55 protein-coding genes and 1 riboswitch (2 of these 56 running past the window's edge) are annotated in these 55,919 nt (G+C 71.4%); of the genes, 29 read left to right on the top strand and 26 right to left on the bottom strand.

Going from position 1 to position 55,919, the window contains the following annotated elements:
* Positions 1–1,234, top strand: partial view of a glycoside hydrolase family 9 protein gene (locus tag ACWD5F_RS16415; RefSeq protein WP_451254864.1) — the 3' portion only. Its footprint begins 710 nt before the window's first position; 1,234 of the gene's 1,944 nt are visible here — the last part of the coding sequence; its start codon lies off the left edge, out of view; the stop codon is at positions 1,232–1,234.
* Here the strand turns inward: ACWD5F_RS16415 and ACWD5F_RS16410 are convergent.
* Complete coding sequence (locus tag ACWD5F_RS16410) at positions 1,227–2,240, bottom strand: DUF4037 domain-containing protein (protein WP_451254862.1); 1,014 nt, start codon at positions 2,238–2,240, stop codon at positions 1,227–1,229. The genes ACWD5F_RS16415 and ACWD5F_RS16410 overlap by 8 nt on opposite strands.
* 43 nt (positions 2,241–2,283) lie before the next feature.
* Positions 2,284–2,772: an N-acetyltransferase family protein gene (locus ACWD5F_RS16405; protein WP_451254860.1), complete on the bottom strand. Its 489-nt coding sequence runs from the start codon at positions 2,770–2,772 to the stop codon at positions 2,284–2,286.
* 216 nt (positions 2,773–2,988) lie between these two features.
* On the opposite strand from ACWD5F_RS16405, the gene ACWD5F_RS16400 reads away from it, so the two are divergent.
* Complete coding sequence (locus ACWD5F_RS16400) at positions 2,989–3,540, top strand: DUF1062 domain-containing protein (RefSeq protein ID WP_451254858.1); 552 nt, start codon at positions 2,989–2,991, stop codon at positions 3,538–3,540.
* Between the two features lie 33 nt (positions 3,541–3,573).
* Here ACWD5F_RS16400 and ACWD5F_RS16395 read toward each other — a convergent pair whose 3' ends face one another.
* Positions 3,574–4,500 (bottom strand): aminoglycoside phosphotransferase family protein, encoded by a 927-nt coding sequence (locus tag ACWD5F_RS16395; RefSeq protein WP_451254856.1) that lies wholly within the window; start codon positions 4,498–4,500, stop codon positions 3,574–3,576.
* Here ACWD5F_RS16395 and ACWD5F_RS16390 point away from each other — a divergent pair.
* The 3 genes from ACWD5F_RS16390 to ACWD5F_RS16380 all read left to right on the top strand — a co-directional run bounded on the left by ACWD5F_RS16390 (position 4,499) and on the right by ACWD5F_RS16380 (position 9,939).
* Complete coding sequence (locus tag ACWD5F_RS16390) at positions 4,499–5,167, top strand: rhomboid-like protein (RefSeq protein WP_451254854.1); 669 nt, start codon at positions 4,499–4,501, stop codon at positions 5,165–5,167. The two genes, ACWD5F_RS16395 and ACWD5F_RS16390, sit on opposite strands and share 2 nt — an antisense overlap.
* A gap of 9 nt (positions 5,168–5,176) precedes the next feature.
* Complete coding sequence (locus tag ACWD5F_RS16385) at positions 5,177–6,583, top strand: NAD(P)/FAD-dependent oxidoreductase (protein WP_451254852.1); 1,407 nt, start codon at positions 5,177–5,179, stop codon at positions 6,581–6,583.
* Between the two features lie 113 nt (positions 6,584–6,696).
* Positions 6,697–9,939 (top strand): Tat pathway signal protein, encoded by a 3,243-nt coding sequence (locus ACWD5F_RS16380; protein ID WP_451254850.1) that lies wholly within the window; start codon positions 6,697–6,699, stop codon positions 9,937–9,939.
* A gap of 77 nt (positions 9,940–10,016) precedes the next feature.
* Here ACWD5F_RS16380 and ACWD5F_RS16375 read toward each other — a convergent pair whose 3' ends face one another.
* Genes ACWD5F_RS16375 through ACWD5F_RS16365 form a run of 3 tightly spaced genes read right to left on the bottom strand, consistent with a single transcriptional unit; the run spans position 10,017 to position 13,783 of the window.
* Entirely contained in the window at positions 10,017–11,519 is a 1,503-nt protein-coding gene (locus ACWD5F_RS16375; protein WP_451254848.1) for an MFS transporter, read from the bottom strand.
* A gap of 56 nt (positions 11,520–11,575) precedes the next feature.
* Positions 11,576–12,556: a zinc-binding dehydrogenase gene (locus tag ACWD5F_RS16370; protein ID WP_451254846.1), complete on the bottom strand. Its 981-nt coding sequence runs from the start codon at positions 12,554–12,556 to the stop codon at positions 11,576–11,578.
* A gap of 57 nt (positions 12,557–12,613) precedes the next feature.
* The gene (locus ACWD5F_RS16365) at positions 12,614–13,783 is read right to left on the bottom strand and encodes an NAD(P)-binding protein (protein WP_451254844.1); all 1,170 of its coding nucleotides are present in this window, start codon (positions 13,781–13,783) and stop codon (positions 12,614–12,616) included.
* 149 nt (positions 13,784–13,932) lie between these two features.
* Here ACWD5F_RS16365 and ACWD5F_RS16360 point away from each other — a divergent pair, with 149 nt between their 5' ends.
* Positions 13,933–14,610, top strand: a complete 678-nt coding sequence (locus ACWD5F_RS16360; protein ID WP_451254842.1) for a pentapeptide repeat-containing protein — start codon at positions 13,933–13,935, stop codon at positions 14,608–14,610.
* Positions 14,611–14,646: 36 nt separating this feature from the next.
* On the opposite strand, the gene ACWD5F_RS16355 is transcribed toward ACWD5F_RS16360, so the two are convergent.
* The 3 genes from ACWD5F_RS16355 to ACWD5F_RS16345 form a co-directional block, all read right to left on the bottom strand.
* Positions 14,647–14,958: an aldehyde dehydrogenase family protein gene (locus ACWD5F_RS16355; protein WP_451255121.1), complete on the bottom strand. Its 312-nt coding sequence runs from the start codon at positions 14,956–14,958 to the stop codon at positions 14,647–14,649.
* 109 nt (positions 14,959–15,067) lie between these two features.
* The gene (locus ACWD5F_RS16350; RefSeq protein WP_401715843.1) at positions 15,068–15,526 is read right to left on the bottom strand and encodes an SRPBCC family protein; all 459 of its coding nucleotides are present in this window, start codon (positions 15,524–15,526) and stop codon (positions 15,068–15,070) included.
* A 118-nt stretch (positions 15,527–15,644) separates the two neighbouring features.
* A complete protein-coding gene (locus ACWD5F_RS16345) occupies positions 15,645–16,145 on the bottom strand; it encodes a hypothetical protein (protein WP_451254840.1) in 501 nt (166 codons plus the stop codon).
* 37 nt (positions 16,146–16,182) lie between these two features.
* Here ACWD5F_RS16345 and ACWD5F_RS16340 point away from each other — a divergent pair, with 37 nt between their 5' ends.
* Positions 16,183–17,604: a M1 family metallopeptidase gene (locus tag ACWD5F_RS16340; protein ID WP_451254838.1), complete on the top strand. Its 1,422-nt coding sequence runs from the start codon at positions 16,183–16,185 to the stop codon at positions 17,602–17,604.
* Between the two features lie 3 nt (positions 17,605–17,607).
* Here the strand turns inward: ACWD5F_RS16340 and ACWD5F_RS16335 are convergent, their stop codons facing one another.
* The gene (locus ACWD5F_RS16335; protein WP_451254836.1) at positions 17,608–18,138 is read right to left on the bottom strand and encodes an N-acetyltransferase family protein; all 531 of its coding nucleotides are present in this window, start codon (positions 18,136–18,138) and stop codon (positions 17,608–17,610) included.
* 355 nt (positions 18,139–18,493) lie between these two features.
* On the opposite strand from ACWD5F_RS16335, the gene ACWD5F_RS16330 reads away from it, so the two are divergent.
* Entirely contained in the window at positions 18,494–18,742 is a 249-nt protein-coding gene (locus tag ACWD5F_RS16330) for a hypothetical protein (protein ID WP_451254834.1), read from the top strand.
* Positions 18,739–18,870, top strand: a complete 132-nt coding sequence (locus ACWD5F_RS16325) for a hypothetical protein (RefSeq protein ID WP_451254832.1) — start codon at positions 18,739–18,741, stop codon at positions 18,868–18,870. Before ACWD5F_RS16330 ends, ACWD5F_RS16325 begins: the two co-directional genes overlap by 4 nt.
* A gap of 124 nt (positions 18,871–18,994) precedes the next feature.
* Here ACWD5F_RS16325 and ACWD5F_RS16320 read toward each other — a convergent pair whose 3' ends face one another.
* Positions 18,995–19,570, bottom strand: coding sequence for a TerD family protein (locus tag ACWD5F_RS16320; protein ID WP_451254830.1), 576 nt, complete (start codon positions 19,568–19,570; stop codon positions 18,995–18,997).
* A 187-nt stretch (positions 19,571–19,757) separates the two neighbouring features.
* On the opposite strand from ACWD5F_RS16320, the gene arfB reads away from it, so the two are divergent.
* Both arfB and ACWD5F_RS16310 read left to right on the top strand, forming a co-directional pair.
* Entirely contained in the window at positions 19,758–20,186 is a 429-nt protein-coding gene (gene arfB, locus ACWD5F_RS16315; RefSeq protein WP_401715853.1) for an alternative ribosome rescue aminoacyl-tRNA hydrolase ArfB, read from the top strand.
* 160 nt (positions 20,187–20,346) lie between these two features.
* Complete coding sequence (locus ACWD5F_RS16310; RefSeq protein WP_451254828.1) at positions 20,347–21,204, top strand: sigma-70 family RNA polymerase sigma factor; 858 nt, start codon at positions 20,347–20,349, stop codon at positions 21,202–21,204.
* Here the strand turns inward: ACWD5F_RS16310 and ACWD5F_RS16305 are convergent.
* A complete protein-coding gene (locus ACWD5F_RS16305; protein WP_451254826.1) occupies positions 21,201–21,689 on the bottom strand; it encodes a GNAT family N-acetyltransferase in 489 nt (162 codons plus the stop codon). The genes ACWD5F_RS16310 and ACWD5F_RS16305 overlap by 4 nt on opposite strands.
* A gap of 58 nt (positions 21,690–21,747) precedes the next feature.
* On the bottom strand, positions 21,748–22,332 hold the full coding sequence (locus tag ACWD5F_RS16300) for a flavin reductase family protein (RefSeq protein WP_451254824.1): 585 nt from the start codon (positions 22,330–22,332) through the stop codon (positions 21,748–21,750).
* A gap of 337 nt (positions 22,333–22,669) precedes the next feature.
* On the opposite strand from ACWD5F_RS16300, the gene cdgB reads away from it, so the two are divergent.
* Both cdgB and ACWD5F_RS16290 read left to right on the top strand, forming a co-directional pair.
* Complete coding sequence (gene cdgB, locus ACWD5F_RS16295; RefSeq protein WP_451254822.1) at positions 22,670–24,364, top strand: diguanylate cyclase CdgB; 1,695 nt, start codon at positions 22,670–22,672, stop codon at positions 24,362–24,364.
* 132 nt (positions 24,365–24,496) lie between these two features.
* Entirely contained in the window at positions 24,497–25,444 is a 948-nt protein-coding gene (locus ACWD5F_RS16290; RefSeq protein WP_451254820.1) for a carbohydrate-binding protein, read from the top strand.
* Positions 25,445–25,475: 31 nt separating this feature from the next.
* Here ACWD5F_RS16290 and ACWD5F_RS16285 read toward each other — a convergent pair whose 3' ends face one another.
* The 3 genes from ACWD5F_RS16285 to ACWD5F_RS16275 form a co-directional block, all read right to left on the bottom strand.
* Positions 25,476–26,405: a 1-phosphofructokinase family hexose kinase gene (locus tag ACWD5F_RS16285; protein WP_451254818.1), complete on the bottom strand. Its 930-nt coding sequence runs from the start codon at positions 26,403–26,405 to the stop codon at positions 25,476–25,478.
* 88 nt (positions 26,406–26,493) lie between these two features.
* On the bottom strand, positions 26,494–27,624 hold the full coding sequence (nagA, locus tag ACWD5F_RS16280) for an N-acetylglucosamine-6-phosphate deacetylase (protein WP_451255119.1): 1,131 nt from the start codon (positions 27,622–27,624) through the stop codon (positions 26,494–26,496).
* 104 nt (positions 27,625–27,728) lie between these two features.
* A complete protein-coding gene (locus tag ACWD5F_RS16275) occupies positions 27,729–28,673 on the bottom strand; it encodes an ROK family protein (RefSeq protein WP_451254816.1) in 945 nt (314 codons plus the stop codon).
* A gap of 175 nt (positions 28,674–28,848) precedes the next feature.
* Between ACWD5F_RS16275 and ACWD5F_RS16270 the strand changes: the two genes are divergently transcribed.
* From ACWD5F_RS16270 to otsB, 3 genes are all read left to right on the top strand, one after another.
* On the top strand, positions 28,849–30,060 hold the full coding sequence (locus ACWD5F_RS16270) for an ABC transporter substrate-binding protein (protein ID WP_451255117.1): 1,212 nt from the start codon (positions 28,849–28,851) through the stop codon (positions 30,058–30,060).
* Positions 30,061–30,134: 74 nt separating this feature from the next.
* Positions 30,135–30,368: a DUF3263 domain-containing protein gene (locus ACWD5F_RS16265; RefSeq protein WP_402359181.1), complete on the top strand. Its 234-nt coding sequence runs from the start codon at positions 30,135–30,137 to the stop codon at positions 30,366–30,368.
* Positions 30,369–30,840: 472 nt separating this feature from the next.
* Positions 30,841–31,710, top strand: coding sequence for a trehalose-phosphatase (gene otsB, locus ACWD5F_RS16260; protein ID WP_451254814.1), 870 nt, complete (start codon positions 30,841–30,843; stop codon positions 31,708–31,710).
* On the opposite strand, the gene ACWD5F_RS16255 is transcribed toward otsB, so the two are convergent.
* The 3 genes from ACWD5F_RS16255 to ACWD5F_RS16245 all read right to left on the bottom strand — a co-directional run bounded on the left by ACWD5F_RS16255 (position 31,707) and on the right by ACWD5F_RS16245 (position 35,047).
* Complete coding sequence (locus tag ACWD5F_RS16255; RefSeq protein ID WP_451254812.1) at positions 31,707–32,456, bottom strand: carbon-nitrogen hydrolase family protein; 750 nt, start codon at positions 32,454–32,456, stop codon at positions 31,707–31,709. The genes otsB and ACWD5F_RS16255 overlap by 4 nt on opposite strands.
* Before the next feature lie 39 nt (positions 32,457–32,495).
* Positions 32,496–33,977 (bottom strand): alpha,alpha-trehalose-phosphate synthase (UDP-forming), encoded by a 1,482-nt coding sequence (locus tag ACWD5F_RS16250; protein ID WP_451254810.1) that lies wholly within the window; start codon positions 33,975–33,977, stop codon positions 32,496–32,498.
* 125 nt (positions 33,978–34,102) lie between these two features.
* A complete protein-coding gene (locus ACWD5F_RS16245; RefSeq protein WP_401715885.1) occupies positions 34,103–35,047 on the bottom strand; it encodes a glucosyl-3-phosphoglycerate synthase in 945 nt (314 codons plus the stop codon).
* 170 nt (positions 35,048–35,217) lie between these two features.
* Positions 35,218–35,372: riboswitch (SAM riboswitch) on the top strand.
* A 17-nt stretch (positions 35,373–35,389) separates the two neighbouring features.
* On the opposite strand from ACWD5F_RS16245, the gene thrC reads away from it, so the two are divergent.
* From thrC to ACWD5F_RS16210, 7 genes are all read left to right on the top strand, one after another.
* Positions 35,390–36,679 (top strand): threonine synthase, encoded by a 1,290-nt coding sequence (gene thrC, locus ACWD5F_RS16240; protein WP_124004082.1) that lies wholly within the window; start codon positions 35,390–35,392, stop codon positions 36,677–36,679.
* Positions 36,676–36,951, top strand: coding sequence for a MoaD/ThiS family protein (locus tag ACWD5F_RS16235; RefSeq protein WP_401715889.1), 276 nt, complete (start codon positions 36,676–36,678; stop codon positions 36,949–36,951). The genes thrC and ACWD5F_RS16235 overlap by 4 nt, the downstream gene beginning before the upstream one ends.
* A 450-nt stretch (positions 36,952–37,401) precedes the next feature.
* Complete coding sequence (locus ACWD5F_RS16230; RefSeq protein ID WP_004986573.1) at positions 37,402–37,605, top strand: cold-shock protein; 204 nt, start codon at positions 37,402–37,404, stop codon at positions 37,603–37,605.
* Between the two features lie 296 nt (positions 37,606–37,901).
* Positions 37,902–39,524, top strand: a complete 1,623-nt coding sequence (gene groL / locus ACWD5F_RS16225) for a chaperonin GroEL (protein ID WP_451254807.1) — start codon at positions 37,902–37,904, stop codon at positions 39,522–39,524.
* 200 nt (positions 39,525–39,724) lie between these two features.
* The gene (locus ACWD5F_RS16220; protein WP_401715895.1) at positions 39,725–40,861 is read left to right on the top strand and encodes an NADH:flavin oxidoreductase; all 1,137 of its coding nucleotides are present in this window, start codon (positions 39,725–39,727) and stop codon (positions 40,859–40,861) included.
* A gap of 62 nt (positions 40,862–40,923) precedes the next feature.
* Complete coding sequence (locus tag ACWD5F_RS16215) at positions 40,924–41,829, top strand: metallophosphoesterase (RefSeq protein ID WP_451254804.1); 906 nt, start codon at positions 40,924–40,926, stop codon at positions 41,827–41,829.
* Positions 41,830–41,843: 14 nt separating this feature from the next.
* Positions 41,844–43,382, top strand: coding sequence for a carboxylesterase/lipase family protein (locus ACWD5F_RS16210; RefSeq protein WP_451254802.1), 1,539 nt, complete (start codon positions 41,844–41,846; stop codon positions 43,380–43,382).
* 10 nt (positions 43,383–43,392) lie between these two features.
* On the opposite strand, the gene ACWD5F_RS16205 is transcribed toward ACWD5F_RS16210, so the two are convergent.
* Entirely contained in the window at positions 43,393–43,965 is a 573-nt protein-coding gene (locus tag ACWD5F_RS16205) for a hypothetical protein (RefSeq protein WP_401715900.1), read from the bottom strand.
* Positions 43,966–44,151: 186 nt separating this feature from the next.
* Here ACWD5F_RS16205 and ACWD5F_RS16200 point away from each other — a divergent pair, with 186 nt between their 5' ends.
* Positions 44,152–45,720, top strand: a complete 1,569-nt coding sequence (locus ACWD5F_RS16200) for a subtype B tannase (protein WP_451255115.1) — start codon at positions 44,152–44,154, stop codon at positions 45,718–45,720.
* Here the strand turns inward: ACWD5F_RS16200 and ACWD5F_RS16195 are convergent.
* The 3 genes from ACWD5F_RS16195 to ACWD5F_RS16185 are packed head-to-tail and all read right to left on the bottom strand — an operon-like array spanning position 45,665 to position 48,982.
* Complete coding sequence (locus tag ACWD5F_RS16195) at positions 45,665–47,074, bottom strand: PTS transporter subunit EIIC (RefSeq protein WP_451254800.1); 1,410 nt, start codon at positions 47,072–47,074, stop codon at positions 45,665–45,667. The two genes, ACWD5F_RS16200 and ACWD5F_RS16195, sit on opposite strands and share 56 nt — an antisense overlap.
* A gap of 16 nt (positions 47,075–47,090) precedes the next feature.
* Positions 47,091–48,029 (bottom strand): N-acetylmuramic acid 6-phosphate etherase, encoded by a 939-nt coding sequence (murQ, locus tag ACWD5F_RS16190; protein WP_451254798.1) that lies wholly within the window; start codon positions 48,027–48,029, stop codon positions 47,091–47,093.
* A 44-nt stretch (positions 48,030–48,073) separates the two neighbouring features.
* Complete coding sequence (locus tag ACWD5F_RS16185; protein WP_451254796.1) at positions 48,074–48,982, bottom strand: MurR/RpiR family transcriptional regulator; 909 nt, start codon at positions 48,980–48,982, stop codon at positions 48,074–48,076.
* Between the two features lie 55 nt (positions 48,983–49,037).
* Here ACWD5F_RS16185 and ACWD5F_RS16180 point away from each other — a divergent pair, with 55 nt between their 5' ends.
* A complete protein-coding gene (locus ACWD5F_RS16180; protein WP_451254794.1) occupies positions 49,038–49,436 on the top strand; it encodes a hypothetical protein in 399 nt (132 codons plus the stop codon).
* Positions 49,437–49,467: 31 nt separating this feature from the next.
* Positions 49,468–49,749, top strand: a complete 282-nt coding sequence (locus ACWD5F_RS16175; RefSeq protein WP_451254792.1) for a DUF4031 domain-containing protein — start codon at positions 49,468–49,470, stop codon at positions 49,747–49,749.
* Positions 49,750–49,755: 6 nt separating this feature from the next.
* Here ACWD5F_RS16175 and ACWD5F_RS16170 read toward each other — a convergent pair whose 3' ends face one another.
* Both ACWD5F_RS16170 and ACWD5F_RS16165 read right to left on the bottom strand, forming a co-directional pair.
* A complete protein-coding gene (locus ACWD5F_RS16170) occupies positions 49,756–50,817 on the bottom strand; it encodes a GNAT family N-acetyltransferase (protein WP_451254790.1) in 1,062 nt (353 codons plus the stop codon).
* 10 nt (positions 50,818–50,827) lie between these two features.
* Positions 50,828–51,484, bottom strand: coding sequence for an HD domain-containing protein (locus ACWD5F_RS16165; RefSeq protein WP_451254788.1), 657 nt, complete (start codon positions 51,482–51,484; stop codon positions 50,828–50,830).
* Positions 51,485–51,545: 61 nt separating this feature from the next.
* Here ACWD5F_RS16165 and ACWD5F_RS16160 point away from each other — a divergent pair, with 61 nt between their 5' ends.
* Positions 51,546–52,217: a maleylpyruvate isomerase family mycothiol-dependent enzyme gene (locus ACWD5F_RS16160; protein ID WP_451254787.1), complete on the top strand. Its 672-nt coding sequence runs from the start codon at positions 51,546–51,548 to the stop codon at positions 52,215–52,217.
* Between the two features lie 220 nt (positions 52,218–52,437).
* Positions 52,438–53,139: a copper homeostasis protein CutC gene (locus ACWD5F_RS16155; protein WP_451254785.1), complete on the top strand. Its 702-nt coding sequence runs from the start codon at positions 52,438–52,440 to the stop codon at positions 53,137–53,139.
* 215 nt (positions 53,140–53,354) lie between these two features.
* On the opposite strand, the gene ACWD5F_RS16150 is transcribed toward ACWD5F_RS16155, so the two are convergent.
* Complete coding sequence (locus tag ACWD5F_RS16150) at positions 53,355–55,409, bottom strand: HelD family protein (RefSeq protein ID WP_451254783.1); 2,055 nt, start codon at positions 55,407–55,409, stop codon at positions 53,355–53,357.
* Between the two features lie 338 nt (positions 55,410–55,747).
* Between ACWD5F_RS16150 and ACWD5F_RS16145 the strand changes: the two genes are divergently transcribed.
* Positions 55,748–55,919, top strand: partial view of a hypothetical protein gene (locus ACWD5F_RS16145; protein ID WP_401715937.1) — the 5' portion only. It continues 20 nt past the right edge of the window; the window shows 172 of its 192 coding nt (coding positions 1–172); the start codon lies at positions 55,748–55,750; its stop codon lies beyond the right edge, outside the window.

The raw sequence follows: 55,919 nt of genomic DNA, 5'->3' as shown, positions 1-55,919 counted from the left end.
CGAACTCCTGCTCGCCCAGCGGGAGTTGCCCGACATGAAGGAGCTGTCGGCCGAGGCCACGCACGGGTTGGACTGGCTGGACCGGATGTGGGACGGGGACAGCGGGACGCTCTACGCCCAGGTCGGCATCGGGGCGGGCAACGACGCCGTACGGACCGATCACGACGTATGGCGGCTGCCGGAGGCCGACGACCGGCTCGACGTGTCACCCGGCGACCCGGACTACACGATCAAGCACCGCCCGGTCTTCCGCGCGAACGACCCGGGTGAGCCGATCACCCCCAGCCTGGCCGGCCGCGTGGCCGCGGTCTTCGCCCTCGCCGCGCAGCGGGTGGCCGACAGCGACCCGGACGAGGCTGGGGAGTGGCTGGAGAAGGCCGCGGCCGTCTACGACCTGGCCGACACCGACCACGACCCCGACGAACCGCTCGTCACCGCGTTCCCGAGCGCCTTCTACCCCGAGGACTCCTGGCAGGACGACATGGAGTTCGCCGGTGCCGAACTGGCCCTGGCGGCAGAGAAGTTGGGGGACGACAGGGCGGGTGACTGGACGGCCGACTCGGCCCGCTGGGCCCGCGCCTACCTGGACTCCGACGTCAAGGGCACCCTCAACGTCGCCGACGTCAGCGCCCTGGCCCACGTCGACCTGGCCACCGCTCTGGACGGCGCACGGGCGAACGGCATCGCGGCCGCGGACCTCCACAAGGACCTGCGCCGTCAGTTGGACGACGGCGTCGATCGCGCCGGGAACGACCCGTTCGGCGCGGGCGCGGTCTACGACGACTTCGACGCCGTACCGCACACCTTCGGTCTGGTGGCCACCGCGCGCCTTTACGCCAAGGCCAGCGGGGACACCCGTTACGCGGCCTTCGCCGGGCAGCAGCGCGGCTGGGCGCTCGGCGCCAACGCGTGGGGCACCAGCTTCATGATCGGTGCGGGCGAGGTCTATCCGCACTGCCCGGAACACCAGCTGGCCAACCTCCGCGGCAGCCTCGACGGGAAGGGCGCCATCCTGCGGGGCGCGGTGGTCAACGGCCCCAACGCGGCTGACAAGCTGACCGACTTGAACGGTTTCTCCAGCATGAAGAAGTGCTCCGCCGGCCCGCCGAAGGGGGCCTGGACCGACTTCGACGGCAAGGGCGCGCGGTACGTGGACGACGTGGGCGCCTGGCAGACGGTCGAACCGGCGCTGGACTTCACGACGACGGCGCTGCTCGCCTTCGCGCTTACATAGCCGACGCGTACACCGCCCGCGCCAGTTCGGGTCGGGTCAGCACCTCGGCGTTGTCGACGAACTGGTCGACCGAGCCGATGAGTTGGAGCCGTTTGAGGGCCGGGTCGGTGATGCGGGCGGTGAGGGCGCGGGTGAACCGGTGCGGTGGGGCGGTCGGTTCGACGCGGTCGGTCAGGCCGAGCTGGTTGTGCAGGCCGGCGACGGTCTCGTACGCGTGGCCCAGATGCTTCTCGCGGCCGTGCCGGTCGTCGGCCGTGACGGCGGCGGTCAGTACCGGGGTGAGGCGGTGGCCCGCGGAGGTGTGGGCGAAGGCGGTGCCGAGCCATTTGCCGTACGGCGGATAGCGGCGGTCCATGAGGAGGCACAGGCGCATCAGGTCCCGTACCAGCCGGGCCGCCGCGACGGCGGAGCCGATCTCGTCACCGACCTCGCCGCACCGCCCGACGAGGGCCTCCTCGCGGGAGATCCGCTGCCACTGGCAGGCCAGGACGTGCAGCCAGATGTCGTGCGGGTACCAGCGCAACGCGGCCCGGGCGCGGGCGAGTTCGCCGAGTCCATCGTGGAAGACGGCACCCCCGGTGACCTCGGCGAGCAGTTGGGTGGGGGCCGCCAGCCAGTCCTGCGGGGTGAGGTGCGCCGGGTCGAAACCGAGCGTCGCGGTGAACCAGGGCGCGGCATGCGTGACTTCGACTCCGCCGCGGACCGGGCGGCCGTGGAAGGTGTCCGGGAGATGCTCGGCCAGGACGTGTCTGATGCGGCCCGCGGTGCGGGGGACGTCGTGACGGTGGAGGAAGAGCTGTAGGCGGAGGGGGCGATCGCGGTGCGGGGAACGGGTGGTGGGGCCGGTCGTGTCGAAGCCGAGCACCTCGGAGCCGCTGCCCAGGCGGGCGGCGGAGTGGGGTGTCCCCGGGGCGGCTTCCTCGAGTAAGGGGCGTACGGCTTCGACGTATAAGCGCCGGGAGAGCTCGAGACCCGAAAGGAAGGGCGGCATATGCGTGTTGCTCATGTCGGGGAGCCGTGCCCATTCCGTGGACGGGCATGCGGAACCTTCACATGGTCGTGCCCCGCGCGCCCAACTCCGCCAACGCCCCGTCCGTCAGCCGATACACCGTCCACTCGTCCTGAGGCCGCGCCCCGAGGGACTCGTAGAAGGCGATCGACGGGGTGTTCCAGTTCAGGACGGACCACTCCAGGCGCTGGTAGCCGCGGTCGACGCAGATGCGGGCCAGTTCGGTCAGCAGAGCCTTGCCGTGGCCGGCGCCGCGGGCGGTGGGGCGGACGTAGAGGTCCTCCAGGTAGATGCCGTGGACGCCGCGCCAGGTCGAGAAGTTGAGGAACCACAGGGCGAAGCCGACCGGGTCGCCGGTCGTGTCGTCCACGGCGACATGGGCGTACGCGGCGGGCCGCTCGCCGAACAGCGCCTCGTGCAGCTGCTCCTGGCTCGCCTTCGCCTCGTGCGGGACCTTCTCGTACTCGGCGAGCTCACGGACCAGGGTGTGGATGACGGGGATGTCGGCGGGGGTGGCGGTACGGATCATGTCTGAAGGCTAGAGCCTGCCACCGGCGAGGGGCGCTCGAAAATCGGTGGACCCTCGCCGCCGTACGCCCCTACCGTGCTGCCGGACCGAGTCGTCTGGGCAAGGACGTGCCGTTGTACACCGTGTGAGACCTCCCGAGCGCTGAATCGTCGCGCGTCGCGCAAGTGCGCCGCGCCCCTTTTTGCTGCGGACTTCTCACAGAGACGGTGTATCTCCGTGCTCGAAAACTGGGTGGTCATGCCCACCTGCCTCCCGCTCGTCCTCCGCCGTTGCCACGCGTGCGCGTCCGGGACCTTCCGGACCGGCGGGAAATTCCGTGTCAACGCCCATCACAAGCTCATCGACGGCTGGCTGCTCGCGCTCTGCACGGGGTGCGGGGAGACCACGAAGCTCACGGTCCTGGAGCGGGCCAACGTGCGCTCCGTACGACCCGAGCTGCTGGACCGGCTGCACGCCAACGACCCTGCCCTGGCAGCCGAGTTGCTCCAGGATCCGGTCGTGCTGCGCCGCAATCGCATCGCCCTGGACTGGACCGGCGCCTGGCGGCTCGACACCGGCGGCGGATCGGACCGCCTCGACCATGAGGCGGTCGACATCTCGGTCCGCTTCGCGGCACGGATCCCGGTCCGGCCCGTGCGGCTGATCGCCGAGGGGTGCGGTCTCTCGCGGGCCGAGGTCGAGCGGCTGATCGAGGAGGGGAAGCTCGTCTCGGCGGTCCGGCTGACCGCCAGGACCACCGGCGACTTCACCTTCACGCTCAAACGCTGAGGCCGCGGGTCGGTCGGGGCGACCACGGTCGTCCTAACCGATCCCGCCCCCCAGCAACCGCCGCCCGATCTCCAACTGCTCCTCCTCCAGCGGCCGTCCGTCCTCCACCTCCCACAGGCAGTTCTGGAGCACCCGGCCGAGCGTCCAGGCCCGGGCCCGCTCCCGGTCAAGACCCAGTACGTCCGTCATCGCGTCGAAGCGCCAGTGGACCTCGGCCGGGTCGAAGCGGTTGTCGATCGCCGGGAGGAGGTCGAAGCCGGGGTCGCCGGCGAGCGGCTTGGGGTCGATGGCGAGCCAGGGCGCGCGGTCGGCGCCGAGGACGTTCTCGAAGTGCAGGTCCCAGTGCAGGAGCCGGTCGCCGGGGGCGTCGGACACCTCGCGCACGGCGGCCGCGCAGTCCGCGACCAGGCGGCGGTCGGCGGGGTCCGGGATCCGGTCCAGGGCCCAGGGCGTCAGCTCCAGCATCTCCTGCGCGATGGCACCGAGGCCGCGCAGACCGGCCGGGGCCGGGCCCGCGGTCAGGTGGGCCAGCAGACGCGCGACGACCAGGACGGCCTCACGGGAGTCGGGCAGGTGGGACAGCATGCGGGCCGGGTCGAGGCGCTCCAGGAGCATCGTGCCGGTGGACTCGTCGTGGTCGAGGAGCCGTACCGCCCCGTCGCCGTCCCACACCCGCAGCGCGACCGGCTCGCCCACGCTCTCCTCGTCGAGCAGTTGCAGCTTGAGCACGGCCGGGACGCCGTCCGCCCGCACCACCGGCAGCACCAGCGCCGAGACGCCGTGCATCGCCGGGCCGTCGAGGCGCAGCCCCCACCGCTCCAGGAACGAGGCCGCCAGATCCGGCAGCCCGGCCACGAAGTCCCGCCCCTCCGCCCCGTTGTACTTCTCCTGCGCCGCCGCCAACCCGCCCGGAATGTCGATCACCCTCGCGACGATACTTGCGTGCGTGAATCGCTTCATGCGAATTGATCGGGGGCGAATCGACCGGGGGCTGAGGAGGGTGGGCGCGTACGTCCGCAGCGCGCCCGGGACGTACGCCTGGCTGGCCATCCTGTTCGTCACGACGGTCGCCATGCACCACATGTCGCCGGAGTTCGAGCAGGAGTTCCTGCGGCAGCGGTCCACCAACATCAATGAGCTGTCGGACAACCCCGTGCGGGTGCTGGTGCAGAGCGCGATGTGGATCGACGGCGGCCGCTGGGTGCCGTACGCCGTCCTCTACACCGTCTTCCACGCGCAGGCCGAGCGCTGGCTCGGCACCCTGCGGTGGCTGACGGTCTGCGTGGCCGCGCACGTGCTCGCGACGCTGATCAGCGAGGGCGCGCTGCTGCGGGCGGTCAACGAGGGGATGGCCCCGCACTCGGCGCTCAACACCCTGGACATCGGCGTGAGTTACGCGCTGGCCGGGGTCGTCGCGGTGCTGACGTACCGGATCCCGGCGCCCTGGCGGTACCCGTATCTGGCGGTCGTCCTCGGCGTCTACTGCTACCCGCTGACCTCGTCGCCCACCTTCACCGATCTCGGGCACTTCGTCTCCGTACTGATCGGGCTCGGGTGCTATCCGTTGACCAGAGGGCGCGGAAAAACACGGAATCCGAAGGAGACAGGGGCCCCGGTCAAGGGTTAGCGTCGCTCCATGGGTACCTCGGCGACCGATATCGTCAACGGCGGCATTTCCTTCTGGTATGCGGACGACGGCCTCCCCGCGGTGCGCCCGCCGCTCGCCGGAGACGCGAGCGCCGACGTCGTGATCGTCGGGGGCGGCTACACGGGACTGTGGACCGCGTACTACCTGAAGAAGGCGGCGCCCGGTCTCCGGGTCACCGTGCTGGAGCAGAAGTTCTGCGGCTACGGCGCCTCCGGGCGCAACGGCGGCTGGCTCTACAACGGCGTCGCGGGCCGCGACCGGTACGCGGCCCTGCACGGCCACGACGCGGCCGTACGGCTCCAGCGGGCCATGAACGACACCGTCGACGAGGTCATCGCGGTCGCCGACGCGGAGGGCATCGAGGCCGACGTGCACAAGGGCGGGGTGCTCGAAGTCGCCCGCACGCCCGCGCAGTTGGCCCGGCTGAAGGACTTCCACGCGCACGAGCTGGCGTACGGGGAGGACGACCGCGAGCTGTACGGCGCGACGGAGACAGCGAAGCGGATCACGGTCGCGGACGCCGTCGGCTCGTCCTGGACCCCGCACGGCGCCCGGCTGCACCCGGCGAAGCTGGCGAAGGGGCTGGCCGCGGTCGTCGAGGCCCTCGGCGTGACGATCCACGAGTCGACGCCGGTCACGGAGATCCGGCCGAAGCACGCGGTGACGCCGTACGGGACCGTCCGCGCGCCCTACGTCCTGCGCTGCACGGAGGGCTTCACCGCGAACCTCAAGGGGCAGAAGCGCACCTGGCTGCCCATGAACTCCTCGATGATCGCCACCGAACCGCTCACGGACGAGCAGTGGGCCGAACTCGGCTGGGCGGGCCGCGAGACGCTGGGCGACATGGCGCACGCGTACATGTACGCCCAGCGCACCGCCGACGGCCGCATCGCGCTCGGCGGGCGCGGGGTGCCGTACCGCTTCGGATCCCGCACCGACCACGACGGGCGGACGCAGGAGGCGACGATCGAGGCGCTGCGCGACCTCCTCGTCCGCTTCTTCCCCTCGCTCGCCGGAGTCCGTGTCGCGCACGCCTGGTCGGGCGTCCTCGGGGTGCCGCGCGACTGGTGCGCGACGGTGACACTGGACCGGACGACCGGGCTCGGCTGGGCGGGCGGTTACGTCGGCTCGGGCGTCGCCACCACCAACCTCGCGGCCCGCACACTCCGCGACCTCGTGCGCTCCGACTCCGGCGACAGCGGCCCGACCGAGCTGACCGGACTGCCCTGGGTGAACCACCGGGTGCGCAAGTGGGAGCCGGAGCCGCTGCGTTGGCTGGGCGTGCAGGGCATGTACGCCACCTACCGGACGGCCGACCGGCGCGAACTGACCACGCACAGCGCCGAGTCGTCGCGGCTGGCCCGGCTGGCGGACCGAGTGTCCGGACGTCACTGAAGCGCTTTCCGAGGCCGCCACCGGCGTGGGGCAAACCTCCTGAATCACACGTGTACGTCGTCGTACCCCTGTGCGATCATCGCCTCAACGGCCGTTGATCCTGGGGGGAATTCATGTCCGACGCCGCTTCCTGTCCGAGACCGGGGTACAGACGCCCGACCGCTCTCGTCGTCCTCGTCGCACTGCTCACCGCACTGCTCTCGCTGACCGGAACAGGCGCCGCCAGTGCCGCCGACCCCGCCTGCTCGCCGTTCGCGGTGTCGCCGTTCGGCGACGAGAAGGGCGCCGTCGACCGGATCACGGTCTATCCCGAGTCCTACGGGTGCTTCACCTTCGAGGCCGAGGCACCGGGCCCGTACCTGGTGACGACCACGGACGCGCCGCTGGCCTACGTGCACATGGTGGACGCGGCCGGCCGCGAGATGGCGTGCCAGAACGACGGCGTCTGGTTCGCCAAGCTCTGTGACGCGCCCGCTGCGGGCACGTACACGGTGAAGATCTTCAGCTACAGCGTCTCGGAGATCCACGTCTACGTGAACGTGGTGGCCACCGCCTCCACGCGCGGCTGCGCCGGGCCGGTCGGCACCCGCTGGGACCAGCCGGACGACGTGCGCACCACCACCGAACTGGAGGTGGACTGCGCGCCGTTGGACGCGAAGCCGGGCGAGCGCATCCGCTTCACCCACGGCCCCCGCCACTACGGCGAGTCCCGCGCCTGGATCACCGACACCACCGGCAAGCCGCTCTGCACGCAGGACGAAACGGCCCAGGACGGCTGTGTGCTGCCCGGCGACGGCCCCTACCGGGTGATCTCCCGGGTGCTGACCGTGGAGTACGGCTTCCCCGCCGAGTACGCGGTCAAGACGCGCCGGCTCGACGACCCGCAGGGCTGCGCCACCGCCCCCGTCCGGCCGTTCGGCGCGTCGGCGCCCTCGGACCTCGGCACCGACGCCTGCTACACCTTCACGGCCGACGCGGCGGGCCCGTACACCGTGAACTCCGTCGACGAGGACGGCGACATCGGCGCGGCCCGGATCTACGCCGCCGACGGCACGCCGGTGTGCGCCTCCACCGCCTCCGCCGCACCCTGCCGGGTGCCGCGCGCGGGCACGTACACCGCGGTCCTCGACGCCCTCTACCCCTACGCCGGCAAGCCCTTCTACGACGCCCGGACATCGCTGGTCGTCCTGGACCGATCCTCCGACGCCGGGTGCGTGCCGACCGAAGCGGGCCTGTACGAGGGCGAGTTGAGCACGCCGGGGCAGTACGACTGCCTGAAGCTGGACGTGCCGCAGGGCGCCGCGCTGGCCGCGCTCACCCCGCTCGACAGCTCCGGCGTCGACCCCCAGGTCACGGTCGTCGACCGGACCGGCGCCGTCCAGTGCGACGCCGACGAACTGGCCGCGGGCGACTGCGCGCTCACCGGCACCGCGCCCTTCCGCGCGCTGGTCCACGCCTCCGAGGACGCGGACGGGACCACCGGCGCGTACACGGTGGCCTTCCACCGCACCGACGCGGCGAGCGGCTGCCCGGTGCTGCCCGCGGGCAGCTTCGCGGCCGGCGGCGCCGAGGCCGCCTTCGCCACCGGTGACGGCGTCTTCTCGCAGTGCCTGACGATTCCCGCCGACGCCCACACGGGCGCGGAGCTCTTCCAGCTGATCGGCACCTCCGGCGGCGTACCCGCGCAGTTCTCCGTGCTGGACGCCACCGGCAAGAAGGTCTGCGACCGCGTCGCCACCACCAACGGCTGGAAGGTGTGCGCGCTGACCCGGGGCGTGGCCCACACCGTGCTGGTCACCGGCCGCGACCTGCCCGCCGGCTACACCCTGACCCGGCGTGACGTGACCGCGACCGCCTCCTCGGCGGGCTGCACGCCCACGGCCGCGGCCAAGGTCGGCGGCCCGTCCGTGGCCGGCGCCTCCGACGGGCCCGGCACCGTCACCTGCCACCAGATCACCACCGCCGCCGCCACCGACGTCCTGCACGTCAACGTGCGCGACGCGCTGGGCACGGCCAACATCGCCGTGTTCGGCGGCGACGGCGGCGCCGAGTGCTCCTACCGCAACAGTCCCTGCGCGGTCACCGGGTCCACCACCCACCAGGTGCTCGTCCAGACCCCGGACAACCTGAAGGCCGCGCCCGCGTACCACCTGGACGCCCTGCGCGTCGCGACCGCCGCGGGACCCGCGCCGGAGTGCACCAGGGTCCCGTCGGTCTCCTACGGCTACGGGCCGGTCACCGGCACACTCGACGAGCAGCACAGCGCGGTGTGCGCGGTGCTGCCGACGGCCGGGTTCGACCACTTCTACGCGCAGGTCAAGGACACCACCGGCGCCACCGACACGGCGGTGCCCGCGCTCTACAACGCGAAGTGGGCCAACGGCTGTTTCTGGACGAGCTCCGGCTACGAATGCGGGGTCGGCGGCCCCGCCTTCGAATCCGCGCCCACGCTGCTGGTGCTCGGCCTGCCGGAGAAGACGTCCACCACCGCCTACAGCGCCAGGCTGGCCTGTGCCGCGACGCTCTGCGGCCCCGACAAGGTCGGTGTCACGGCAGTGAGCCCCGACACCGGCGTGGCGGGCACGAAGGTCACCCTCACGGTGACCGGCACCGCGCTCCCCGCCAACGCCACGGTCCGGCTGACCCAGGACGGTCAGACCCTCACCGCCACGACCGACTCGGTCTCCGCGGACAACCGCACCCTGAAGGCGACCGTCGACCTGACCGGCGTCGCGTTCGGCACCTGGAACGTCAGCGTGTTCGCCGGGTGCTGCGAGTTCCAGCGCGGCACCTTCACCGTCACCCTGCCCCAACTGACCAGCACGGCCCCGCCCAAGGTCACGGGCACGGCCAAGGTCGGCGCCAAGGTGACTGCGGCGCCCGGCAGTTGGTCGGCCGCGCCGTCGTCGTACACCTACCAGTGGAAGGCGGACGGTACGGCGATCAGCGGGGCGACCGCGTCGACGTACACCGTCCCCGCCTCGCTCGTCGGCAAGAAGCTGAGCGTGACCGTCGTCGCGGTCAGGAGCGGTTACCAGAGCGGCTCGGCGACCTCGGCGGCCGTGACGGTCGCCAAGGGGGACGCGCCCAAGGCGAGCAAGGTGCCGGTGATCAGCGGGACAGCGAAGGTCGGCAGGACGCTCAAGTCGACCAAGGGGACCTGGAGTCCGAGCCCGACGACGTACTCGTACCAGTGGTACGCGAACGGCAAGGCGATCAGCGGCGCGACCAAGACCTCGCTGGTGCTCAAGGCGGCCCAGAAGGGCAAGAAGATCACCGTGAAGGTCGTCGCCCACCGCACCGGTCACAAGGACGGGTCGGCGGTGAGCAAGGCGACGAAGGCGGTGGCCAAGTGACGTAGTGGGGGAGGGGTGAGGGGGCCGCGCGGATCGCGGCCCCCTTTTCTCATGCCACCGATCTCATGCCACCGATCTCATGCCACCGGCTCGGGCACGGCCGCCTCCGCCGGCGCGCCCTGCCTGGGCGGCTTCGCCGTGACCATCAGGCCCGCGACCAGACCGGCGAGGAGCATGATGCCGACGGCGCACCAGATGGCGACCGTGTAGCCGTGCACGATGCCTTCCCTGGTGACCAGGGCACGCTGGGCGGGGTTGTGGAGATGCGCGGCGATGTAGGTCGTACCGCTGGTGGTGGCGATGGTGTTGAGCAGCGCCGTACCGATCGAACCGCCCACCTGCTGCGAGGTGTTGACCGTCGCCGAGGTCACGCCCGCGTCCTGCGGGGCGACTCCGGCGGTGGCCGTGGAGAACACCGGCATGAAGGTGAGGCCCATGCCCAGGCCCATCAGGATCAGGGCGGGCAGGATCTCGGTGGGGTAGTCGGAGTGCACGGTCATCTGGGTGAGGATCAGCATGCCGCCGGCGGCCAGCACCATGCCCGGGACCATCAGGGCGCGCGGCGCGACACGGGTCAGCAGCCGGGCCGAGATCTGCGTGGAGCCGATGATGATGGCGACGGTCAGCGGCAGGAAGGCCAGGCCGGTCTTCACGGGCGAGTAGCCGAGGATGACCTGGAGGTAGTAGGTCATGAACAGGAACAGCCCGAACATGCCGATGACGGCGAGCCCCATGGTGAGGAAGCACCCGGCGCGGTTGCGGTCCTTGACGATGTGCAGCGGCAGCAGGGGCGACGGCGCCCGCGTCTGCCACCACACGAACGCGACCAGGAGCGCGACCCCGCCGAAGATCAGGCCCAGGACCAACGGGTCGCTCCAGCCCCGGGGTTCGGCCTCGCTGAACCCGTAGACGATCGCGACCAGACCGCCGCAGCCCAGCAGCACACCGGGCACGTCGAGCCGGGCGCCGGTGTGTCCCGGCCGGTCGTGCAGCAGCGCGAAGGCACCGAAGACCGCGACGACCGCGATCGGCACGTTCACGTACAGGCACCAGCGCCAGTCCAGGTACTCGGTGAGCAGCCCGCCGACGATGAACCCGATCGCCGAACCGCTGCCGGCCAGCGCTCCGTAGATGCCGAAGGCCTTGCCGCGTTCCTTGGGGTCGGTGAAGGTCGTCGTCAGCAAGGAGAGCGCGGAGGGCGCGAGGACGGCGGCGAAGACGCCCTGGAGCGCGCGGGCGCCGAACAGCATGCCCGAGGTGGTGGCCGCGCCGCCCAGCGCGGAGGCGGCGGCGAAGCCGATGAGCCCGAAGATGAACGTCCGTTTGCGGCCCAGCAGGTCGGCGATCCGGCCGCCGAGCAGGAGGAGCCCGCCGAAGGCCAACGTGTAGGCGGTGATGACCCATTGGCGGTTGCCGTCGGACATGTGCAGATCGGTCTGGGCGGACGGAAGCGCGATGTTCACGATGGTCGCGTCGAGCACCACCATCAGCTGCGCCAGCGCGATGATCACCAAGCCCCACCAGCGGCGGGGATCGGCGTCCACGGGCGGGCCGTTCTCACCTGTCCGGGTGCCACTCATCTGGCCAGAAGACCATGAACGGGGGCCGGTCGCATCTTCGGGTGCGGACTTGCTGGTCATGGCTCCAGTACCACCTTTCCGGTCGTCGCGCGCGTCTGGAGCGCGCGGTGCGCGGCGGCCGCCTCGGCGAGCGGGAACCGCTGCACGGCGGGGGTCAGCCGGCCCTCGGCGGCCTCGGCGAGGGCGCGCAGTTCGAGCGTGCGTACGGGGTCGGGGCCGCCGGCCCGCCGCATCATCACGGGGCCCAGGACCTGCTCGGAGACCCCTTCCACGAGGTAGGGCGCGCCGCCCCGGATGCCCTCGGCGGACCAGCCGAAGACGAGATGCCTGCCCCCGGGCCCGAGCAGCCCCACGGCCTCGCGCGCGACCTCCCCGCCCACCCCGTCGAAGACGACGGTGGCGGCCCGCCCGCCGAGAAAGGCGCGCACCTTCTCCGTCCACCCCGGGTCCGTGTAGTCGACGGCGAGATCGGCGCCGTTGGCCTGCACGCGCGCGACCTTCTCGATTCCGCCGGCAAGGCCCACGACGACGGCACCGGCGTGCTTGGCGTACTGCACGAGGAGCGTCCCGATCCCGCCCGCGGCGGCCGGGACCACGACCACCGAGTCACCGCCCAGCTCGACGAACTGAAGGATCCCCATCGCCGTACGCCCCGTCCCGATCATGGCGACGGCCTCGCCGAAGTCGAGGTTCGCCGGGATCTCGTGCACGCGGTCGACATCGGTGACGGCGAGTTCGGCGTACCCGCCCGGGGCGAAGCCGAGATGAGCGACCACCCGCAGACCCAGCCACAGCTTGGCTACCCCCTCGCCGAGCGACTCGACGACCCCGGCGACCTCACGGCCGGGCACGGTGGGCAGCACGGTCGGCCGGGGCAGCGGCCCCTGGTCGCCCTCGCGCAGGGCCGTGTCCAGCAGGTGCACGCCGGCGGCCTCGACGGCGATACGGACCTGGCCCGGGCCCGGCAGCGGGTCGGGGACCTCCTCGTAGGTGAGGTTCTCGGCCGGGCCGAAGGTGTGCAGACGGATGGCGTGCATGGTGGTTCCCCCAGCTGTCGGTGAGGCCTCCTGGCCTGTGCGGCCCACCCTCCAACCTCAGGCTTGCTTGAGGTCAAGGGCGGCGCGGCCACGCGCGCCGAGGGCGAGGGAGACGGCGGTCAGCGCGCTGTTGAAGGAGACCTCGGACAGCACACCGGGCACCGCGACCTGGTCGCCCGCGAGATAGACGCCGCCGCCCCGGTCGACGGCCGGCCGGTCCCGCCAGCTCGTGCCTGGCAGGTCCACGGCTCCCGTACGACCGTTGGCGGTGGCCTCGCGCCGCCAGGTCACGCGCTCGCGCCAGCCCTCGAACCCGAGGTCGAGGAGCTGTTCGGCGCGGGCGACACCGTCGGCCCGGCACTCGTGCGGAGCGATCGGGATCTGCCCCTGGAGGAGCTGCTCGCCGGCCGGCGCGAGGGACCGGTCCTGCGCGGTGAACCGCTCGATCCAGCCGGGCGCGTCCAGGTCGGACACCGCGAAGGCGTCCCCGCGCCGGGTCCGCAGGGCGAGGTCGAGGAGTGCGGTACGGCCGCTCGGCCAGGTCAGCGAGTCGTCCCCGAGCAGCCGCCGGGCCGCGTCGAGGGAGGTGGCGACGACGACCGGCGCATCGGTCGGCAGGGTGTCGACGCGCGCCAGCGTCTCCATCCGCACGCCCAGGTTCCAGGCCCGCGCGGCCATCCGGTCGATGACGGTCGCCCAGCCGCCGCGCGGATAGTGCGCCTCGGGCGGCAACCGGGTGGCCCGCCGCAACCGCTCCTGCACGAACGCGGCGGACAGCGCGCCGGGATCGTGGTGGAACAGGGCCACGGCCGAGTAGTTGGCGGCGGCCCGCGCCCCCTCCTCGCCGGCGATGCCGGTCGCCCAGGTGCGGAAGTCGACGTCCACGGGAGCCTGTTGGACACCGGGCCGCAGCAGCTTGAGCATCGCGAACGGCGGGGTCCGGCGCAGCACGCCCTGGTGCCGCACCCGCATCCGGGCCGCCTCCAGCGGCGGCACGGGCGCGAGCGGCCCGATCAGATCCCGCTGCCTGAGCCAGGTCCAGTGCGGGCCGCCGCTGTAGAACGCGTGCGGCCCTTCGTTCGTCCCGTACGGCCCCTCGGCGGTCCGCGCCCGCCCGCCGAGGGTGTGATGCGCTTCGTACACGGTCACCTTGGCGCCCGCCTCGGCAGCGGTGACGGCAGCGGTCAGTCCGGCGAATCCGCCGCCGATGACGGTGATGCGGTGCATGGGTGGCTCTCCCTCGGATCGGGTCTCGTTCTGTACGGCCTTTCTCCCTGTACGACTGATCGGGGCCCGGAAATGTGACATGAGCGTGCGTAGTCGCTGGTCAGGGGCCGGCCCGGGGGATTGTCAGTGGCGGGGTGCAGGATGGGGCCATGGCGAGTAAAGCGACGAGCGCTACGGCGGTGAAGGCGGCGCGCCGCCCCGAGATCCGGCTGCCCGCGCTGGAGCCCTTCGGGGACGGGGAGTTGATGCCGGACGGGGACTACGACGGCCTGGAGCTGCGGGAGTTGGACTTCGCGGGACAGGACGGCGGGGGTGCCCGTTTCATGGACTGCGCGCTGACGGGATGCGCGCTGGACGAGACGAGACTGCATCACGCACGCGTCCTGGACTCCGTCCTGACCGGCCTACGAGGAGTCGGCACCGACCTCGCCGAGTCCACGTTCCGTGACGTCGAGCTGATCGACGCGCGCCTGGGCGGCACCCAGCTGCACGGGGCCGTACTGGAGCGGGTGGTGATCCGCGGCGGCAAGATCGACTACCTCAACCTGCGCACGGCGAAGCTCAAGGACGTCGTCTTCGAGTCCTGCGTCCTGGTGGAACCGGACTTCGGCGGCGCCCGCCTGGAGCGCGTGGAGTTCGTGGACTGCGCGCTGAGACAGGTGGATCTGACGGGTGCGGTCCTGAAGGACGTGGACCTCAGAGGCGCGGCGGAGCTGGACATCGCACGGGGCGTGGACCGGCTGTCCGGATCGGTGATCAGTCCGGCCCAACTGGTGGATCTGGCGGCGGTGTTGGCGGGGGAGCTGGGGATCAGGGTGGAGGGGTGAGAGGGCTCACGGAGCGTGCCCTCGCAGGGCGTGCCCTCACCTCGGCCGTGTGGTGCCGTACCTCTTCACGAAGACCTCGAAGGTCTGCACCGGGCCGAACACCTCCTCCTGGACGACGGGCACGTCGACGTCGTCGGTCTCGATGAGGGACGGCCGGTAGAACGCGCCGTCGCGCAGCTCGGGCGCGTCCGGGACTCCACCCCGGACCAGCACCTTCGCGTAGTCGGCCGCCTCCTTGACGAGGCGGTCCACCCGGGCGACGGCGGCCTTGTCGATCAGCGGGCCGAGCTGACTGGCCGGGTCGTCCGCGGGGCCGACCCGCACCGAGCCCGGCGCGTCGGTGACCAGGGGGCGCAGATCGCGGATCTCACGGATCTGCTGTGGCGGGGGATGCGGGCGACTCCCAGAACCCCCGAGGGGCCCGAGGACCCCTCGGGCCCCTGAAACCCGCGGACCTCTAGGCCGGCTTGGTCTCCGCCTCCACCGCGGCCTTGATCCGCTGCCCGAACGCGGGACCGTCCTTGCGGGCCGCGGCCGCCGCGAAGCCCACCAGCAGCTTTCCGATGCCGTGGCCTTCGAGGACGTTGAAGATCCGCACGCGGGTGGTGTCGGGGCCGGTGGACTCCAGGTCGTAGCCGCCTCGGTCCGCCGTCACCGCGTTCTTCGAGGTCTCCGCCCACCGGATCCGGTGGGGCGCCTCGAACTCGGTGATCCGGAACGTCCGGCCCGTCTTCATGCCGGCGTCCTTGACCGTGCTGGTGAAGACGGTGCCTACGGCCGTCGGACCCTCCGGGGTCTTCGTGATCGACTGGACCCGTGGGCTGAACTTGGGGTCGTTCGTGCCCTCGGCGAGGAAGGCGAAGACGTCCTCGATGGAGCGGTTGATCTCGGTTGTCGCCTCGAACTGGCCGGCCACGGTTCCTCCTGTGCTGCGATCGCGGAAGCTCCTGCGGAGTGCGCACTGGTATTCCGAGCGTCTTCTTTTCCGAGCGTTCTCAGCCTATCGGCGGGACCCCGTCCCTGCCCCTCGTGCGTCAGTTCACCCGGGGAAACTTGGCCTGCAGGGTCCAGATCGCCGGATTCTCGCCAAGGTCCTCGTGCAGGTCCACCAGGTCGGCGATCAGGTCCTGGAGGAAGTCCCGTGCCTCGCGCCGCAGTTCGCTGTGGGAGAAGGACAGCGGGGTCTCGTCGGCCGGCATCCAGTCCGACTCGACGTCCACCCACCCGAACCGCCGCTCGAAGAGCATGCGGTCGGTGGTCTCCGTGAAGTCCAGCTCCTCCCGCTGCGGACGCGCGGCGCGCGATCCCGCCGGGTCCCTGTCCAGCCGTTCCACGATGTCGCACAACGCCCACGCGAAGTCGAGCACCGGCACCCATCCCCAGGCTGTGGACAGTTCCCGGTCGCCCTCGGTGTCGGCGAGATAGACGTCCCCGCAGAACAGGTCGTGCCGCAGCGCATGGACGTCCGCACGGCGGTAGTCCGTCTGGGGCGGGTCGGGGAAGCGGTTGGAGAGGGCGTAGCCGATGTCGAGCACGTATGCGATGGTGTCACGCCGCCGTAAGATCATCGACGTGTCCCGATCTGTCCCCGTCGCCCCGGCCAACCTGCTGCTCGCCGTCCTCCTGGTCGGGTGCGGTCTGGTCGGATGCGACGGCGGGGTCAAGGGCACACCGGGCGGCTCCGGCCTGCGGGACCCGTACTTCCCCCGGGCGGGCAACGGCGGTTACGACGTCACGCACTACGACCTGACACTCGCGTACGACCCGGAGGACGGCGGGCAGCGGGGCACCCGGCTCACCGGCGAGGCGACCATCACCGCCCGCGCCACCCATGACCTCTCCGCCTTCGACCTCGACCTCAGGGGCCTGGACGTGACGGACGTCATGGTCGAGGGCCGGTCCGCCCGCTGGAACCGCGCCGGTCAGGAACTCACCGTCCGCCCCCACGACGACCTCGACAAGGGCGAGACCTTCCGAACCACCGTCCGCTACCACGGCACCCCGCAGACGATCACCGACCCCGACGGCTCCAAGGAGGGCTGGCTCCCCACGGAGGACGGCTCCCTCGCCCTCGGCGAACCGATCGGCTCCATGACGTGGTTCCCCGGCAACCACCACCCGTCGGACAAGGCGTCGTACGACATCGCGGTCACGGTCCCGAAGGGCCTCCAGGCAGTCTCCAACGGCGAGTTGACGGACGAGACGACCACCGGAAGCCGCACGACCTTCAGGTGGCACACCGCCGAACCGATGGCGAGCTACGTGGCCACGATCGCGGTGGGCCACTACGACATCAGCCGCTCGACGACGCCGGACGGCCTGCCGATCCACACGGCCGTGGACCCGACCCAGACGGCGGCAAGCCGCAAGGTGCTGGCACGGCTCCCCGAGATCATGGACTGGGCGCAGTACAACTTCGGCCCGTACCCCTTCGCTTCCACCGGCGCGATCGTCGACCGCCCGGACGACGCCGAGTACGCCCTGGAGACCCAGAACCGCCCCGTCTTCCCCGGCGCCCCCGACACCGAGACCCTCGTCCACGAAATCGCCCACCAGTGGTACGGCGACTCCGTCACCCCGAAGACCTGGCGCGACATGTGGCTGAACGAGGGCTTCGCGACGTACGCGGAGTGGCTGTGGGACGAGGACCACGACGGCGACACGGCGGAGCAGACCTTCACCTCCCTCTACGCGCACGGCGAGGACGACTACGAGGACCTCTGGGCCTTCCCACCGGCCCGCCCGAGCGGCCCCGGCCGCATCTCCGACACCCCCGTCTACCTGCGCGGCGCGATGGTCCTCCACAAGATCCGCCAGGCGGTCGGCGACGACACCTTCTACGACATCGTCCAGGGCTGGGCAGCCGCCCACCGCCACGGCAACGCGAACACGGCCGACTTCACGGCGTACGTGGAGAAACAGGCACCGGACAAGGACTTCACGGAGATCTGGAAGGACTGGCTGTACGGGGACGGCAAGCCGGACCAACCATGAGGCTCAAGCCCGCCCCTGACCGCCTAGTTCCTTGCGCAACACCGAGCAGGGTCGGCCGAGTTGGAGGTCGGCCCGATGCCCGATCACCTCGTATCCCAGGGCCGTCCAGAAGGCGAGCCCGTGGGGATTGGCGTCAAGTACGGCCAGCCGCACGGCGGTCCGCCCGGCCGCCCGGAACCGGTCCTCGACGAGGCCGGCCAACTGCCGCCCGTACCCCTTCCCCTGGGCCTCGGCGTCGATGAGCAGCAACCCGATCCACGGGTCGGGATCGGCCGGGTCGGGATGTCGGTCGAGGGTGATCGCAACCCCGACCAACCGCCCCGCGCTCCGCGCCAGCAGCACCTCCACCTCCGGATTCGCCAACTCGTCCGCCAGCGCGACCGCGACCTGCTCGGGCCGGATGTCGTCCGGGTTCGGGAAGTCGCCGCTGAGCGCGTGGAACTCCCGGTTGGAGGCGTAGAGGGCGGTGAGCTCGGTGAGGAGGGGGGTGGGGATGTCGTGGTCGGGGGTGACGGCGAGGGGAGTCAGCTGCATGGGTGGCAATTTATCGGGGAGCGGCCGGCGACTCAGTGTCAGGGTATTCACGTCGACGAATGACGCCGCCCAATCCGATGGAGCGCACATTGAATACTTCTGATGCGGTGACAGATGCTATTGGCCGACGCGGAATCCTCAAATACGCTGCGGCCGGCGCAGCAAGCGTGGGCGTTTCGGCAATCGCGCAGAACAGAGCCGTCGCGGCGCCGGTCGCGGCGGTGAGCGGTGATTCGGCCGAGTATCTGCAACAGCTCTACCAGGACGCGCTCGACGAGGGCGGCAAGCTGGTCGTGTGGGCGGGCGGCAGTTCTCCCAACCAGGAGGCGGGGACCCGGCAGGCGTTCGTCACCGCGTGTTCTCGCAGTACCGGGACTCCGACTACGCCTACATCGGCCTCCTGGGCCGTTCGTTCGGCCGCGTCAGCAACAGCGACCTCGTCACCGAGGCCGGGGCGCCCAGAGACGCCGGCGACTTCCTGACGACCGCGTTCCGCGACAGGATCGTGGTCCCGGACCCCACCTCGGAAGACGCCATCCTGTTCGCGTTCTACCTGGTGACGCAGAAGTACGGGGTTTCCAATGGCCGACCCGCCGCGACGTGACGCCGCCCGGCGGCTGGAATCCCATCACCGAATACAACAGCCCCTTGACCGGATTCCGTGAATTCCTGCGCGACCGCGCCGAGGTCGAACGCTTCCGGGCAGTGATCAAAACCTTCGTCGCCCCATAGCTCGGCCTATGGCCGCCGTATTTTCGTCTCCCCGAACGCCGGAGCCCCCGGTCCCGAACGGCGACCAGGGGGCTCCAGTTCAGCTCCGCTCAAAGGCGGCGCGGCTCAGTGGCAGCGACAGGCGTCAGACGCTCACGCCGAAGTCCTGGGCGATGCCGACCAGGCCCGAGGCGTAGCCCTGGCCCACCGCGCGGAACTTCCACTCGGCGCCGTTGCGGTAGAGCTCGCCGAAGACCATCGCCGTCTCCGTGGCCGCGTCCTCCGAGAGGTCGTAGCGGGCGATCTCGACGCCGCCTGCCTGGTTGATGATGCGGATGTAGGCGTTGCGGACCTGGCCGAAGTTCTGCGAGCGGTTCTCGGCGTCGTAGATGGAGACCGGGAAGACGATCTTCTCGACGTCGGCCGGGAGGCCCGCCAGGTTGACGTTGATCGCCTCGTCGTCGCCGTCGCCCTCACCCGTGCGGTTGTCGCCGGTGTGGACGATGGTCTGGTCCGGGGTCTGCTTGTTGTTGAAGAAGACGAAGTGACCGTCCGAGTAGACCTTGCCCTGCGGGTTGACCGCGATCGCGGAGGCGTCGAGGTCGAAGTCCGTGCCGGTGGTGGTGCGGACGTCCCAGCCGAGGCCCACGGTGACGGCCGTCAGGCCCGGGGCCTCCTTGGTGAGCGAGACGTTGCCACCCTTGGACAGGCTTACAGCCATTGTTGGGAGTCCCTTCCCTCGTTACGTCGTACGGGCTTCGCACTGTGGACGAAGCTACCGTCACCCGTATGAACGCCGCGGGGGGTCCCCAAGGTTCCGCACCCCTTTACCTTTTTTACCAACCGTTCGGCGGCTCGCCCGTGAAAACGGGGTGACGTGGACCGGACAGACCCGCGACCATGGAGTCATGTCCGGTCCCTATGCCATCCGCGGCTCCGTCTCGCTCCCCGAGGCCGAGCTCATCTGGCGTTTCTCGCGCTCCTCCGGACCCGGCGGGCAGCACGTCAACACCACCGACTCCCAGGTGGAGCTCCGCTTCGACCTGGCCAAGACCGAGTCGCTGCCCGAGGTGTGGAAGGCACGCGCGCTGGAGCGGCTGGCGGGGCGGCTCGTCGACGGCGTGATCAGCGTCCGTTCCTCCGAGCACCGCTCCCAGTGGCGCAACCGCGAGACCGCCGCCGTACGACTGGCCGCGCTGCTCGCCGAGGCCACCGCGCCGCCGCCGAGACCGCGCCGGGCGACCCGCATCCCGCGCGGGATCAACGAACGCCGGCTGCGCGAGAAGAAGCAGCGCTCCGACACCAAGCGCGGGCGGCAGGGGCGGGACTGGGGCTGAGGGTCCCGGTCGCCTCCTAGCCCTGGCGCATCCCCTATATACACAGTCGTAGAACGTCCTTTGTCGCAGCGGCCCTCCGCCGCCCGTCACATCGGCCCTCCGCCGTCCGTCATGTCGTCGACGACGACGGACACCGGACGACGGGCAAGGGGCTGTGGCCATGGACGCGAACGAAACAGAATTCCTCGCCCTGCGATTCGAATCGCACCGAAGTCATCTCCGCGCCGTCGCCCACCGCATGCTCGGCTCGCTCGCCGAGGCCGACGACGCGGTGCAGGAGGCCTGGTTCCGGCTCGTGCGCACCGACGCCCGGCAGGTGGAGAACCTCGGGGGCTGGCTGACGACCGTCGTCGGGCGGGTCTGCCTGGACATGCTGCGCTCCCGCAGGTCCCGCGCGGAGGAGCCGCTGGAGGCCCACGCGCGCGTGCCGGCCGCGGCTGGCGCCGATCCCGAGCAGGACACGCTGCTCGCCGACTCGGTGGGTGTCGCGCTGCTCGTCGTACTGGAGACGCTGTCCCCGCCCGAGCGGCTCGCGTTCGTGCTGCACGACCTGTTCGGGGTGTCGTACGAGGAGATCGGGACCGTCGTGGGGCGCTCCCCGGTGGCCGCGCGGCAGCTGGCCAGCCGGGCCCGGCGCCGGGTGCGGGGCGCCGAGGCGCCCGGCGCGGAACGGGCCCGCCAGGCTCGGCAGTGGCAGGTCGTGGACGCCTTCCTGGCGGCCACGCGGGACGGCGACTTCGCGGCCCTCGTCGAACTGCTCGACCCGGACGTCATCGCCCGCGCCGACACCGGAGTCACCTCGGGCGCGGCGGCGGTGGCCAACGGCGCGACGACCTACGGACGCTACGCGCACGTGACGCGACCGGCACTGGTCGACGGCGTCCCGGGCATCGCCGCGTTCGTCGACGACCGCGTGGAACGTGCGCTGACCTTCACCTTCGTACGGGATCGGATCGCCGTGATCGACATCGTGACCGCCCCCGACCTGGTCGCCCGCCTCGACGTCCGGCTCCGCTAGGCATCGGCCTGGTCGAGGTCCAGCACGCCCACCGTCTCGCCCTCGGAGAGCTCCCCGTTGGGGCGGAAGCCGAGGCGGAGGTAGAAGTTCTCGGGGCCGTGCTCGCCGGGGTGCCAGGTGACGTACAGCTCCTTGCCGCCCCGGCGGCGGATCTCGGCGGCGACGGACTCCACGGCGAACCGGCCGTATCCGCGGCCCTGTTCGTCGGCGGCGATGTTCAGGCGCCACAGGCCGGAGCGGAAGACGCTGCCGTCGGTGTGCCAGTCGATGTCGAAGAACGCCATGAGGAAGCCGACCGGACGCTCGCCGTCGACGATCAGCCGCGGCCAGGCGACCCCGGCGGGACGGACGTACGCCTCGGCGAGGGACTGCATGACCGGTGAGACGGCGAACTCCTGCTCCGGGCGGACCCGGATGCCGGTCGCGGCCTCGAAGGTGCGCGGGGTGATCTCTTCGAGGTGCAGCCATGGTGCCGTCGTCGCCATGCGCGCACCCTAGGCAGGCACTACGCGCGCGTGCCACGCAATTTCCCGCGGCCGGGGCTCAGCCCAACTGCCGGTACCGCCCCCGGAAGTACGCCAGCGGGCCCCCGTCCGCGCTCGGTACGGACGCCGTCAGGACGTGGCCGATCACCAGGGTGTGGTCGCCGGACGTGATCCTCTGTTCCGTCCGGCACTCCAGGGTGGCCAGCGCGCCGCCCACCAGGGGTGCGTCCGTGGCCTTGCCGCGGGTGTAGGGGATGTCCTCGAAGAGCAGGCGGTCGCTGATGCGGCCCTTCATGGCGAACCGGCCGGCGATGTGGCGCTGGCTCTCGGTGAGGACCGAGACCGCCCACAGGGGCTGCTCGGCGAGCAGGTCGTCCATGCGGGAGCCCTCGCGCACGCTGACCAGGACCAGGGGTGGGTCCAAGGAGACCGAGAGGAAGGCCGTGGCCGTCATGCCGACGTCCTCGCCGGGCGGCGCCGACGGGTCGTCGGGGTCCAGCGAGGGCTCCTGTGCGGTCACCAGCACCACGCCCGCGGTCAGCCGGGACATGGCGGCGCGGAACTCGTCATTGCTCACGCCCTCAGGATGCCGGGCGGCGGGCAGGGGGAGCGGCGGGGAGGTGGCGGCGGGAGTGTTCGGCACGTACGAAACGCTAATGTCCTCCCTGCGCGCCGGCATCGGGCCCCGGTCCGAGGCGGGTCCTAGGACCAAGGTCGGACCAGCGACGGAGGGGCGACGGATGAGTGGCAGAGGCCTGCACATACGTACAAAGATTGCGTTCAGCGAACGCACAGCGAAAACGCAGAAACTCCACACAATTGTTCATGTTTAGCTGTGACTTGAGTCACAAGGGGTACTAATTGTTGACCCTGTGTACCGAGTGGGCAGCGCGCTGTGATTCAGTGGCGGGGAAAGCTGCCAGAACGATACGCCGATGAGCACCCTTGATTCGCTGCGAGGACTCGGGGGGAGGGCGATCATGGAAACCGAGTCGGAGCCCTACGTCCGCCTCGCGTCCCTGCGACAACTGCACCAGGTCATGGCGGACATGAACACCGCGCGCAGCCTGGCCGACACACTCCAGACCGTGGCCGACGGCGTCGTCAACGGCCTCGGCTACGAGCTCGCGTGCGTCAACCTGGTCCGCCCCGACGGCGATCTCGTGGTCGCCGCCTTCGCGGGCAACCCCGCGGCCGAGGCACTGATCACCGGCCGTGTCGGCTCGCGCGACTCCTGGGAGCGCCGCCTCGGCATGGGTGAGCACTGGGGCGACCTGGTCTTCATCCCGCACACCGAGGGCTGGATCCTCGACGACGACGACGTACCGCAGTGGTACACGGACGGGCCCGCGCCCCGCTTCGAGGACGAGTGGCACCCCTCCGACCGGCTCTTCGCGCCCCTGTTCACGCCGGGCGTGAACGGCGGCGCGTGCGGCGAACTGATCGGCGTGCTCTCCGTGGACCGCCCGCGCAACGGCCGTCGGCCGGGCGCCTGGGGTCGCGAAGCGCTTCAGATGTACGCGTTCCAGGCCGCGATAGCGATCAGCAACGCACGACTTCGCGCCAATATGCAGCGCGCTCTGGTCAGGCTCGAAAGGGAGCAGCAGGCGCTGCGGGCCAGCGAGGAGAGCTTCCGGCAGGCCTTCGAGTACGCCCCCTCGGGCATGGCCATCGCCGAGATGGGCGGCGACCAGCACGGCCGAATACTGCGCACGAACGACGCCCTGTGCCGCCTGCTCGGCCGGCCCGCCTCCGCGATGCGCCGCTACGCCTTTTCCGACCTGGTCCACCCCGAGGACATCGGCACGCTGCTGAGAACCTCCGCCGAGGGTGGCCGCGCCGAGCTGAGACTCGGCCGCCGTGACGGCACCTACGTCTGGGTCAGCCTGCGCAACTCGGTCGTCGCGGACGCCGCCGACGGCCCGCGCTTCCTGCTCACCCACGTCGAGGAGATAGAGGAGCGCAAGCGCCGCGAGCTTCAGCTCGCCCACCGCGCCTCCCACGACTCCCTCACCGGCCTGCCGAACTCGGCCGAGCTGCGCTCCCGCCTCTCCAGCCGTCTCTGTCAGCGCGCGACGACACCCGGCGCCCTGGAGACCCTGGACGCGGCGGCCTACGGACACCAGGCCTACGACGCCAACGGACACGGCTTCGACTACCGGCCCGGCGGCGGCCTCGAAGTCATCGGCGGCTCCGGCGCACTGGACGGTTTCGACGGGTTCGACCACCACGTGCACACCGTCGCCCCCGAGGGCGAGGACGAGCGGGACGACGGCAGCAAGGGGCTCGCGGTCCTCTTCTGCGACCTCGACGGCTTCAAGTCGATCAACGACCGGTTCGGGCACAACTCGGGTGACGCGGTTCTCATCGAGGTCGCCCGGCGGCTGTCCCGGGGCGTGCGCGACGGGGACACCGTCGCCCGGCTCGGCGGCGACGAGTTCGTCGTCCTCGCCGACGGCCTCGGCCGCGCGGACGCCCAGGACCTGGCCGTACGGCTGCGCAACGAGATCATCCAGCCCATCCGCGTCGACGGCCGCGCCATGCGCGTGGGCGCCAGCTTCGGCATCGGGTGGGCGCACTGCGGGATGACCGCGGACGAGGTGCTGAAGTCCGCTGACGAGCGGATGTACGTAGAGAAACGATCTCGTCCCAAACAGCACAGACGGGCCGGATGATCTCCAGGTCAGGAGCCAGGTCCGCCGGTCGATGCGATCCGAGTCACCCGTTTGGGTCAGCGGGAGCGGGTAGGCTCGCCATTCTGACTCCACGTATCGCATCCGACCCGCACCGCTGAGGAGTACCTAGGGATGACGTCCGGCAACAACGGCGCCAGTACGCCCGAGGACGACGACCCGTTCGGCTACCTCTACGCCGACGGACAGGCCAAGGGAGCCCAACCGCCGTCCGGCGGTGGCTACGGCTACCCGAACTCGGTCAACCGGCAGCGTGCCGTCGGTCAGCGCCAGTACGGCGGCCAGCAGCAGGCCCCGGCCGCCGCGACCGCCCCGTACGCCCAGGTCCCGCAGCAGCCGGGCGCCTACCAGCAGCCGAACTCGCACTACGCGGCGCCGGAGACCTTCCCGGGCGGCGCGCCCACCGGGCAGCAGCAGTTCCGCAGCGACGGTGGCGGCGGCCGGGGCCGGGGGCCCAACACCAAGGGGCTGCTGATCGGCGCGATCGCGGTGGTCGCCGCGGTCGTCATCGGCATCGGCGTCGCGATGATGAACGGCGACTCCTCGGAGGACAAGGCGGGCGGCGACGCGTCGGCGACTCCGTCCACGTCCCAGAGCTCGGAGCCGAGCTCGTCGAGCTCGTCGGCAGCGGCGGCCGACCTGCCGGAGAGCGACGCGAAGACGATGCGTCTGGACGGCGGCACCAGCACCGCGTCCGACGTGAAGGGCGCCAAGGCCGACGGCGGTGTCTACGTACAGGGCTTCAACCAGGTCGGCGCCTCGGTCACCTGGACGGTCAACGGCATCCAGAAGTCCGGCACTTACCGGGTCTACGTCCGCTACAGCATCGCCGACCAGGATGCCGACGGGACGCTGACGATCAACGGCAAGGCCAGCGACCGGCCGCTGAACATGAAGAACTTCGGCGGAGTCGGCAAGGACTTCGAGAAGAACTGGCAGACCACCTGGGCTCAGGTCTCCCTGAACAAGGGCACCAACACGATCCAGCTCTCCTGCCAGCAGGGCAACAAGTGCAACGCCCTGCTCGACCAGTTCTCCGTGACGGAGAACGTCGACCAGTAGCGGTCGTCGTGCAGCGGTCCTCGTGCGGCGGTCAGGCCACGGAGGCTTCCTTCGTCACCGCCACCCGCCCCAGCAGCTCCTCGTACGCCGACCCGTCGAACTCGCCCGCCACCGGGGCCAGTACGGTCGCCGCCGACAGCGCGATCGCGCGGGTCAGGCGGTCCGGCCAGGGGAGTTGGTCGACCAGGCCCGACAGCAGACCCGCGACCGCCGAGTCGCCCGCGCCGGTCGGATTGCCGTGCACCCGGGCGGGCGGGGCGGCCCGCCAGCGCCCCTCCGGAGCGACCGCCAGCAGCCCCTGCGCGCCCAGTGAGGCGACGACGGCCCGGGCGCCCCGTCTGCGGGCGTCCTGCGTGGCACGCAACGGCTCGTGGGAGCCGGTGAGTTCGGCCAGTTCCTCGGCGTTCGGCTTGACGATGTCGGGGCGGGCGGCGACCCCGCGGCGCAGCGGCTCCCCGCTGGTGTCGAGCAGTACCGGGACTCCGGCCGCCCGCGCGGACCGCACCAGGCCGGCATACGCCCCCACCGGCACCCCCGGCGGCAGACTCCCGCACAGCGCCACCGCCGAGACCCCGCCCAGCAGATCCTCGTAGGCCTCCTGGAAGGCGGACCACTCGGCCGAAGTGACCGTCGGGCCGGGCTCGTTGAGCTGGGTCGTGTCGCCGGTCCCCTGGTCCACCACGGCGATCGTGCGCCGGGTCGCCCCGGTCACCGGCACGAGCGCGTCCACGACCCCCGCGGTGGCGGTCAGTTGCTCCTGCACGACCCGGCCGGTCGCGCCGCCCGTGAAACCGGTGACCGTCACCTCGTGGCCGAGGGCCGCGAGCACGCGGGCCACGTTCAGGCCCTTGCCGCCCGGCCGTTCGGTCACCTCGGTGACCCGGTGGGAGGCGTGCGGGCGCAGACCCGGTACGCGGTACGTGATGTCGAGAGCGGTGTTCAGCGTGACCGTGAGGATCACCTGGGCCGACCTCCCCCCGAGAAGGCGCACATTGAACGGCGGCCGCCCCAGTGTTCCAGGACGGCCGCCGCCTCAACAGCGGGACAGATCAGCCCAGTTGGGGATCGACCACCCATTCGCCGCGCCGCATGACGCCCTTGAGGTCGAAATGACGGTCGAGAAGGACCAGGTCGGCGTACTTGCCGGGCTCCAGGGAGCCGATCTCGCCGTAAGCCCCAAGGAGCCGGGCCGGGTTGGCGCACAGAGCGGCGACCGTGTCCTCGACGGACAGCCGGTCGACCGTCACCGACCGCTTGAACGCGCGGTCCAGCGTGAGGGTCGAGCCCGCGATCGAACCGCCCTCGACCAGCCGCGCCACACCCTCGCTGACCTCGACCTCCAACGGGCCGAGCATGTAACGGCCGTCACCGAAGCCCGCCGCGTCCATCGCGTCCGTGATGAACGCCACCCGGCCCGCGCCCGCGTGATGGAACGCCAACTCCAGGGAGGCGGGGTGCAGATGCGTACCGTCGTTGATCAACTCGACGGTGATACGCGGGTCTTCGAGGAGCGCGACGATCGGACCCGGGTCGCGGTGCCCGAGCGGCGGCATCGCGTTGAACAGGTGCGTGGCCACGGTCGCGCCCGCGTCGATCGCCTCCACCGTCTGCTCGTACGTCGCGTCCGTGTGGCCGATCGCCGCGATGACGCCGTGCTCGGCCAGCAGACGTACGGAGTCGAGGCCGCCGGGCAGTTCGGTGGCGAGCGTGACCATCTTCGCCCGGCCGCGCGCCGCGTCGATCAGCTTGCGCACGTCCGCCGGGTCTGGGTCGCGCAGGAGCTCCTCGGAGTGGGCGCCCTTGCGGCACGGGGAGATGAACGGGCCCTCGAAGTGGATCCCGGCGAGGTCGCCCTGCTCGGCCAACTCCGAGAGGATTCCGGCGCGTTGGGCGAGGAAGTCCATGTCGCCGGTGACGGTGGAGGCGACCAGGGTCGTCGTGCCGTGCAGGCGGTGGGTGTGGATGCCCTTGAGGACGTCGTCGACCGTGCCGGAGGTGAAGGACGCTCCGCCGCCGCCGTGGTTGTGGATGTCGACGAAGCCGGGTACCAGCCAGTGGTCGGTGACGTCGATGACCTGGGCGTTCTCCGGGGCTGCCCCGGCGATTCGGGGGCCGTCGACGATGACTCGGCCGGCTTTGACCGTTCCGGTGGGGAGGACCACGTCGGCGCCGGACAGGATCTGCGGCACAGTGCCGGATGCGGGCCTCGCGTCGAGGGTGGCTGGTCGCGCCCCGCGGCGGAGCCGCAAATCGACACTGCCCCGCGCCCCTGGGTCGTTGTCCATCAGGGCGTTACCTCCGTGCGGTCGGTGTGGTTGAGGAGATCCCAGGCCAGCAGGCCCGCGCCCAGGCATCCCGCTGTGTCTCCGAGGGCTGCCGGCACGATGGCCGGTGTCTTCTGGAAGGTGACCCGTTGCCGGACGGCGTCCCGCAGCGGTGTGAACAACGTTTCCCCCGCCTCCGCCAACCCGCCACCGATGATCAGCGTGCGCGGGTCCAGCAGGGTGAGGGCGGTGACCAGGCCGTCGGCGAGGGCGTCGATGGCGTCCTGCCAGACCCGTACCGCGTTCGGGTCCCCGGACTCGACGGCCTTCGCGCAGTCCGCCGCGTCCGCCTCCCCGTCCCCCGTGACCGTCGCCCACGCCTCGCTGACGGCCGCCGCGGAGGCGTACCGCTCCAGGCAGCCGATCTGGCCGCAGGGGCAGGGGGTGCCCCCGGGGCGTACAACGATGTGGCCGATCTCGCCGGCGAAGCCGTGCGCGCCCGCCTCGACCCGGCCCGCGATGCCGATGGCGCCCGCGATGCCGGTGCCGAGGGGGACGAAGAGGAAGCGGTCGGCGCCCTGGCCCGCGCCGATCCGGCCCTCGGCGAGCCCGCCGGTGCGCACGTCGTGCCCGAGGGCGACCGGGACCCCGCCGAGCCGTGCGGCCAGCAGGTCGCGCAGGGGTACGTCCCGCCAGCCGAGGTTGGCGGAGTAGGCGGCGATGCCGGCCGGCTCGTCGACTATGCCGGGGACGGCGAGACCGGCCGCGGCGGCGGGCTCGCCCAAGTGCTCGGCGCCGTACGCGCGCAGGTCGGCGGCGAAGTCGAGGATGCCCTCGACGACGGCGTCGGGACCGCGCTCACGTCCGGTCGCCCGGCGGGCCTGGTGGAGCAGTGCGCCGTCCGCGCCGACCAGGGCGGCCTTCATCCCGGTGCCGCCCACGTCGAGGGCGATGACATGTCTCACAGGGGACAGTGTGACGCCCCGACCCATGAGAGGTCTAGTCCACTTACGTGGTGTAGACCTATTGGGTCCTTTTATTGAACGGCGAGACAGCAGGGTGGGAGCAACAGCGGTGCAGCGGCGGCAAGAGCGCCAGGGGCGCAGGACAGGAACGATCGCGGTGGGTTCCGCGCTGGGCATGACGGCGGTACTCGCCGGCTGTGGCCTCACGGGAGACTCCGGGGACGTCACCCTGAGACTGGTCGCCGCGGAGTACGGCGACTCGGCCGCCAACAGCTCGAAGAAGTACTGGGGCCGGCTGGCCGAGGAGTACGAGCGCACACATTCCGATGTGAAGGTCGAGGTCAGCGTCTACTCCTGGAACGACGTCGACCGCAAGGTCAAGGAACAGGTCGACGCCGGCAAGGCCCCCGACATGGCACAGATCGGCGCGTACGCCGACTACGCGGACGCCGGTCTGCTCTACCAGGCCGACGATCTGCTCTCCATCCGCACCCAGGCCGATTTCGCCGCGCAGTTCTCCACGGCCGGCCAGGTCAAGGACGTGCAGTACGGCATGCCGTTCGCCGCCTCCACGCGGCTGCTCTTCTACAACAAGACCCTCTTCAAGGAGGCCGGCCTCACCGCGCCGAAGACCTGGGCCCAGCTCGCCGCCGACGCGGCGGCCCTCAAGGAGCGGGGCGTGACCTACCCGTACGCCCTGCCGCTGGGGCCCGAGGAGGCGCAGGCCGAGACCATGCAGTGGGTGCTCAGCGGCGGGGGCGGCTACACCGACAGTTTCGGGACCTACGCCCTCGACTCCGCCGAGAACGTCGACACCTTCACCTGGCTCAAGGACGACCTGGTCGACAAGGGCCTGACCGGTCCCGTCGCGCCCGGCGAGCTCAACCGCGCCGCCGCGTTCGCCGCCTTCGCGTCCGGTGACGTCGGCATGCTCAACGGACACCCGTCGCTGATGAAGATCGCCGAGAAGAAGGGCGTGAAGTTCGGCATGGTGCCGATGCCCGGGGTGAACGGGCCGACCAAGTACTCCATGGGTGTCGCCGACTGGATGACGGCCTTCAAGCAGGGCGGCCACGCCGAACAGGTCGGCGACTTCCTCGACTTCGTCTACAGCGAGAAGAACGTGCTCGCCTTCTCCCGCGAGTACGACCTGCTGCCGGTCACCAACTCCGCCTCCCAGGTGATGACCACGGCCGACCAGGACACCGACCTCAAGCCGTTCCTCCAGGAGCTGCCCCAGTCCGAGCTGTACCCGGTCGGCAAGACCTCCTGGGCCACGGTCAGCGCGGCCGTCAAGGAGGGCATAGGCAAGGCGGTCGCCCCCGGCGCCCGCCCGTCGACGGTCCTGGGCCGACTGGAGTCCACGGCGGTGAAGGAGGACCGCTGACGGAAGGCGGTCGGCAATAGCCGGTGACTTCGGGGAGGCCCGCGTTGTCAGTGGCGGGGCCTACCGTTGAGGTCATGGAGCACGAGCAGCTGGGGGAGCGTGAACGGGCCGTCCTCGCCCTGGAGCGCCGGGGGTTCACCGGCCCCGGCGCCAAGGAGCGGGCGATACGGGAGGAGCTGGGCCTGGCCCCGGTCCGCTACTACCAGCTGCTCAACGCCCTCCTGGACGACGAACGGGCCCTCGCCCACGACCCGGTCACGGTGAACAGACTGAGACGGGTCAGGGACCGACGCCGGTCGGAGCGCTGAGCGGACGCGGGGCTCGCGTGGGCAGGGTGCGGGATCTGCCCGGAGTGGGCGCGGGGCCTGCCCGGAGTGGGCGCCCGGTCCTGCCGGGATAGGGCGCGAGGGCTGCCGAGACGGGGTGCGGAGTCCGGCTGGAGTGGGCGCGGGTCCTGCCGGGGCAGGGCGCGAGGCCCGCCGGGACGGGGTGTGGAATCCGGCTGGAGTGGGCGCCGGGGCCTGCCGGGGCAGGGCGCGAGGCTCGTCGAGGCAGGGTGTGGAGTCCGGCCGGAGTGGGTGCTGAACCTGCTGGGACAGGGCGCGAGGCCCGCCGAGACGGGGTGCGGAGTCCGGCCGGAGTGGGCGTCGGGTCCTGCTGGGACAGGGCGCGGCACCCGCCGGGACAAGGCGCGGCACCCGCCAGGACAAGGCGCGGTGCCCGGCCGCGCGCTTCGCTGAGCCGTGGGTGCGCCCGGCCCCGTCCGGTTAGGGTCGCCGTATGGGCATCCCCGCGGACACGGACTCGACGCACTCCATGGAACCCCTGCCGGCCCCGGCCACGCAGGCCGGTCGTGACGGGCTCGCCGCGATTCTGCGGCGGCCGGCCGGGACGGTCGTCGGCCTCGACTTCGACGGCACCCTCGCCCCGATCGTGCCGGACCCCGAACAGGCCCGCGCCCACCCCGACGCGGTGCCCGCGTTGGCCGCGCTCGCGCCGAAGGTCGCCTCCGTCGCCGTGATCACCGGCCGCCCGGCCGGCGTCGCGGTCCGGCACGGCGGCTTCGCGGGCGTGCCGGGACTTGAGCACCTGGTCGTCCTCGGCCACTACGGCGCCGAGCGCTGGGATGCGGCCACCGGCGAGGTCACCGCACCCGCCGCGCACCCCGGCGTGGCCGCCGTCCGGGCCGAACTGCCCGGGTTCCTCGACCACATCGGCGCCTGGCAGGGCACCTGGATCGAGGAGAAGGGCCGCGCGGTCGCCGTCCACACCCGTCGCGCCGCCGACCCCCAGGCCGCCTTCGAGGCCCTGCGCGAACCCCTCACCGACCTCGCCACCCGCCACGGCCTGGTCGTCGAACCCGGCCGCCTGGTCCTGGAGTTGCGCCCCCCGGGCATGGACAAGGGCGTCGCCCTCCTCGACCACGTCCGCCGACTCTCCGCCGAGGCCGTCCTCTTCGCCGGCGACGACCTTGGCGACCTCCCCGCCTTCGCGGCCGTCGACAAACTCCGCTCCGACGGCGTCCCCGGCCTCCTGGTGTGCAGCGGCAGCGACGAGGTGACGGAACTGCGGGCGCGCGCGGACCTGGTGGTGGACGGTCCCGAGGGGGTCGTACGACTGCTGCGGGCGCTGGCCCAACGGCTCGGCTAGGGCTCGTCCGTGGGAGGGGTGCCCCGACGCGTCGATGATCGGGTGAGGGTCGCGACCACCACGTCCCCTGCCCGGGCTCCCGCCTGGACCAGCACGTCCCCGCCCGGCGCCCAGACTCCGGAGCCACCGGACGTCTCCGCGAACTCTCCGCTCGGCCCTGCCGCGGTCGACAGCACCACCCAGATCCCGTGGGCGGCCGCCCGGTCCCTCATGTGCCCGTCGCGACGGGCCTGCGCGTCGGGGCTCGCTCCGTAGAGGGTGCTCGCCACGTACGCGTCCATGCCCAACGCGGCGGTGTCCGCGGCATGTTGGGGCACGGCGGCGTCGAAGCAGATGGCGAGCCCCAGCCGCCACCCGTCGAGGACCATGACCTCCGGCCTCTCGCCCGGGGTGAAGCGATCGAACTCCTTGCCGTGCAGCCACGCCTTCCGGTAGGCCACGGTCGCGCCCTCTCCCGTGACGGCCAGGGTCGCGATGTGCTCCCGTCCGTCCTCGGCGCGCACCGGGGCGCCGATCAGCGCTGTCGCTCCTGTGCCGCGGCACGCGGAGACGACCGGGTCCAGCCGGACGTCGTCGGGGGCGACGGACGGGGCGGTGAGGTCGTACCCCGTCAGGGAGAGTTCCGGGAAGACCACCAGCCGCGCCCCCGCACCTTCGATCACTCGCGCGTGGGCGGCGGCGTTCGCGGCGACGTCCAGATCGACGCACGCGGGCTGGGCGACGGCGACGGTGAGCGGTCCTGGCACGGGGTACTCCGGATCAGCGGGTCGGCGATTCGGGGCGACTCAGTCCCGCAGCGCTTCCAACTGCTCCAGGAACCACTGCGCCGGCGGCAGCGCCGTCGCCGCCGCGGCCAGCCTCTTCGTCCGTTCCGCGCGCTCCTCCACCGGCATCGACAACGCCTCGTGCAGCGCCCGCGCCGTCCCGATCACGTCGTACGGATTCACCACGATCGCGTCCTTGCCCAGCTCCTGGAACGCCCCCGCCTCCCGGGACAGCACCAGCGCGCACCCCTCGTCCGAGACGACGGGCACCTCCTTGGCGACGAGGTTCATGCCGTCCCGGATCGGGTTGACGAGGGCCACGTCGGCGAGCCGGTACGCGGCCAGGGAGCGGGCGAAGTCGTCCTTCACGTGGAGGACGACCGGGGTCCAACCGGGCTTCCCGTAAAGGGAGTTGATCTCGTCCGCGACCCGCTGCACCTCGGCGGTGTAGTCCCGGTACACGGCGAGGTCCTGCCGCGAGGGGTAGGCGAAGGCCACGTGCACGACCCGCTCGCGCCACTCGGGGCGGTCGTCGAGCAGCTGCCGGTACGCCAGCAGCCCGCGCACGATGTTCTTGGACAGCTCGGTCCGGTCCACCCGCACGATCGCCCTGCGCCCCGCCCCGATCTCCTCGCGCAGGGCCGCCATCCGCTCCTCGACGTCCGCCTCGTGCGAGCGGGCGTGCAGGAACTCGGCGTCCGCACCGAGGCCGTGGACACCGATCAGCGTCCGGCGGGTGATCCGCTCCTGGTGGGTGGTCCCGTCCTGCTGAAGGTGCTCGATGGCCCTTGGCGCGCCCGACGGCCACGTGGAGAGCCAGCGGTCGGTGTCGACCGCGCCCGCGCAGTTCTGGAACGCCGTCGCCCAGCGCCAGGTCAGGAATCCCACCCGGTCCGCCCCGAGCATGCCCTCCATCAGTCGCGCCTGGATGTCGTCGGGCAGCATCTGGAAGTACTCCACCGGCGCCCAGGGCGTGTGCGAGAAGTGCCCGATCCGCAGGTCGGGGCGGAGTTCGCGGAGCATTCCCGGCACCAGACACAGGTGGTAGTCCTGCACCAGCACCGCCGCACCCTCGGCCGCCTCCTGGGCCAGCGCCTCGGCGAAGGCGCGGTTGTACGTCTCGTACGACGCCCACTGGCGCCGGAACTCCGCGTCGAAGACCGGCTCCAGCGGCGTCTGGTACAGCATGTGGTGCACGAACCACAGCACCGAGTTGGCGATGCCGTTGTACGCGTCGGCGTGCACGTCGGCCGGGATGTCCAGCATCCGCACGCCGTCCTCGCCGACCCCGCGCCGTACGGCCTCGCGGTCGCCGTCGGACAGTGCCGAGCACACCCACAGCGCGCCCGCGTCCGGCCCGATCGCCGACAGCCCGGAGACCAGCCCGCCGCCACCGCGCCGGGCGGCCAGCGAGCCGTCTTCCCGGACGTCGTAGGAGACCGGGCCGCGGTTGGACGCGACCAATACCTGGGCAGCGCCCTGCGTGGAAGCCGTGGAAGCCATACGCCACAACCTAGCCCGGCCGGGAAACGCTCAAACGTGTGAGCGCACCCGCGAGCAGGCCGTATACGGCGGGTGACCTGCTGTCGTCAGGTGACTCCTGCTGTCCTCGGGCGACCCCGCCGACGTCAGGCGACCTTCCGCTGCGCGTACTCGGCGATCTCCACCATCGGCGGCCGCTCCTCCGTGTCCACGGAGTAGGTGCGCGGCTCGAAACCGTCCGCGCCCCGCTCGAACTGGGTCAGCGAGGGACGGATCAGATGCCCGCGGGCCAGCCGGAGCTGCGCGGTGCGGTAGATCGCGGCGGACATCCGGCCCAGCGCCTGCCCGTCCTGGTGGCGGTGCTTGCGCACCCCGACGTCCACCTGGGCGAGCGCGTCCAGGCCCACCAGATGCAGGGCGTCGACCAGCATGCCCAGCTCGACGCCGTACCCGACCGGGAACGGCAGCTGTTCCAGCAGGCTGCGGCGGGCCGCGTACTCGCCGCCCAGCGGCTGCACGAAGCCGGCCAGCTGCGGCCAGTGCATGTTCAGCAGCGGGCGGGCCATGAGTTCGGTGACGCGTCCGCCCTGGCCCGCGGCGCCGCCGAGGGGGCGGTCGTACATCGCCTTGACGAGGTCGACGCCGGGATCGGTGAGCAGCGGGCCGACGATGCCGGAGACGAAGTCCGAGGAGAACTCCTTCAGGTCGGCGTCGATGAAACAGACGATGTCCCCGGTGGTGACCAGGAGCGAGCGCCACAGCACCTCGCCCTTGCCGGGTACGGGCGGGATGTGCGGCAGGATGTCGTCGCGGTGGACGACCCGCGCGCCGGCCGCCGCGGCGACCTCGGACGTGCGGTCGGTGGATCCCGAGTCGACGACGACGATCTCGTCCACGAGCGGGACCTGCTGCATGAGGTCGTGACGGATGACGGCGACGATGTCGCCGACGGTCTCCTCCTCGTTGAGCGCGGGCAGCACGACACTGACCGACTGGCCCGTGCGGTGCTTCGCGGCCAGAATCTTGTGGAGCGGGCGATCGGTCACGGACCAGGAGCGGGTGCTCAGCCAACGCTCGACTTCGTTCAGCACAGTGCGCGGCTCCTCTGCGTTCTCTCGGCGAGTGGATCTTGTGTGATCCATCTCGCGGTTCGGACGGCTAGCTCAACTGTCCTGGCCTTCGGTTACAGTCTTGAACAACGCTGATGACCATCGCATGTCGAGGGTCGGAGGCGCCCACAACCGCTCATACAACTGCATACCGCTCATCCAGAGGGGCAGAGGGATACGGCCCGATGAAGCCCCGGCAACCCTCCAGCCGGTCTCGTAGATCAATGTTGATCATTACGCGAGGCTCCCGGCTAGGGAAGGTGCCAAATCCGTCTCGTGGCGAGATGCGTCGCGAGGAAGATGAGGAGAAAGGGCCTCGCCTCCATGGCTGTGCAGACTGTTGCAAGCACCACCGACTCCACCGTAGACCTCGGCCCGGCCGCGGCGCTCTCCTGCCGTGAGTGCGGCCACCGGGTACCGCTCGGACCGGTCTTCGCGTGCGAGGAGTGTTTCGGCCCGCTCGAGATCGCGTACGACTTCTCGGCCTACGAAACCGAGGAGCTCCGCAAGCGGATCGAAGCGGGTCCCGCGAACATCTGGCGTTACGCGCCGCTGCTGCCGGTCCCCGCGGACGTGGCGACCAAGCCGAACATCAACCCCGGCTGGACCAAGCTCGTCCAGGCCGACAACCTCGCGCGCGAGCTGGGTGTCGACGCCGGCAAGCTCTTCGTGAAGGACGACTCCGGCAACCCGACGCACTCCTTCAAGGACCGGGTCGTCGCCCAGGCCATCGAGGCCGCGCGCGCGTTCGACTTCACCACCCTCTCCTGCTCCTCCACCGGCAACCTCGCGGGCGCGGTCGGCGCCGCCGCCGCGCGCGCCGGTTTCCGCTCGTGCGTGTTCATCCCGCACGACCTGGAGCAGGGCAAGGTCGTCATGGCCGCGATCTACGGCGGCGAGCTCGTCGGCATCGAGGGCAACTACGACGACGTGAACCGTTTCTGCTCCGAGCTGATCGGCGACCCGGCCGGCGAGGGCTGGGGCTTCGTCAACGTCAACCTGCGGCCGTACTACGCGGAGGGCTCCAAGACCCTGGCGTACGAGATCTGCGAGCAGCTCGGCTGGCAGCTGCCCGATCAGCTGGTCGTGCCGATCGCCTCCGGCTCGCAGCTCACGAAGATCGACAAGGGCTTGCAGGAGCTGATCAAGCTCGGGCTCGTCGAGGACAAGCCGTACAAGATCTTCGGCGCCCAGGCCGAGGGGTGCTCGCCGGTGTCCGTCGCCTACAAGGCCGGTCACGACGTGGTCCGCCCCCAGAAGCCGAACACCATCGCCAAGTCGCTGGCCATCGGCAACCCGGCGGACGGTCCGTACGTGCTCGACATCGCGCGCCGGACGGGCGGCGCGGTGGAGGACGTGAACGACGAGCAGGTGGTCGACGCGATCAAGTTGTTGGCGCGGACCGAGGGCATCTTCGCGGAGACCGCCGGTGGCGTGACCGTCGGCGTCGCGAAAAAGCTGATCGAGAACGGTCTCCTGGACCCGACCAAGACCACGGTCGTGCTGAACACCGGCGACGGCCTGAAGACCCTGGACGCGGTGGCCGGCACCGGTCTGACCGCCACCATCCGCCCGAACCTCGACTCCTTCCGAGAGGCAGGCCTCGCATCATGAGCGTTTCCGTCCGTATCCCGACCATCCTGCGGCCCTACACCGGCGGCGCGGCCGAGGTCGCGGCCGAAGGGGCGACCCTCGGCGAGGTCATCGCCGATCTGGAGAAGAACCACGCCGGTATCGCCGCGCGCGTGCTGGACGACCAGGGCAAGCTGCGGCGGTTCGTCAATGTGTACGTGAACGACGACGACGTGCGGTTCGAGCAGGGGCTCGAGACGGTCACCCCGGACGGGGCCGGCGTCTCGATCATCCCCGCCGTCGCCGGTGGCTGAACGTGGTTGATCGCGGCCGATAATTACCTTCGGTAACAGCGATTACGAAGAGTTCATCCGATTGCCCCCTCCGTGAGAGAAGCGGAGGGGGCAATTCAGTGGGGTTGAGCGAGGTACAGTTGGGGAACGCGCCGCCGATCCACGGGTCGGCCTCCCCGGAAACCTGCTGCACGGGCGACAAGAAGTAGCCAAAGTAAGCAGGTTTTTTGTGTGTTTTGCGCCTTTTATGGGGCCCGACTTGCCCTGAATTCTAATGAATTCTCGCCAGATTCCCGACCGGTCGTGCCCGGAATTCTCGTCGGATTGACCTGTTGCAGACGGCAGTTGGACGGATACATTCGGCCGCGGTCGACGCGTTCCGGCGCACGCCCCCAATCCGTGGGGGGTGAGGTCTGACCCGGATCCGCGAAGTGTGGATCTGTGCAAGGGCCAGTAATAGGGGAGTTAGGCATGGCTCAGGGCACCGTCAAGTGGTTCAACGCGGAGAAGGGGTACGGCTTCATCGCGGTCGACGGTGGTGCGGACGTCTTCGTCCATTACAGCGCCATTCAGATGGACGGCTACCGCACCCTGGAAGAGGGCCAGCGGGTCGAGTTCGAGATCTCGCAGGGTCAGAAGGGCCCGCAGGCCGACATGGTTCGCGTCACCGCCTGAACATTTCACATGGCGAGGGGTCCGCATCCGGCAGGGTGCGGGCCCCTCGCCGTGTCTGTGCGTGCCCTCGACGGTGCCCCGGCCGCCTGCCCGATCCCCGAGAGCCGCTTGCACTCGCAGGGGGCGAGTGCTAATCATTGGCGTTAGCACTCTGAAGGTGAGAGTGACAAGAAGGACCGGGTCGGTGAGGCCCGCAGGCCAGGTGGGGCAAGGAACCACGGGGCATGCGAGCCGTCCGTCGCGGGCGCGGGCGCGGTCCGAAGGAATCACCCCCAGTCCTGGAGGGACCACTTCACATGGCCAAGATCATCGCGTTCGACGAGGAGGCGCGGCGCGGCCTCGAGCGCGGCATGAACCAGCTCGCGGACGCCGTGAAGGTGACGCTCGGCCCCAAGGGCCGCAACGTCGTCCTCGAGAAGAAGTGGGGCGCCCCCACGATCACCAACGATGGTGTCTCCATCGCCAAGGAGATCGAGCTCGAGGACCCGTACGAGAAGATCGGCGCCGAGCTGGTCAAGGAAGTCGCCAAGAAGACGGACGACGTCGCCGGTGACGGTACGACCACTGCGACCGTGCTCGCCCAGGCCCTCGTCAAGGAGGGTCTGCGCAACGTAGCCGCCGGCGCCAACCCGATGGCCCTCAAGCGCGGTATCGAGAAGGCCGTCGAGGCCGTCTCCGGTGCCCTGCTCGAGCAGGCCAAGGATGTCGAGACCAAGGAGCAGATCGCCTCCACGGCCTCCATCTCCGCCGCCGACACCCAGATCGGCGAGCTCATCGCCGAGGCGATGGACAAGGTCGGCAAGGAAGGCGTCATCACCGTCGAGGAGTCCCAGACCTTCGGTCTGGAGCTGGAGCTCACCGAGGGTATGCGCTTCGACAAGGGCTACATCTCGGCGTACTTCGCCACCGACATGGAGCGGATGGAGGCGTCGCTCGACGACCCCTACATCCTGATCGCCAACTCCAAGATCGGCTCCGTCAAGGACCTGCTCCCGCTCCTGGAGAAGGTCATGCAGTCGGGCAAGCCGCTGCTGATCATCGCCGAGGACGTCGAGGGCGAGGCCCTGTCGACCCTGGTCGTCAACAAGATCCGCGGCACCTTCAAGTCCGTCGCCGTCAAGGCCCCGGGCTTCGGTGACCGTCGCAAGGCCATGCTCGGCGACATCGCCATCCTCACGGGCGGCGAGGTCATCTCCGAGGAGGTCGGCCTCAAGCTGGAGAACGCGTCCCTGGACCTCCTGGGCCGCGCCCGCAAGGTCGTCATCACCAAGGACGAGACCACCATCGTCGACGGCGCCGGGTCCTCGGACCAGGTCGGCGGCCGGGTCAACCAGATCCGCGCCGAGATCGAGAACAGCGACTCGGACTACGACCGCGAGAAGCTCCAGGAGCGCCTGGCGAAGCTCGCCGGTGGCGTCGCCGTCATCAAGGCCGGTGCCGCGACCGAGGTCGAGCTCAAGGAGCGCAAGCACCGCATCGAGGACGCCGTGCGCAACGCCAAGGCGGCCGTCGAGGAGGGCATCGTCGCCGGTGGTGGCGTGGCCCTGCTGCAGGCCTCCGCGGTGTTCGAGAAGCTGGAGCTGACGGGTGACGAGGCGACCGGCGCCAACGCCGTGAAGCTCGCCCTGGAGGCCCCGCTCAAGCAGATCGCCGTCAACGGTGGTCTCGAGGGCGGCGTCGTGGTCGAGAAGGTCCGCAACCTGACCGTGGGTTGGGGTCTGAACGCGGCCACCGGCGAGTACGTCGACATGATCGCCGAGGGCATCATCGACCCGGCGAAGGTCACGCGTTCCGCTCTGCAGAACGCCGCGTCCATCGCCGCGCTGTTCCTCACCACCGAGGCCGTCATCGCCGACAAGCCGGAGAAGGCGTCCGCGCCGGCCGGCGGCGGCATGCCGGGCGGTGACATGGACTTCTGATCGACCGGTTCCGGTTGATCAACGTCCTTACGGAGGGCGGCACTTCCTGTTCCGACAGGGGGTGCCGCCCTTCGGCGTGTCCGGGATCACAGGGCCAGGTGTCGGTGGGGCGGAATGAGATCGCCGGCGCGGGTGTTGAACATTGACCGACGTTCAATGCACGCGCACATACCATCCGGTACCCCAAGGAGTTCCCCCACGTGACCGCCACCGCCTTTCCCGCCGGCTCCCCCTCCCGCGCGGCCGAGATCCTCTCCCGGCCGATCACCCTGGGCGGCCTGACGGTCCCCAACCGCATCGTGATGGCGCCGATGACCCGCCAGTTCTCCCCGGGCGGCATCCCCGGCGAGAACGTGGCCTCGTACTACGCGCGCCGCGCCGGAGCGGGCGTCGGTCTCGTCGTCACCGAGGGCACGTACGTCGGACACGAGTCGGCCGGGCAGAGCGACCGCATCCCGCGGTTCCACGGCGAGGAGCAGCTGGCGGGCTGGGCGAAGGTCGCCGACGCGGTGCACGCGGCGGGCGGGCGGATCGTGCCGCAGCTGTGGCACATCGGCATGGTGCGCGAGCAGGGCCAGCCGCCGTACGCCGACGCCCCCGCGGTCGGCCCCTCCGGGCTGCGGATCGGTGCCACCGAGCCCACCGGCAGGGCGATGACCCAGGACGACCTGGACGACGTCATCGACGCCTTCGTCGAGGCCGCGGTCGCCGCCGAGCGGATCGGCTTCGACGGGGTCGAACTGCACGGCGCCCACGGCTACCTGCTCGACCAGTTCCTGTGGGCCGGCACCAACCGCCGCAGCGACTCCTACGGCGGTGACCCGGTCGCCCGTACCAAGTTCGCGGCGGAGATCGTGGGGTCGGTCCGCGAGGCCGTGTCCCCCGACTTCCCGATCATCTTCCGCTACTCGCAGTGGAAGCAGGACGTCTACAAGGCCCGCCTGGCCGAGACCCCCGAGGAGCTGGAGTCGATCCTGGCGCCCCTCGCGGCGGCCGGCGTCGACGCCTTCCACGCCTCCACCCGCCGCTACTGGCTCCCCGAGTTCGACGGCTCCGACCTCAACCTGGCCGGCTGGACCAAGAAGCTCACCGGCAAGCCCGTCATCACCGTCGGCTCGGTCGGCCTCGACGGCGACTTCCTCAAGGGCTTCCGCGGCGAGGGCGCCCCGCTCAAGGGCATCGACGACCTCCTCGACGCCCTGGAGCGCGAGGAGTACGACATGGTCGCCGTCGGCCGCGCCCTGCTCCAGGACCCGGAGTGGGCCTCGAAGGTCCTGGCGGGCCGCTTCGACGAACTGAAGCCGTACGACGCGGCGGCGCTGAAGACCCTGAGCTGAGCGGTGGAAGGCCGAATCCGGGGCGATGACCCCGGCAGGACGCTGGGCTAGCGTTGCGTCGTATGCGGATCATCCATCTGTCCGACACGCATCTGGACCGCACCGACGCCCCCAACCGGCACGGTGTCAACGCGACCGAATCCCTCCGTCTCATGCTCGGCGAACTGCGTCACCAGCGAGACGTCGACGCGGTCTTCGTCACCGGTGACATCGCCGATGACGGAGCCGTGGAGGCGTACACGACCGCCCGTGAGCTGATCACGGAGTTCGCGCGGCGGTGGGCCGCGCCGGTGTTCTTCACGACCGGCAACCACGACGAGCGCGAGGCGTTCGGCAAGGTGCTGGGGAGCGGGCATCTGGCGGCGGACGGCACCGAGCGGGCCGAGGCGGTCATCGGGTCGGCGCGGGGCGAGCGGGCCGCGGTGAGCACGGTGGCCGGCTGGCGGGTCGTGACCTTGGACTCGTTGGTGCCGGGCAAGGTGCACGGATGGCTGGGGGACGAGCAACTCGCCTGGCTGCGCGGGGTGTTGGCCACTCCGGCCGACGCCGCCCACGGCACGATCCTCGCCTTCCACCACCCGCCCCTCGCCCTCGACGTCGAGACACAGCGTGTCTTCGGGCTGCGCGACCCGGACGCCCTCGCGGACGTCGTCCGGGGCAGTGACGTCCGGGTCGTCCTCACCGGTCACTTCCATCTCCAGCTCTTCGGGATGCTGGCGGGGGTCCCGGTCTGGGTGACCCCCGGCGTGGTCAACCGCATCGACCTGACGACGCCGCCCGGCACGGAACGCGCGGTGCGCGGCGCGTCCGCCTCGCTGGTGGAGCTGGGCGGCGCGACGGGACCGATGTTCCACACCCTCCACGCCCGCGACCCGCGTGCCCACGAGACGGTGTACGAGCTCGACGAGGCGCGGACGCGGGAGCTGATCGAGCGGTACGTCGGGGCCGACGAGTCCCGCAACCCATGAGTGAGGAGCAGTCGATGACGACCAGCGAGCCCGCGGGGACCGTCGTGCGGACCGCCGCCGGGGCGGTGCGCGGCCGGCGGGAGGACGGGCTGGCCGTCTTCCGCGGCATCCCGTTCGCCGAACCTCCGGTGGGGGAGGCCCGGTTCGGGGCGCCGCGGCCCGTCCGGAGCTGGGACGGCACCCGGGAGGCGTACGCCTTCGGGCCGCCGCCCCCGCAGGAGTCGGGGATCCAGGGCTTCAAGGGCCCGGCGACCGAGCCGACGGGCGACGACTGGCTGACGGTCAACGTCTGGACCCCGGACCCGGATCCGGCCGCCCGCCGCCCGGTCATGGTCTGGATCTACGGCGGCGCCTACAAGCTGGGCCACGCCGGCAGCCCCGGCTACGACGCCCAGCACATCGCGCGCGAGGGCGACTTGGTCGTCGTCACCTTCAACTACCGCGTGGGCATGGAGGGTTTCGCCCGCATCGACGGAGCCCCCGCCAACCGCGGCCTGCTCGACCAGGTGGCGGCCCTGGAGTGGGTACGGGAGAACATCACGGCGTTCGGCGGCGACCCCGAACAGGTCACCGTCTTCGGGGAGTCGGCCGGGGCCGGGTCGGTGGCCTCGCTGCTGGCGATGCCGAGCGCGCGGGGCCTGTTCTCGCGGGCGATCGCGCAGAGCGTGCCCGGCACGTTCTTCTCCGACGACCTGGCCCGGGACATCACCGCGGCCATCGCCGAGGAGGCGGGCCTGCGCCCGACGGCAGCCGACCTCTCCACCCTCGCCCCGCACCGACTCACCGCGGTCGGCGAGGCGTTGGGCCAGAAGATGCGGGCGTACGGGGACCGTTGGGGTCAGGTGGCCGCGACGGCGACCCCGTTCTCGCCGGTCGTCGACGGCGAGGTCCTCCCCGTCACGCCCTGGGAGGCGCTGGCGGCGGGCGCGGCCCGGGACGTGGACCTCCTCACCGGCCACAACCGCGACGAGTACCGCCTGTTCGCGGTCCTGGCCCAACTGTCCGGAACCGCGGCCGAGGTCGGCGACGAACAGGCGGCCTGGGCCCTGCGGGCCTACGCGCCCGGGCCGGACGGCGAGCGCTCCTACCGCGCCGCCTTCCCGGACGCCACACCCGTCGAACTCTTCGAACAGGTCTGGACGGACTGGCTGTTCGCCATGCCGACCCTGCACCTGGCCGAGGCGCAGCTCAGGGGCGGCGGCCGGGCGCACGTCTACGAACTGACCTGGCCGGCCCCCGGCGCCGACGGCATCTTCGGCGCGTGCCACGGCCTGGACATCCCGCTCCTCTTCGGCACCTACGCGGCGGACCTCGGCATCCTGCTGTTCGGAGGCGCGGAGGCGCCGGCCGAGGCACGGGCCCTGTCCACCCGCTTCCGTTCCTCGTGGACGGCGTTCGCGCGCGGCGGCGACCCGGGCTGGCCGGCGTACGACGGAGAACGGCGTCTGGTCCAGGTCCTGGACGTGGACCCGCAGGTCGTGCCGTACCCGGGGGAGAGCTCGCGCCGCCTCTGGGAGGGGTACGAGTTCCGATCGCTGGCGCTGCCCAAGTAGCGGCCGGCGCCTACAAGTTGCCCAGCGGCTCGATGTCGACCTTCACCGGCGTGCCCCACACCCGCAGCACCTCGTAGTCGGTGAACTCGTGCACGAGCCGGTACGCCATGGCGGCCCGGGGCGCGCGGCGCTGGGCGGTGAGATACAGCTCCGCCTCGTGCCGGTCCCGCCGTGGCGTACCGCACAGCTGCCACTCCTGCCCGTTCCACAGCTCCGGCAGCCAGCGCTCCTGGGGCTGCGGGCGGTCGGCGCGGACGCCGTAGCGGGACGAGGCGGCGGTGTCGGCGCTCCTGGCCGGCATGGCGGGTCCGTTGAACTCGGCCCGGCGGGCGGAGCGGCGGCGGGTCTCGCAGAGCAGGCACAGGTCGTGGGCGTTCTCGTCGACCGGGCCGTTCGGGTGCTCGGGGCAGCGGGTGGCGGGCGCGGCGCCGGTGACGCTCTCGTCCAGCAGGTCCAGGGCGCGGCGCAGATCGGCCCTGGCCTCGTGCAGCTTGGCGTCCGGGGTGTCGGTGGAGAGCGTCTCGCCGTGCTCACCGAGGAGCCGGAGGGCGCGACCGAGGGCGGTGAGCTGGGCGTGGTTCACGGTGTGAGCCTTTCAAATGCGCACGGTTCAGGCCAACCTGCGGTCCCGGACCGGCGATTGTTGACGATTCTGGCGCCAATTCATCGGATTCACAGGAGGTCTTAAGCAACCACTGTTGCACTCGTGCCGCCCGAGCCGCTCAGAGAAGAGACGGAAGTGAAGCGAGTGAAGCGCAGAACTGTGGTCATGGGGCTCACCGCGGCCGCCGCGGCACCGTCCGTGGGGTTCGCCACCGGCGCCGGCGCGTCCACCAGGTCGAGCGCGTCCGACGAGTTGAGCGTGTCAGGCGAGTCGAGTGGGTCCGGGACGGACGCCTCGCTGGTCTTCGACCCGAGTGCCTACACCGAGCTCACCACCAGCATCACCGACACCGAAGGCACCGCGCACTCGGTGACGTACCACTTCTACAAGGTCGCCAGTTACGTGGCGAACCCGGTCGACGTCACCTACCAGGGCCTCAACGTCAGCGTCCCCGTGTCGGTGGACGGGACGGCCGTCGACGCGACCGGCGCGCCGATCCTGTTCGCCAACTCCGTCGGCGGCTACATGCCGTCCTCGGTGGCGAACGCGACCGGCATCGGCGGCGGAGGCGGCGCGGGCGGACCGGGCGGTCCCGGTGGTCCCGGCGGCGGCGACAGCGGCCCGAACCGCACCCAGCTCTCGCTCCTCGCCGGGTACGTGGTCGTCGAGCCGGGCGCCCGCGGCCGTACGCTCGTCGACTCCTCCGGTGTGTACTACGGCGTCGCGCCCGCCGCGATCGTCGACCTCAAGGCGGCCGTGCGCTACCTGCGCCTCAACCGGGGCCTGATTCCCGGGAACGTCGAGCGGATCGTGTCGTCCGGCACGAGCGCGGGCGGCGCGCTGTCCGCGCTGCTGGGCGCGTCGGGCGACAGCCCGCTCTACGAGCCGTACCTGCGTGAGCTGGGCGCGGCGGACACGAGCGACGCGATCTTCGCGAGCGGCGACTGGTGCCCGATCACCGACCTCGAACACGCGGACATGTCCTACGAGTGGTGCTGGGGCGACAACCCGCTCGCGGACGGCACATCGGTCGACCAGACCGTCTCCGCGGACCTGAAAGCCGAGTTCACAGGCTACTTGGCGGCCCTCCACCTCACGGCCCCCGGCTTCGGCCGCCTGACCGTCCGCAACCTCGACGACTACCTGGTCAGGACCCACCTGGAGCCCTCGGCCGGCCGCTACCTCGCCGTCCTCTCGGACGCCGACCGCACGACGTACCTGACGGCCAACCCCTTCATCACCTGGGACGGCTCGAAAGCCGGCTTCACCTGGGCGGACTTCCTCACGCACGTCGGCGCCCGCAAGAAGAGCGCGCCGTCCTTCGACGCGTTCGACCTGTCGACGCCGGAGTGCAACGAGTTCGGCGACGGCACCACGATCGCCCGTCACTTCACGCGCTACGGCCAGGAGCACGACACCTCCGGCTCCACCGCCACCCGCCTCGACGCCGACATCCCCGAGAAGCTGCACGCGATGAACCCGATGTACCACCTGGTCGACAAGGTCAACCCGCACCGCTCCCGGCACTGGTGGATCCGCCTCGGCACCAAGGACAGCGACACCTCCCTCACCGTCGCGTCCAACCTCGCCGCCCGCCTGGGTGAGCTGGGCGACGACGTCGACCTGAAGTACTACTGGGACGCGGGCCACGGCGCCGACAACGACCCCGGTGATTTCGTCACGTGGATCGCGCGGGTGTCGGGGCACCGGTCGTCGGGACGCCGGTCGTCGTGACCGCGGGCCTGAACAGCGCGTACGTGGCGAGAAAGCCGACCAGGTAGCCGGTCAGCAGCCCGCCGCCGTAGACGGACACCGTCAGGGCCGGGCTCCCGTTCCCCGCGAGCAGCGGGAACAGGGCCCAGCCCGACGGTCCGATGGCCGTCGCCCCCACCCGGTCGCCGAGCAGCGCGAAGAACCCGACGAAGGCACCCCCGGCCGCGCCGCCCGCGCAGGCGGTGAGGAACGGCCGCCCGAGGGGCAGCGAGACGCCGTAGATGAGCGGCTCCCCGATCCCCAACAGCCCCGCCGGGAGCGCGGACTTGATGGTCGTACGCAGTGAGACGTCGTGCCGCATCCGGACGTACACGGCGACCGCCGCACCCACCTGTCCCGCACCCGCCATCGCCAGCAACGGGAGCAGCACGGTGTACCCCTGCTGCTCGATGAGCGTGGTGTGGATGGGGATCAGCGCCTGGTGCAGCCCCAGCATCACCAGCGGCAGGAACAGGCCGCCGAGGACCAGCCCGGCGAACGGTCCCGCCGTCTCCAGCAGCCAGTTCGCGCCCGTACCGATGGCGGACGAGACCGCGCCGGCCGCGTACATCAGCCCGTAGAGCGTGGCGAGCCCGGCGAGCAGGACGGTGAGGGTCGGGGTGACCAGCACGTCGAGGGTGGCCGGCACCCAGCTCCGGCACCACTTCTCGATGTACGTCGCGAGGAGCGCGGCGGCGAGCGCGCCGAGGACACCGCCCTGCCCGGGGGAGAGGGCGACCCCGAAGGCGGTCACCTTGGCCACGCCCGGATAGATGACGATCGCGGCGACGGCCCCGCCGAGCACGGGCGTACCGCCGAATTCCTTGGCGGTGTTGTAGCCGACGAACACGGCGATCAGCGCCATGAAGGCGGAGGCGACGGAGGTCAGGGCGGGGGTCAGGCCGGGCAGCCAACCCAGGTTGAGGAGCAGCCCGTTGAGGCCGGCGAGGATGCCGCAGCCGATGAGGGCGGGGATGAGGGGGACGAAGATGTTCGCGACGCGGCGCAGCAGGAGTTTGCCGGGGGTCGCGTTGCGTCTGCGCCGCTCCTCCTTCAACTCGGCTCCCCGCGCGGCCAGTTCACCGGCGCTGCCCACCAACTTCTCGAACTCGGGCGTCACTCGGGCCACCACTCCGGGCCCCAGCACGATCTGATACGTGTCGTCGTCCACGACGCCGAGCACCCCCGGCACCCCCCGCACCGCCTCCTCGTCCACGAGCGACCGGTCGTCCAGCCCCAGCCGCAGCCGGGTCATGCAGTGGGCGACGGAGGTGACGTTGGCCGCTCCTCCGACGAGGGGGAGGAGCGCGGCGGCGAGATCCCGGGGGGTAGACATCCCCCGAGAGTGCTGGTCAGCGGGGTGCCGCCGCCAGCGCGGCACGCAGATGTCCGCCGGACTCCTCCAGAAGGCGGGCGGCCGTCGGCCCGTCGACGCCGGCGAGGAGCGTCAGGATCGCGTTCTTCACCTCACCGTCGGTCGCCGCGAGCGCCCGCTCGATCTCCTCGTCCCCGGCACCGGTGGCCAGCGCGACGATCCGCCGCGAACGGGCCCGCAGCTTCTCGTTCGAGGCGCGTACGTCGACCATCAGGTTCCCGTACGTCTTGCCCAGCCGGATCATCGTGATCGTGGAAAGCATGTTGAGTACGAGCTTCTGCGCGGTGCCGGCCTTGAGCCGGGTCGACCCGGTGACCAGCTCGGGCCCCACGACCACCTCGATCCCGTGTTCGGCGGCGGCACCGAGCGCACTGCCCGCGTTGCAGGACAGTCCGACGGTCAACGCGCCGAGCCCACGGGCGTGTTCGACGGCGGCGATGGCGTACGGGGTCCGGCCGGAGGCGGAGATCCCGACGACGGTGTCGGCGGGGGTGAGGGAGAGGGCGTCCAGATCGGCACGGGCGAACTCGGCGGAGTCCTCGGCTCCTTCCACCGACGTCACCATGGCCTCCGGCCCACCGGCGATGAGCCCGACGACCTCGTCCGGGTCGGTGTTGAAGGTGGGCGGACACTCGGAGGCGTCCAGCACGCCGAGCCGTCCGGCGGTACCGGCACCGGCGTAGACGAGCCGCCCGCCGCGGGCCATGCGTTCGGCGATGGCGTCGATGGCGGCGGCGATCTCGGGAAGCCGCCGAGCGACGGCGGTGGGAACGGTCGTGTCCTCGCCGTTCATGAGCCGGGCGATGTCGAGGGTGGGGAGCTGATCGATCTCGGCGAGCTCAGGCCGAAAGGCCTCGGTGGTCAGGGACTCCAACTGGGCTTGCAGATCACGGTGGTTGTTGGAGGTGGAGGTCATGAGGTGCGGCTCTTTCAATCGTGCGGTGACGGAGAAGGTGCGGTCTAGCGACGGTGCCGATGAGCCAGCGCTTCGTACGACGCGGCCAACGCCGGTGCCGCCGCCTCGTAGGTCCGCTGTGCCACCCCCACGAACAGGCAGTCCACGACAAGCAGCTGACTCGTCCGGGAGGACATCGCCGCGGGCCGCAACTCACTCTCCCGAGCGGTGGACGTCGTGAGCACATGATCCGCGTACTGAGCGACCGCCCCGTTGGGCCGCCCGGTGATCGCCACCGTCGTCGCGCCCCGCTCGAAGGCGACCCGCAACGGCTCGATGACGTCCCCGGTGGACCCGGAGTGCGTGATGGCGATGGCCACATCCCCGGCCCGCAGCTGCACGGCGTTCGTGACGGCGAGATGCGGATCACTGTGCGCGTGGGCTATGAGCCCTATGCGCAGCAACTTCTGCGTGAGGTCCTGGGCGACGAGCCCGCTCGCACCGATCCCGTAGACGTCGATCCGCCGAGCCGCGGCGGCCGCGGTGACCGCCGCCCCCAACTGCACCGTGTCGAGCCCCGCAGCGGTGTCCGCGAGGGTCTGCTGCTCGTCGTAGGCGAGTTTCGCGACGACGTCGGCGATGGGGTCGTCCACCGCGATGTCGGTCGTGATGGCGGGCGCGCGCCCGGACTGCTGCTGGGCGGCGAGGCCGGCGAGGGCGAGGCGCAGGTCGCGGTAGCCGGGGTAGCCGAGGATGCGGGCGGTGCGGACGACCGTCGCCTCGCTGGTGCCGGTGAGTTCGGCGAGGCCGGTGACCGTCAGGGCCGCGCAGCCGGCGGGGTCGTTCGCGACGGCCTCGGCGACGCGCTGCATGGAGCGGGTCATCGAGGGCGCGAGGGTGCGGACCTTGGCGGCGAGAGCGGCGGGGGCGGGGCCGGCGCGGTCGGCGAAAATTTCCTTCACTTTCTGGGTCACGTATGAAAGATATTTTCGGCTCGGTGTCGCGGTCAAGAGTGCGCACAATAGGGGCATGAACCCCATCGACCCTCCGGAGATCGACCCCTTGGAGCAGGCGTTGCACGCGGCACGCGCCCTCGTGCTCGCCGATCTGGCCGCGGGCGCGGTCGCCGAGGCGGACGTGGTGTCCCTGGTCGAGGACTCCGTCGTGCAGCGGCGCTGGTGGGTCGAGCAGTGGCCGGAGGGCGTGGAGTACGTCGCCGGACTGATCGCCCAGGACGTCCAGGACGCCCTCCTGGAACGGTACGGCCGCTGGCCCCTGTGCCCGGTGTGCGGCGCGGGCGACCCCCACGCGCTGGAGGTCGAGCCGGAACTGGGCCCCGACCCGCACTGGGTCTGCCACCAGGCGGGCGTGAAGGTCGCGGCGGTCGGCACGCTGGGGCCGGCGACGGGCGGGACGCCGACCTCATGAGAGCACCCGTGACGGTCCGGGTGAGGCGCCCGTGACGATCTATATCGACCCGCCGACCTGGCCGGGCCACGGCCGCATGTGGTCCCACCTGGTCAGCGACGTCTCGTACGACGAACTGCACGTGTTCGCGGACGCGTTGGGCGTGCCTCGGCGTGCCTTCGAGCGGGATCACTATGACTTGCCGTCGCATCGGTACGGGGATGCGGTGGGGGCGGGGGCGCTGGAGGTCAGCAGCCGGGAAGTGGTGCGGCTGCTGACGGCGGCGGGGCTGCGGCGGCCGAAGGGACGGGCGGCTCCGGGTCGACCGGGCTGAACCGGGTCAGCGCAGTTCGAACGCCAGCCCCTCCTCGTCCGCGCTCACCCGCGTGTACCCCACCCGCGACACCACCGCCTGGGACGCCAGGTTGTCCCGGTCGATCGTCGCGAGGAGGGCGTTCACGTCGTCCCGGGCCAGGGCCCACTGGGAGAGGGTGCGCAGGGCCTCGGTCGCGTAGCCGCGGCCGCGGGCGCCTTCGACGAGGTCGTAGCCGACCTCCGCGCGGCCGTCCTCGTCGGGGACGCCGTGGAAGCCCATGCCGCCGACCGCGAGACCGTCCTCGCGGACGAGGACGAAGAGGCCGAACTCGGGCCGGTGCACGCCCGCTTCGTAGGCCTTGAGGACCATCCCGGACGCTTCCCGGGTGCCCGAATAGGGGCCGCCCACCACCCAGTTGAAGCCGCCGTCACCGCCCGCCGCCAGGTCGGCGACGGCCGCGGGGGTGGCGCCTTCGAGGGTGAGGCGGTCGGAGTGCAGGACCAGGTTGTTGTTCCAGCGCCATTCGGTGCGCAGGGCACGGCCGGGCAGGGCGATGCGGCCGGTGGCGTGCAGGAGCGTGCGCCACGGGTCGGGGTCGGGCTGGACGTGCGGGAAGATGCGCGTGACGACGAACTCGGCCAGCGCGGCCGGGGGTTGGTAGGGCAGACCGAGGCCCTCGGCGATGTCGTACGTGTGCACCAGGACCTCCGCCATCCCCATCGCGGCGAAGCCCTCACGGTTCGCGCTGCGGAAGGGGTACGGGTGGAAGGCGCGGACCTCGCGCGGGGTGGTGCGGAGCGTGGCGGCGAACAGGGCGCCCGTCGTCTCGATCACCTGCACGACACCCGCGTTGTCGATGTCGTCCTCGGGCACCACCTCGAAGGGCACGTAGGCGTCCCGCGCGCGTCCCGCCAACTGCCCGGCGTACGCGATCAGATCCTCGGCGATGTGGAACGCCGTGCGTCGGCAGTCCCACTCGAGACCACCGGCCGGCACCGACTCCCAGTCCCGGTCCAGCGCCATCCGCAGCGTCGCCACACAGCCCGCGACGGCTTCTTCCACCCGTTCCACACCCCATTCACGCATGGTTCGCAGATTAGGTGGCCGGGTCCGTCGTGGTCGACAGCATTTCCAGCTCGGCGGCCAGGTTGTACCGAGCCGTCGCCTCCCATTCCCGCAGGCCGTAGGGGGTGCGGAACAGCCCCGGAAGATCGAGCAGTTGCCGCAGGATCGCCGAACGGCCTTCCCTGAACGCCTCGTTCGGCACGAAGTGGTACTCCTCGCGGACCTCCGCCGTGTAGGCCGCGTACGCCGACGGAGGCGCCGCCAGGATCGCGAGGTCCGCGTCGGAGAGGACCGCGCCGTTCGCGTCGGCGGGCTCGGGGGCGTGGGTGACGGTCAGGCGGACCAGGCGGGCCACCTCGGCCGTCCCGTCCGGCGACACCCCGGCCTCGGCCAGCGCGCGCTCCGCGAGCCGCGCCGACCGCTCCTCGTTCTCCGAGCGGTCGGGCAGGTAGACCGCGTCGTGGAACCACGCGGCCAGGCGTACGAGGTCCGGGTCCTCGGCGTACTCCGCCAGTACGTCGATGCGGTCCAGGACCGCCGTGAGGTGCGTGAGCGTGTGGTAGCGGCGCTGCGGCTCCTGCCAGCGGGCCAGCAGGTCGTCGGCGTAGGGGAGCGGGTCGGGGCCCGCGGCACGGGCGCCGTCCAGGGCACGGGACCAGCGCAGACGGAGGGCATCGAAGTCGGCCATGGCGCCATTGTCCCCGTTGTCCCGGTGACCTCGGAGCGGCGGTCGCCCTAGCGTGGGTGCCATGACTGATCCATACCAGGTACGGGACCCCGAACTCCCCGGTCGGCTGCTGAGCGTCGAGCGCGACGACCTCGTGCCGCTGCTGCGGGCCCGGTCCGACGCGGACTTCGCGCTGCCGACGATCGGCTGTCCGGCGTGGACGGTGCGGGAGGTGCTCGCGCACTGTGCGGCTGCGCTGATGCGGGTGGTGGAGAGCCGCTTCGAGCAGGGTGTCTTCTCCCCGGAGGCCAACGACCGGGACATCGCCGAGCGGGCCGGGTGGACGAACGCGCAGGTCGTCGACGAGCTGGAGCGCGGGATGACCGAGGCCGGGCCGGTGATCGCCAAGGCCGGCGGGGCGCTGGACATGATCGCGCTGGGGGAGTGGGTGCACGCCGGTGACGTGCGCGAGGTCCTCGGGGCGCCGGGGGCGTACGCCGGGGCCGGGCTGCCGGACGCGCTCACCCTGCTCGTGCGCGTCACCCGGGAGCGGGAGCACCTCCCGCTGCACGCCGACCTCGACGACGTGGACGAGCCGCTGCGCCTGGGCGCCGTGACCGCGCCGCGCCCACCCGCGCGCTACATCGGCGAGGCCGCCACGCTCGTACGGCTGTACGCGGGGCGGCCGGTGGCGGCGGGAACCTCGTACGAGCTCGCCGGGGCGGAGGAGGGGGAGCTGAAGATCTTCAGGTGAACGGTCAGGGACTTGTCGTTGACGGGACAGCGTCTTGCCGTTGACCGGTCAAGGTCTTGCCGTGACCGGATTCAGGCGCTCGGCCCGGCGACTTCACGTGACGAACGTGACAAGCGTGACGAGGGCGACGGGGCGATCTCGCGGTCCCCTGCCTGCCCGGCTACCCTGAGATTGGACTAGACCTGTAGCCGCTCCAGGGGAACACGACGGAAGGGGTCCTATGAGCACGCGTGCAGTCCTGGAGGTGATCGCCCTCGACGTCGAGGACGCGGTCGCCGCCCAGGCCGGAGGTGCGGACCGCCTCGAACTGATCACCGACATGGCGGCCGACGGGCTCACCCCGTCGGTGCGGACCTTCGCCGGGATCCGGGCCGCCGTCGACATCGATCTGCGCGTGATGCTGCGACTCACCGACGGTTTCGCCGCCGGCCCCGCCGAGGACGTCGAGCGGCTGGTCCGGATCGCGTTGGAGATGCGGGACGCGGGCGCCGAGGAGTTCGTGCTCGGCTTCCTCGACGCCGGGGGCGGGGTGGACCTCGGGGTCGTGGAGCGGCTGGCCGGGGAGCTGGACGGGTGCCGGTGGACGTTCCACCGGGCCATCGACCACGCGGCCGACCGGGCCGCCCTGCGCAAGCAGCTCGCCGACCTGCCCGGCCTCGACACCTACCTCACCGCGGGGTCCGCCGCCGGGGTCGACGACGGCCTGCCCACGCTGCTCGCCGAGGCGGCGCACCGCGGGGAGCCCGGGTACGAGCCCCGGCTCCTCGTCGGCGGCGGCCTGCGCCTCGACCACGTGCCCGCACTGCGCGCCGCCGGTTTCGACGCCTTCCACATCGGCGGCGCGGCCCGCCCCGCCGGCTGGGACGAGCCGGTGTCGACGGCGGCGGTCGCCGAGTGGCGGGCGGTGCTGGACGGGAAGTGAGCGGACCCGTACTGAACGGGACGCGAGCGGACGGTACTGAACGGAACGCGAGCGGGCGGTGACCTGCCGGCCGAGCGACCTCTCGGTCGGGTGACTTGCCGGTCGCGTGAGCCCTTGGTCGGGTGACTTGCCGATCGCGTGAGCCCTCGGGCAGGTGCCCTGCGGGTCGCGTGAGCCCTCGGTCCCCCGACCCCGCCGGTCAAGTGGGCCCGAGGTCAGTCGAGTTGCGCGGGCAGCGCCCCCGCATGGGTCACGATCAGTCCCGACACCGCCCGGGTCAGCGTCACGTACAGGCGGCGCAGGCCGGTGCGTTCGTCCGGTTCGCCGTCGACCACGGCCCGCGGTTCGTCGAGGACCACGTAGTCGTACTCCAGGCCCTTGGCGAGGGACGCCGGGACCAGGGTGAGACGGGTCTCCGCCGTCGTCTCCTCACCCGGGGCGAGGTACGACAGACCCGCCGCCGTCAGTGCTTCGGCCAGCTCCGGGACGCGCGCGTCCGCCGCGATCAGGCCCGTCGAGCCCTCGTGGGCCAGCAACTCCTCGCAGGCCGCGACCACTTCGGCCGTGCCGGTGACCGGGCGGAGCGCGAAGAAGCCCGGGTTCTCGCGGACCGACGCCACCGGGGTGAGGCCCGGCGCGATGTGCGGGAGCAGCCGGGAGGCGTACGTGATGACGTCCGTCGGCACGCGGAAACCGGCCGTCAGCTCCTCGATGACGCCCTCCGTCTTGCCCAGGTGGGCCAGCGCCTCGTCCCAACTCCGCGTCGCCCAGGGCGTGGTGCCCTGCGCCAGATCGCCGAGGACGGTCGCGGAACCGGTGGTGCAGCGCCGCCCCACCGCCCGGTACTGCATCGGCGACAGGTCCTGCGCCTCGTCCAGCACCACATGCCCCAGCGAGTGCGTGCGCTGCACGAGATCCGTCGCCTCGTCGATCAACACCGCGTCCGCAGGCGCCCACTTGGCCGCCTTCACCGACCGCACGGGCCTGGCCCACAGGATCGTCTTGCGCTCGTCCTCAGTGAGGATCCCGTCGGAGTGCGCGGCGAGGAAATCCGCGTCCGTGAGCAGCCGCAGCACGAGCTTCGCCGGGTCGACCGGCGGCCATACGGCCTTCACCGCCGCCTTGACCGCGCTGTTGCGGGCCACCGCGTCCTGCACCCGGTCGTCCGGCGCCTCGCCCGACCGCTCCATCTGCACCAGCACGGCATGCGCGATGCGCTGCGGCAGGGCCTCGCGGGCGGCACCGTAGCGGATCCCGCGCTCCAGCAACTCCCGCACGATGTCCTCGAGTTCGTACGCCGGCACCCGCCACCGGCGTGACCCGCGCACCACGACGACCTGCTCCGTCGGCATCGTCACGTGGGCGTAGACGGCCCGGCGCAGCACCTCGGCCATCCGCGCGTCGCCCTTGATGATCGCCGCCGCCGCGTCGTCCGTGCCCCGCACCTCGACGCTCCCCGCGACCAGGTCGTCCACGGTCGCCTGCCGCACGCTCAACTCACCCAGCGCGGGCAGCACTTGCTCGATGTAGTGCAGGAAGGACCGGTTCGGCCCGATGACGAGGGTGCCGGTGCGGGCGAGCCGCTCGCGATGGGCGTAGAGCAGATAGGCGACCCGGTGCAGACCGACGGCCGTCTTCCCCGTCCCCGGCCCGCCCTGCACGCACACCGTCCCGCCCAGCCCGCTGCGCACGATCTCGTCCTGCTCGGGCTGGATGGTCGCCACGATGTCCCGCATCGGACCCACGCGCGGGCGCTCGATCTCCCGCTGGAGCAGCTTGCTGGTCCGCGCGGCCTCCGTCGGGTCGGAGAGGTGCTCGTCCTCGTACGCCGTGAGGTCGCCGCCGGTGTACCCGAAGCGGCGGCGCAGCGCGATGTCCAGCGGGTCCTTCTTGGACGCCCGGTAGAACGGCTGCGAGACCGGCGCGCGCCAGTCGATGACCATCGGGTCGCCGTCGTGGTCGTGCACGTGCCGGCGCCCGATGTAGAAGCGCTCACCGTCCGCGCCCTCCGCCCGGTCGGCGCCGGGGGAGTGCAGGTAGTCGAGGCGGCCGAAGAAGAGCGGGGTGTCGCTGAGGTCGGCCAGTGCCTTGATGCGGTCGTCGATCTGGCGGGACAGCACCTCGGCGTTGACCCAGTTCGCGGTGACGTCACTGATGTCCAGCGACTCGACGTCCTCCCGCATGGCGCGCAGCGCGGCACGGGAGGAGGCGAGGTGGGAACGCTCCCGGGAGAGGGGGTCGTCGAGAGGGTCGTGGGCGGGCGTGGACAAGGGGGTGCCTCCGAAGGCCTGCGGTGTGGACCGGCGCGGGGGAGCGGCGCGGCTGTGCGGGATGCCGACCGGTTTCCGTCCGGCCGACGGCACTCCGGGAAGGGAGGCGGGCAAGAGCGGAGATTCTAGGTCAGGCGCGCAGGGGGAAGCCAACCAATTACGCACGGGCGGAGGGCGACCGATCGACGGGGCCGGCAAGCGGGGCCGCGTCCATCCCCTAGGGGATGCTCCCCTCCTCCCGTGGGGGAACGGGTCGCCCCACAGTCGTACGAGACGACGACCCCGCTTCGCCCCCCAGACCGATGCCCTCCTTACGTGCCAAAAGCCACCATGGAGACATGAGCGCAGCAACCTTCACCCCAGCCCCCGCCCCCCGGCCGCCCCGCGCCAGCGGTGCCACGGCCGTCGAGGGCAGCCACCCCCACCGCGTCGGCAACGCCCTGCGCGCGATCAAGGTCTTCGCCGGCGCCGCCTTCAGCGTCGTGATACTCGGCGAGTACGGCGAGGAAG

Source organism: Streptomyces sp. NPDC002499 (genome assembly GCF_053595415.1).
This window is presented reverse-complemented; position numbering and strand designations above follow the sequence as displayed.

Coding starts and splice junctions, on each gene's coding strand:
- ACWD5F_RS16310 (WP_451254828.1), top strand. CDS start 20,347: ATGGACGCGAACGAAACAGAATTCCTCGCCCTGCGATTCGAATCGCAC.
- ACWD5F_RS16385 (WP_451254852.1), top strand. CDS start 5,177: ATGGGTACCTCGGCGACCGATATCGTCAACGGCGGCATTTCCTTCTGG.
- ACWD5F_RS16290 (WP_451254820.1), top strand. CDS start 24,497: ATGACGTCCGGCAACAACGGCGCCAGTACGCCCGAGGACGACGACCCG.
- ACWD5F_RS16335 (WP_451254836.1), bottom strand. CDS start 18,138: ATGCAGCTGACTCCCCTCGCCGTCACCCCCGACCACGACATCCCCACC.
- ACWD5F_RS16395 (WP_451254856.1), bottom strand. CDS start 4,500: ATGAAGCGATTCACGCACGCAAGTATCGTCGCGAGGGTGATCGACATT.
- ACWD5F_RS16160 (WP_451254787.1), top strand. CDS start 51,546: ATGACTGATCCATACCAGGTACGGGACCCCGAACTCCCCGGTCGGCTG.
- ACWD5F_RS16410 (WP_451254862.1), bottom strand. CDS start 2,240: ATGAGCAACACGCATATGCCGCCCTTCCTTTCGGGTCTCGAGCTCTCC.
- ACWD5F_RS16390 (WP_451254854.1), top strand. CDS start 4,499: ATGCGAATTGATCGGGGGCGAATCGACCGGGGGCTGAGGAGGGTGGGC.
- ACWD5F_RS16405 (WP_451254860.1), bottom strand. CDS start 2,772: ATGATCCGTACCGCCACCCCCGCCGACATCCCCGTCATCCACACCCTG.
- murQ (WP_451254798.1), bottom strand. CDS start 48,029: ATGACCTCCACCTCCAACAACCACCGTGATCTGCAAGCCCAGTTGGAG.
- ACWD5F_RS16305 (WP_451254826.1), bottom strand. CDS start 21,689: ATGGCGACGACGGCACCATGGCTGCACCTCGAAGAGATCACCCCGCGC.
- ACWD5F_RS16235 (WP_401715889.1), top strand. CDS start 36,676: ATGAGCGTTTCCGTCCGTATCCCGACCATCCTGCGGCCCTACACCGGC.
- ACWD5F_RS16250 (WP_451254810.1), bottom strand. CDS start 33,977: ATGGCTTCCACGGCTTCCACGCAGGGCGCTGCCCAGGTATTGGTCGCG.
- ACWD5F_RS16320 (WP_451254830.1), bottom strand. CDS start 19,570: ATGGCTGTAAGCCTGTCCAAGGGTGGCAACGTCTCGCTCACCAAGGAG.
- arfB (WP_401715853.1), top strand. CDS start 19,758: ATGTCCGGTCCCTATGCCATCCGCGGCTCCGTCTCGCTCCCCGAGGCC.
- ACWD5F_RS16365 (WP_451254844.1), bottom strand. CDS start 13,783: ATGCACCGCATCACCGTCATCGGCGGCGGATTCGCCGGACTGACCGCT.
- ACWD5F_RS16195 (WP_451254800.1), bottom strand. CDS start 47,074: ATGTCTACCCCCCGGGATCTCGCCGCCGCGCTCCTCCCCCTCGTCGGA.
- ACWD5F_RS16230 (WP_004986573.1), top strand. CDS start 37,402: ATGGCTCAGGGCACCGTCAAGTGGTTCAACGCGGAGAAGGGGTACGGC.
- ACWD5F_RS16200 (WP_451255115.1), top strand. CDS start 44,152: ATGGGGCTCACCGCGGCCGCCGCGGCACCGTCCGTGGGGTTCGCCACC.
- groL (WP_451254807.1), top strand. CDS start 37,902: ATGGCCAAGATCATCGCGTTCGACGAGGAGGCGCGGCGCGGCCTCGAG.
- thrC (WP_124004082.1), top strand. CDS start 35,390: ATGGCTGTGCAGACTGTTGCAAGCACCACCGACTCCACCGTAGACCTC.
- ACWD5F_RS16265 (WP_402359181.1), top strand. CDS start 30,135: ATGGAGCACGAGCAGCTGGGGGAGCGTGAACGGGCCGTCCTCGCCCTG.
- ACWD5F_RS16380 (WP_451254850.1), top strand. CDS start 6,697: ATGTCCGACGCCGCTTCCTGTCCGAGACCGGGGTACAGACGCCCGACC.
- otsB (WP_451254814.1), top strand. CDS start 30,841: ATGGGCATCCCCGCGGACACGGACTCGACGCACTCCATGGAACCCCTG.
- ACWD5F_RS16180 (WP_451254794.1), top strand. CDS start 49,038: ATGAACCCCATCGACCCTCCGGAGATCGACCCCTTGGAGCAGGCGTTG.
- cdgB (WP_451254822.1), top strand. CDS start 22,670: ATGGAAACCGAGTCGGAGCCCTACGTCCGCCTCGCGTCCCTGCGACAA.
- ACWD5F_RS16165 (WP_451254788.1), bottom strand. CDS start 51,484: ATGGCCGACTTCGATGCCCTCCGTCTGCGCTGGTCCCGTGCCCTGGAC.
- ACWD5F_RS16375 (WP_451254848.1), bottom strand. CDS start 11,519: ATGAGTGGCACCCGGACAGGTGAGAACGGCCCGCCCGTGGACGCCGAT.
- ACWD5F_RS16155 (WP_451254785.1), top strand. CDS start 52,438: ATGAGCACGCGTGCAGTCCTGGAGGTGATCGCCCTCGACGTCGAGGAC.
- ACWD5F_RS16210 (WP_451254802.1), top strand. CDS start 41,844: ATGACGACCAGCGAGCCCGCGGGGACCGTCGTGCGGACCGCCGCCGGG.
- ACWD5F_RS16360 (WP_451254842.1), top strand. CDS start 13,933: ATGGCGAGTAAAGCGACGAGCGCTACGGCGGTGAAGGCGGCGCGCCGC.
- ACWD5F_RS16370 (WP_451254846.1), bottom strand. CDS start 12,556: ATGCACGCCATCCGTCTGCACACCTTCGGCCCGGCCGAGAACCTCACC.
- ACWD5F_RS16170 (WP_451254790.1), bottom strand. CDS start 50,817: ATGCGTGAATGGGGTGTGGAACGGGTGGAAGAAGCCGTCGCGGGCTGT.
- ACWD5F_RS16215 (WP_451254804.1), top strand. CDS start 40,924: ATGCGGATCATCCATCTGTCCGACACGCATCTGGACCGCACCGACGCC.
- ACWD5F_RS16270 (WP_451255117.1), top strand. CDS start 28,849: ATGACGGCGGTACTCGCCGGCTGTGGCCTCACGGGAGACTCCGGGGAC.